Genomic DNA, 57070 nt, shown 5'->3' with positions numbered 1-57070 from the left:
GTCTACACCCGAAACGTCTACGGATTTGTTGGCGTTGATGAGAAAAGACGTGTAAATGCCAGCCTGTATGTAAGGGCTGATCTTGTTGTACATCTTCTCGTATTTGGCCAGAATGGGGAGGTCGAAGTATTCCACCTTCTGCTGCTGAACATATTTCAGCTCCAGGCGGTTGTTGGCATTTTCCGGATTTTCTGAATCTGTCCAGCTGTAATTGTTCGTGTAGCCAAAGCGGTTGTGCCGGTAGGTTGGCTGCAGGCTTAACGACAGCCCCGTGAAATAGAAGGTAGCCTCCAGCGTTGCCTGCGCGCCGAGATCCTTGTAATTGCGGTATTTCTTGGCAATGACAGTAGGCTCATAGTTGGTGGGAGAGATGGCCGAGTAGCTCCTGATCACCTTGGCGCCAGAGAGGTTCGGACCCGCCTTGAAGGCCAGCCACCACTGTTTCTTCAGGAAAACGTTTTTCTCTTTGTTCTTATTGAATTTGGGCAGCTTCGGTGTTTTTCTCGATTGTGCCAGCCCTGCAGTGGCTAACAGCAGGCATAGCAGCAAACAGCAAAAGTTTTTCATGAATGATTACTTTGTGATCACTAATTTTTTTGAATCCTTGAAAAAGCCACTCTTGAGCTGGTAAATATAGTTTCCTGCCGGCAGATTTGTAACATCCACATCCACTTTGTGCTCGCCCGGTGCATAGGTATCATTTACCCAGACGCCTACCTGCCTGCCTTGTTTATCGAACAGGTTGATGGAAACGTGGTTGGCGCTGTTGATCCGGAACCGTACCGTGGTTTTCTCTTTTGCAGGATTGGGATGGCATTCCTCCAGCGAAAAACGTTCGCCGATAAAATCATCCGTACCCGTGATCACTTCACTTACCAGTGGCAGCTGCTGGAATTTCACTCCATCCGATGTTCCGGCAGCGCTTGTGAGGCCGGGGAATACATCGTTGAGCTTCGTCTCGTTTACCATGAACCAGTCTTTCACAATATTACCGTAGATCAGGCGGTGATCGAACTGCATTTCAACGTTGCCCTTGGTCATGTCTGGCACTTTACCCACCACACCGGGCTTCACACCTTTTCCGAAGATGAACATGGGGCCGCCGGTGCCATGGTCGGTGCCGTAGCTTCCGTTGGAATATATTCTCCGTCCAAATTCCGAAGTAGTGATCGTCATCACACGGTCTTCCAATCCGCGGATGCGCAGGTCTTCCTGGAAGGCGCTCATAGCGGTGGAGATGTGATACATCAGCGCCGCATGTGAGCCCATGGTGGGATCGTAACTTTCAACCTGGTCTGCGTGTGTATCGAACCCGCCGATCTTCACAAGGAATACTTTTGTTTTACATCCGCCGGAAAGCAGCCTGGCAATGATGTCGAGCTGCCACGACAGCGGGTTGTGCAGACTTCCTTTCGGAGCATTGAAAGGATAGGTTTGTGGATAATTCTTGTTTCCGGCGATCTTGCTTCCCGCCTGAAACACCTCGGCCAGCCGTGCAGCATAGTCCTTCGATTTATCTTCCAGACTGAGGATCCATTCAAGCTCATTATAATAAGGAGAGTCTTCCAGGTACCCGGGCGGAATGCCCCGCGGGTCTACCGCTTCATCGATAAATCCTTCAAGGCCGCCAACGAGGTCTGCAAATTCCTGCGGACTGTCAAGCGATATGGAGGTAGGGATGTTCCCTTCCTGGTGGAAGATCAACGAAACATCACTTCCCATTTCAATGGCCAGCGGATCGGGCATTTCAGCATTCGGAAAATCTTCCGGATATTTTTTTGGTGCTATTTCGCCCTCAAGGTAACGCCCCACCCATCCAGACTGAAGATACTCATCGGCAGCGCCACCCATGAACTGAATGTCGCGGCCCCTGAAGTGTGAGCCGTTGTTGTTTTTATAGGAGACGCCTTGCACCATGGTAACACGGCCCTGGTCATACATGGCTTTCATCGCCTGCATGTCGGGATGCAGACCCACCTGTGTATCGGGCGCAAGCGTACTGTCCAGCGGAATGTATTTGCGCAGACTGTTCTTGGCTGGGATAGCGATGTTGGCGCGTTTGCTGTAATACAGCTCATACTCTGATACGGGGATCAGACAGTTGAGTCCGTCGTTGCCCCCGTGCATTTGTAAAATGATGAGCACGCGGTCGTTGCCCAGGCTTGCGCGCGCCATTCTGGTGAAAGCATTTTCACCCATCAGGTTTACGGGTACGCCGGCAACGGAAAAGGGTATGCTCATGGCCCCGAGCATGCCGGGGATATTTTTTAAGAATTTTCTTCTGGATCGATTCATGGCTAGGAGAGTTGATATTCGGGTGACTGAAGCATGGCGTTGAACAGAAATTCCAGCTGATCGCGAAGATCGATGGCGCCTTCGTTCCAGCGGGTGGTCCAGTAGGCTTCATCGAACTGTTGCAGGAAACGTTCTTTAAAGTAGTTCAGTCGTTTGGCTGTGAGCGATGATGTGTCGTCTGTGGCATCATCGAAGGTCAGGTTGTCTGTCACCGGCAGGAAGTATCCCGACAACGTAATGATGAGCGTACGGGCATTGGAGGCCACGGCGTCAGTGAAATTGGCCCTGATAAAATTGTATACGTTCACCGTGAACATGCCCTGTTGCTGTGACGACATCACCAGCGAGCGCACGAAGTCATAGCGCCGTGCCAGGTAGTTGGGCGTGATCCAGCTCCGGTGGTAAATGGGATACTGGTGATACGCTTCGTAACCAGCCACGTCATAAGGCTCATAGAACCGCATGCCCAGGTTATCGATGGTGCCGATGATCTCGGCTGTAGCCATATAGAAATCAGTTGTGGCGGTCATGAGGTCCGGCAGCTTCAGATCAAAAATCCTCAGCGAACCCAACACCAGGTCTATGGGCGATTTGATGATGCCCCCGAAGTTATCGTCTTTCACATTGCCGGCGCCTGCTTCGTAAAAGTGCTGGCTGCGCAGCAAATTCTCGATCACAGGTTGGATCTTGTAATTATTGGCCACCAGCGTATTGGCCATCTCCGTGATGATGTTGGTATCGATGGCGAGGCTATCGGCCGGGGTATGCGGCGCGTAGGCAAAAAAGCGGTAGATCTTCCAGCAGATGTTCTTGGCCGTTTCCGGTTTGGCGTAGATCATGTCTATGAGCTGGCGGATCTCGTCCAATGCGCTGGCTTCGGTGGCATTGCTTCCGTTCATCAGCGTGGCCGAGCCCTGGATCACCGTGTTGTTGAACCGCGCGCTGAATTGTTTGGGCGCGTTGTCATGACCCGAAGCGTTGGTGATGCTGCCTCTCACTTTTCCCCGCGGAATGGTGGTGTCGATGTCTGGTGTTTCAAATTCATCGTCCAGCTCCCAGCCCGAAAGCACTTTTGCGGCAGCCTGAACATCGGTTTCTGTGAACATGATGTAGTCGCCGGGCCCCGTGGGTGGGGGCAGTGTACCCTCAAGACCTCTGCCGATGGTATAAAGCTCCAGTAGCTCGCGCGCATAGTTCTCATTGGGACTGCCTTTCACGTTGAGGTTACCGTCGAGCAGCCTGAGCATGGCGTTGTCTACACTGATCTTTACCGAAAGCGCTTTGATGTTGATCTTCGGATCGGGGTTCAGCGCATCGAGGGCAAAACGCCTGAAGAGCTGATTCTGAAAATACATCGCCCTGCTGTTGGCGATCTTCGATTGTATGGCCGTGAAGTGAGTGTGCAGAAAGTGAACCACCTTTTCGCGTGCCGAATATGCCAGTGAAAGATTGGCTGCGATGCCCGTGCTCATCATCTGCCCGATGATCCAGCCTTTTACATATTCCTGCAGATCGCCGTCTTCCCTGTCTTCATTCGCAGGACCTGGAATACACCATGTCTGGTTGCCGCTCTGAGGGTCGGGTGGTGGTAAAGGGTCCGGCAGCGTCTGTCGGAACAGTTGTGTCACAGCCTGGGCTGGGGTAAGTGCGGCAAAGGCGTTGATCTGGCTAACGGTTGCGCCGAAGGTAGCTCTCCTTAATAAATGCGCGGCCCGTTTCTGACCAAGTACGCCTCCATATTCTGGTAACGGCATAGGGGGTTAATTGAAATACTAGCTTAATCCGGTTTCAGTACTAAAAAAATGACAAACAAGGGATAAAATGCCACCTGTAACGATTATTGCTGCTTTTTTTTCTACGATCTTCATTTACCGACCAGGATTTTAAGGATTTACATGATCAACAGGATTAAAGACCGATCAGGATTTTAAGGATTTACTTGATTAACAGGATTAAAGACCGGTGTTGCATTTTAATCCGATAAATCCTGTAAATCTTAAAATCCTGGTTTACTTTTATTTCATGAAGATCATCGAATGCCCGAGGGATGCCATGCAGGGCCTTGCAGGTTTTATTCCTACCGAAAAAAAGATCATGTATATCAACGCCTTGTTGAAGGTGGGATTCGATACCATCGACTTCGGCAGCTTTGTTTCGGCCAAGGCTATTCCGCAGCTGCGCGACACGGCCGAGGTACTGGAAAAGATCTCGTGGCAGGGCAGCCCTTCGAAGCTGCTGGCCATCGTGGCAAACACACGGGGCGCGGAAGAAGCATCGCGGTATCCGGGCATCACTTACCTGGGCTTTCCGTTGTCGATCTCAGAAACCTTTCAGCAACGAAACACCAACAAATCTATCGCGGAAGCGCTCAATACGGTGGAAGAGATCAAAAATATCTGTGGCCGTTCAGGAAAAAAACTGGTGACCTACATCAGCATGGGGTTCGGCAATCCTTACGGCGATTCGTATGATGTTGCGCTCGTCGGCCAGTTTGTAGATATCCTGGTCACCCTTGGGTCAGATGTTGTTTCACTTGCCGATACCATCGGTGTCTCCACGCCTGAAAACATACGTTACCTGTTTGCCAATCTGGCAAAACAATTCCCAAAAACAGAGGTGGGGGCACATCTTCACTCCACACCGCAGACGGCGAAAGAAAAGATCCGTGCTGCGTATGAAGCCGGGTGCCGAAGGTTTGATGGCGCCATCCGTGGTTATGGTGGCTGCCCCATGGCCAAGGACGAACTGGTAGGGAACATCGCTACAGAAACCATTTTCGCCTATCTCGACGAGCAGAACGTAACCTTTTCTGCTGACCGGAAAGCTTTCGCGGAAGCACAGGCTCTTGCGGATGTGATCTTTCCCGGACATTGAATGGCGGAACAAATCCTGGTTTTCAGTAGAAAAACTTACTTCAAAAGGGTTAGGCACGATAAGTGCTTAACGATAAGCGCTTAAGTTTGTATAATTGGTTTTAAATCTTCAAACCCGGCTATGAAGCGTTTTATTCTTCCTGTTTTTTGCATTCTGTTTTCTTTATCCGCCATTGCCCAGCAAACCGCCAAAGACTTTACACAAAAAGGTCGTGAGCTCTATGAGAAGAGAGAGTTTATGGAAGCGTTGCTCAACCTGAACAAGGCGCTGGATATAGATGCTAACTACGCCCAGGCTTATTACGTTCGCGGAAATATCAAAGACAGCTTTGACGATCGCCATGGTGCAATGAAAGATTACAACCTGGCCATTGAAAAGAATCCGAAGTTCGCTGATGCGTTCTTTTCACGCGGCAATGTGAAGATGAAACTTCAGGACTACTATGGTGCCATTTCCGATTACACGTCGGCCATCAGTGTGAACGAAAATTATATCGAAGCCTATTTCAACCGCGGTAAAGCGAAGCAGTTCCTCCAGGCTTATGAGGATGCCATCAACGACTGCTCGAAGATCATTCAGCTTCATCCCAAGAACATCGACGCCTACTTTATGAGGGGTATCCTGCGCATCGATTTCGGCGACACCAAAAACGGTTGTCTCGACCTGAGCAAGGCCGGCGAGCTTGGTGATCTGAAAGCTTATGAAATGATCAAGGAGAAATGTAACCAGCGTACGCAACACGCGGAAGAAGGGAACTAGGAGGTATGAGGTACGAAATACGAGGTACGGATCGTACTTCGTATTTCGTACCTCGTACTTTAAGACGATACTTGATTCAACATCAATCTTTCAATTTGTAGATCTTCCCCGGTAAAGAAACGATCACTCCTTTAAATTCCAGACCTAATAACAGGGAGGCCAGCTTGCTTACGGCGATATTGGTGCGCCAGCTGAGGTCATCGATCATCATTTGCCCGTTGTGCGCATGCAATGTCCTGAGCACGTTTTGTTCTTCTTCGTTGTACTGCTCCAGGTGAAGCACATCTTTCTTTACAGGATTTACACCGGCATCCCAGTTCATGATGTATTCCAGGTCTTTCACGCCGGTGATGAGGTGTGCCCTGTTGGATTTGATCAGGTTGTTGCATCCGGCAGAGTGGCTTTGCCCGATGTTGCCTGGGAACGCGAAGACATCCTTGTTATAACTGTTGGCGATGTCTGCCGTGATGAGCGCGCCGCCCTTTTCAGCAGCTTCAACAATGATCACTGCGTCAGATAACGCCGCCACAATGCGGTTGCGCGCAGGAAAGTTGTGTGCGTCGGGTTGTGTGCCGAAGGGATGTTCAGTGAGCAGGCCCCCGTGTTCCATCATTTTGCGGGCTATTTCTTTGTGTGTGGCCGGATAGATCACATCCATACCGCTGCCCATCACACCCAGGGTAGGCAGCTTGTTCTTCACAGCGTGCTTGTGTGCGTGGATGTCGATGCCGTACGCCAGGCCGCTGATGATCAACGGATGGTGTGGTATCAGCTCGAGGATGAGTGACTCCACACATGCTTTGCCGTATTCCGTTGCCTGGCGCGTGCCTACAATGGCGATGGTTTTTGCATTTTCGAAATCGATGTTGCCCTTGGCGTAAAGCAGTGAAGGCGCATCGCTTACCTGTTTGAGGCGCGAGGGATAATTTTTGTCCGTGAAGAAGATCAGTTGTACCTGCTCCTTCTCCGCCCGGGCCAGCTCTTTTTCAGCTGCGGCAAAAGGTTTACCCTGCCTGATCGATTCTGCGGTGACCTCACCAACACCAGGGATCTTGAGAAGCTTGCCTTTCGGTGTTTTAAAAACTTTTTCAGCCGCGCCGCAATAGCTGATGAGCTGGCGGATCAGGTAATCACCTACGCCGGGAATAAAATGCAGGGCAAGCAGAGAGAGCCTTTTTTCATCCATTGTCTAAATAGTAATTGGTAATCAGTAATCGGTGATCAGTAATCGGTAGTCAGTGAACTACAGTCTTATTAAAAATAAAATGTGAGGGGAAAGTCTTAAAACTTTTAGCGCTAAACCGGTTACCGAATACCAGTTACCGATCACCGATTACTGCAGCTTCTCGCGAAGCTCTACGAGGAATTTTTTGACGTTGCGAAGTGAATCGATCATGTCCATCTTGTCTTTCACAGCACCGGCATCGTTCCGCAGCATTTCTTTGGCGCCCTGCAGGGTGAAACCTTTTTCTTTTACCAGGTGATAGATGATGCGAACGTTATCGATGTCTTCTTTGGTGAACTGACGATTTCCTTTTCTGTTCTTCTTGGGCTTGATGATGTCGAACTCTGACTCCCAGAAACGGATCAGCGATGGGGCTACATTGAAAATTTCGGCCACTTCTCCAATGGAGTAGTAAAGCTTCTCTATCTCTTTTTCTTTGTAAGCCATGTGTTACTGAGCAAGATAAGTAATTAAACCATTATCATCAATCTGAACAGGCGATTCGGGAAAATCTTTTTTAGACAGGTCCTGAATTATTTTGATAACGAGTTTTTCGCTGTCTATTTTAACTCCAGTGCCATAGGTTTGAATGGTAGGAGTAATTTGTGCATAATAAAACTTCCCCGCAACATCCGTATACACCTTAATAATAGGGGCAAGGCCGTTGATACCGTTTACACTAATGCCCCTGTACGTACAAAAATTGCCAAGGCTGTAGGCGATAAATCTTTCTTTATAAACTTCCACGCCCCTGGTTACGTGTGGACCGTGTCCGAAAATAATGTCGGCGCCTGCATCGATGAGCGTGTGCGAAAATTTGTAAACATCGCCGCGGTTTTCTCCGTGAAACAGTTCGTTCGTGCGGGGAACGTGCTGGTATTGAGCGCCTTCAGCACCACCATGGAACGATACGATCACAATGTCAACCACTGAGTCGAGTTGTGCCACAATGGCTTTTGCGCCTTCGATGTCGTTGAGGCTTACACAGTTGGAATTCGGTGCGAAGGCAGCGAGCCCGTATTTCACGCTGTCTTTTTCGAAGATCGCTGTCTTGTGGCTGATCTGGCCCGCGTGAAGGATGCCCGCTTCTTCAAGTGTGCGCATGCTGCTTCTGCGGCCCGCATCTCCCATATCACCGGCGTGGTTGTTGGCCAGGCTCATCATGTCAAATCCCGCCTTTACGAGGTTGTTCACGTACCGAACAGGTGTGCGGAAGGCGTAACATACTTTGGGATCCTTACATTTTTTTGCAACGCCGCCGCTATCGAGCAATGTGCCTTCCAGGTTTCCGAAAGTTACGTCAGCATTACTCAGAACCGGCTCTACTTCCCGCATCAGGAAAGCTCCGTTTTGTGCAGGAAGCTTGTCTTCCGGATAATTGGTCCCCATCATGATGTCGCCCACGCCGATCACCGATACAGTATCGCGCCTGGGCGATAACGTGTCAGCTGTTGTGATATTGGTGGAGGAGTCCTGTCTGTTCTGCGCCTGAGACATTGAAAAAGCGGAAATAGCGAGCAACAGGAAGAAGAAACGCATTGTCACGAAAGAATTTTTTTACGGGATGCAAATAAAAAGATTTCCACAGTGCCGTTGACGCGCAGTCGGGAAATATATTTTTTAACAGGTTTTTCAGTAAATAAATCCGGTGAAGTCAAAATGCGTTTCCCGCAGATCTCGCTGATTTACACAGAAAAACTTTTACATGGATCGGCGGGAATCAGCGTAATCTGCGGGAACCTGATTTTAATCCAGCGGTGGCTGCGGGTGGCTGGCCAGCTCGATCAATTTCTCGTACTCCTGGTTGTTCAGATCACGCTGGAAGAAATTGATAGGATTGATGTGCTCATCATGATAGAGCACTTCGTAATGCAGATGCGGACCTCCTGACAGCCCTGTGCTGCCAACATAACCGATCACTTCGCCACGTTTCACCTGCTGTCCGTTCTTCACGTTGAATTTTGAGAGGTGCGCGTAACGGGTCTCATATCCGTAAAGGTGATCGAGGAAGATCACGTTGCCAAAGCTTTCTGAATAGTAGGCATTCTTCACCCTGCCGTCGCCGGTAGCATACACGGGGGTGCCGGTATCTGCCGAGAAGTCGAGGCCTTTGTGACCCCGGATGAATCCGAGAATGGGATGCATGCGCGATCCGTAAGTAGTATGAAGGTAGGTGAGGTCTTTATTGCTCAGCGGCTGGATGGCGGGCTTCGCGGCCCAGATGGCGATCTTCCGGTCGAGCATCTGGTTGATCTCTTTGTATGACTGTACTTCTACTTCCAGCTGGTGCTGCAGCTTTTCAACGGCTGTGTACTCGCGCAGCACTTCAGGAAAATCTTTCAGGCTTTTGTGATTTATTTTTTCGCTACCACCCACACCGGCTTCGCGAATGCTCTGCGACAGGGGAGGTGAGTCGAGGATCACGCGATAGTTGTGGTCATCCTTGTCGATGAAGTGTGCCAGGTCCTTGCTCACATGTTTCACCCGGTGACGCAGAATATCCCACTCGATCTTCAGGGCTTGATTCTTTTGCTCGAGGAGCAGCTCGTCGATGGTTTCGAAATAATTGTTCAGCCAGAAGTACCCACCGGCGGCGAGCATAAAAGAAAGCAATATGAAAACAAGCATCCGCTTTCGCAGCGTCTTACCCTTTACATAGAAGGGTTCATAACGGCAGGTTTCGGAATTGTATTTGAATTTGGTTCTCGCCATTAATCAAGGGATTGATTTTGTTTTTCACCGGTGAGTTTCATCCGGTAGTGCTCATCACTGCTCAACCCCTCAATCATGTATGGAACAGGGTCAACGGTTGCGCCATTGCGGATAACTTCGTAGTGAAGGTGGGGGGCAATAGAGCCTCCGCTGCTTCCTACAGTAGCCACCACGTCGCCCTTGGTTACTTTCTGGCGATACTTTACCAGAACCTCATCAAGGTGCGCATAACGCGTCACAAATCCGTGACCATGATCGATGTCTATATAGTTTCCGTAGCCCGCCTGAACGGTGCTTCTGTTGATCTCCACTACAATACCTCCTGCGGTAGCCACCACCTCGCTGCCGCGTGGCATGGCAATATCAACGCCGGGATGTTCATACAGTCCTTTATGGAAAGGATTCACCCGCATGCCAAAACCGGAAATGAGGTTATCTGCCTGCCATGGCCTGGTGGGCTGAAGCAAGGGGATGGAGGTGAGCATATTTTTGCGGTCTTTCAGGCTCAGCTTCTCGCCGAAGAATGCACTGGTGCTGCCCGAGGTGGTGAGCAGGTCTGTAGAACGGTCGCTTATCTTTTCAACGGTTTTGCGGAAGAGCGCCGGATCTGCGAGCAGCAGGTGCTTATTGCCGTCAGCAACGGCTTGTGTGGCCCTATTTTCCATGGGCGAACCGAAAAATTTTGCGTGAAGCTTTTTGTCTTCCTCACCCAGCTCGGTTAAGGTCGATTCGATGGCGTTCAGCTGTGCGGTGAGCAGCACATGGTTCTTCTCGAAAGCTTTGTTCTGCTTGCGAAGTGTGACCTCTTTCTCTGAATCGAAGAGGAAATCGTGCAACACCAGCATGCCCGCCAACATCAGCAGGGCAGCCACAATGACGCCGCTGGCATAGAACACTACATCAGGGCCTTTTACCCTGACACGTTCATACTGGCATGTTTCCGCATTGTACCGATACAATGTTTGGCGCATGAGATACGCAGTTTCTCTTTGTTAATACCAAGTTCATTTTCACAAAAAAATCAGCTCCAACTGCGTAATCTCCTCTAACTGCGATTATTTTTGTGGCTTGTTTCCCTGCAGTTTTTAGGGAATTTGCGGGCTAATATAATAAAAAACAAATAGTTGAACGCTTAAACACGCTTTTGGATGGATTCGGGCCTGATCAGACGTACTTTTTTGAAGTTTTTTGAGAAAAAAGGGCACCTCATTGTGCCTTCTGCACCCCTTGTGCTGAAGAATGACCCCACGTTGCTCTTCACCAACTCGGGTATGGTGCAGTTTAAGGACTATTTCCTGGGCAATGCCACCCCAAAAAGCAAACGTATCGCAGACACCCAGAAGTGCCTCCGGGTAAGCGGAAAGCACAACGACCTCGAAGAAGTAGGTATCGACACCTATCACCACACCATGTTCGAGATGCTGGGCAACTGGTCTTTTGGCGATTACTTCAAAAAAGACGCCATCGCCTGGGCGTGGGAGCTGCTCACCGAAGAGTACAAGCTTCCGAAAGATCGTTTATATGTGACTGTGTTCGAAGGAGACACCAAAGAGAACCTGCCCTTCGACCAGGATGCCTATAATTTCTGGAAACAGCACATCGATGAAGACCGCATCCTGCGCGGCAACAAAAAAGATAACTTCTGGGAGATGGGAGATCAGGGACCCTGCGGACCGTGCTCGGAGATCCACATCGACCTTCGCTCCGAAGAAGAAGTGAAAAAACTTCCCGGCAAAGAGCTCGTGAACCAGAGTCACCCGCAGGTGATCGAGATCTGGAACAACGTGTTCATGGAGTTCAACCGCAAGGCCGACGGAAGCCTTGAAAAATTGCCCGCACAACATGTTGATACAGGCATGGGCTTCGAACGCCTCTGCATGGCTATCCAGAAGAAGACCTCAAACTACGATACGGATGTATTCTCGCCGCTGCTCGACTTCATTGGTCAGGCTGCCGGTGTAAAATACAAGCAGGATGAGAAGACAGACATCGCCATGCGTGTGATGGCCGACCACGTGAGGGCGGTGGCATTCGCTATTTGTGATGGCCAGCTTCCTTCCAATACTGGCGCCGGTTATGTGATCAGGCGCATCCTGAGAAGGGCTGTTCGGTATGGTTTTACATTCCTGAATTTCAAAGAGCCCTTCATGTACAAGCTGGTGCCGGTGCTGGGCAACCAGATGAAAGAAGTATTCCCTGAGCTCGAAGCACAGAAAGATTACGTTGGCAAAGTGATCTTCGAAGAGGAGACCTCATTCTTAAGAACACTTGAAAAAGGCCTGAAGCGAATCGAAGTGATCCAGGCTGAGCTTAAAGGCAAGGTGATCAGTGGCCCGATGGCGTTCGAGCTGTACGATACTTTCGGTTTCCCGCTCGACCTTACATCGCTCATTGCACGCGAAAGAGGATTCTCCGTTGACGAAGACGGCTTCAAAGCTGAAATGGAGAAACAGAAGACGCGCTCCAAAGCAGACGCAGCCAAAGAGACCGGCGATTGGGTGCTGACGGGCGATGACGAAAAAACAGAGTTCATCGGCTACGAGCATCTCGAGTCTCCCGTGAAGATCGTCAAATACCGCAAGATCAAACAAAAGAATAAAGAGCTGTATCAGCTTGTGCTGGATAAGACCCCGTTCTATGCCGAAAGCGGTGGACAGGTTGGCGATACAGGCTACCTTTCATCCAACGGAGAGAAGATCAGCATTATCGACACCAAAAAAGAGAACGAGCTGATCATTCATTTCACGGAGAAGCTGCCCGCTGATCTCGGCAAGCCGTTCCAGGCTGTGGTAGACCGCAGCAAACGCCAGCTCACCATGAACAACCACTCGGCTACACACCTGCTTCATGCAGCGTTGCGCCAGGTGCTGGGCAAACACGTTGAGCAGAAAGGTTCGCTGGTGAACGATAAGGTGCTGCGCTTCGACTTCTCTCATTTCGCAGCCATGACACCGGAGGAGATCCTGAAGGTTGAAGACATTGTGAACAGCAAGATCCGTGAAGATATCCACCTTGATGAGAAACGCAATGTGCCCATCGAGCAGGCCAAATCGCTGGGAGCCATGGCGCTGTTCGGCGAGAAGTACGGCGACTTTGTACGGGTGATCACGTTCGATCCGAAATTCTCGGTAGAGCTATGCGGCGGCACGCACGTTTCGGCTACGGGCCACATCGGTCTGTTCAAGATCGTCTCAGAAAGCTCTGTCGCTGCCGGTGTACGAAGGATCGAGGCCATTACTGCAGAAGGTGCGGAGGCATACGTTCGCGCCGAGCTGGGTGTGCTGGATGAAGTACGAAACCTTTTGAAGAATCCGAAAGATCTCGTGGCTTCTATCAAGAGCCTTTCCGAAGAGAAGCATGCGCTGGAGAAGAAGCTCGAGGCTATCAATGCCGAGCGTGCCAATCAGATCAAGGATGAGCTCGTGCGCAAGGCGTCAAAAACGAACGGCCATACGCTGATCCTGGAGAAGGTATCGGTGCCCAGCGCGGATGCTCTCAAGAACATCGCGTATGCGCTGCGCAACCAGTTCGATGACCTGCTGATGATCCTGGCGGCGGATGTGGACAGTAAGCCTCAGGTTGCGGTAATGATCGGCGAAAAGCTCATGCAATCCAACAAATTCCATGCTGGCAACCTGGTAAAGGAGCTCGCTAAGGAAATTGAAGGCGGGGGAGGAGGACAGCCCTTCTTTGCCACTGCCGGTGGAAAGAACCTGAACGGCCTGAATGCTGTTATAGAGAAAGCTAAGCAACTGATCAGTCAATAAGCAGAACGTAAGAAGCAATGAATAAGGCGATACGCGATAAATACATAGCCGTAATTGGACTCGAAGTTCACGCGCAGCTTCTTACCAAAAGCAAGATCTTCAACGGCGATTCAACGGCATTCGGCAGTGCTCCGAACACCAACATCGATCCCATCAGCCTGGCGCACCCCGGTACGTTGCCCAGGCTCAACAAACGTGTGGTGGAGCTGGCCGTAAAGATGGGGCTGGCGTGCCACTCGGAGATCAGCCGCCTGACGATCTTCGACCGTAAGAATTATTTTTATCCCGACCTCCCGAAAGGCTACCAGACCACGCAAGACAGGATGCCTGTCTGCAAAGGTGGTTACGTGACCATCAGGACCAAAGAAGGAGAGAAGAACATTGCCCTCAACAGGATCCACATGGAAGAGGATGCGGGCAAATCCATACACCTCGAGAACGAGCCCGATACACTGATCGACCTCAACCGCGCAGGAACACCGCTGATCGAGATCGTGACAGAACCCGACCTCAGGAGCTCTGATGAGGCCTATGCGCTGCTCACGGAGATCCGCAAGCTGGTGCGTTACCTGGAGATCTGCGACGGCAACATGGAAGAAGGATCTATGCGCTGCGACGCCAACGTTTCAGTGATGCTGACGGACGCAAAGGCGTATGGAAAGAAGGTGGAGATCAAGAACATGAACTCCATCCGTAACGTTCAGCGGGCCATTGATCATGAGATCGAACGCCAGATACGGGAAATCGAAAAAGGCAATGCCATCGTTTCGGAAACCCGTACGTTTGATGCTGATTCCGGCAAAACATTCGGCATGCGCACCAAGGAAGAACTGAATGACTATCGCTACTTTCCTGACCCGGACCTCAGTCCTGTGGTGATCTCGGAAGAGCGCCTCAGTGAGATCAGGGCTTCACTGCCAGCATTGCCGTACGACCTGTTTAAAAAATTCACTACCCAATATCAGCTTCCCGAATACGACGCCCAGGTGCTCACAGATTCAAAGGATGTGGCGTCTTATTTCGAGCTGGTCTGTACCCACACGGCAAACCGCAAGGCTGCCTCTAACTGGGTGATGGGCCCTGTGAAGTCATACCTGAATGAATTCAACCTTGCGGCGGATGAGTTCCCGGTACCGCCGCAGAAGCTTGCAGACCTCATTGCACTGATCGATGCAGGCCAGGTAAGCTATACCGTAGCGTCGCAGAGACTGTTCCCCGAGCTGCTGAAGAATCCGAACCGGTCTGCGCTGGAAGTGGCACAACAATTGAACCTGATCCAGCAAAGCGATCACGACTCGTTGCTTCCTATCATCGACGAAGTGATCAAAGAATTTCCCCTGAAAGTGGAGGAATATCAGAACGGAAAAAAGGGCATCATCAGCATGTTCATGGGAGAGGTGATGAAGCGAAGCAAAGGCAAGGCTGACCCCAAAGTCGCAAACGAATTGTTAACCAGGAAACTTAAAAAATCATGAGAACCACAGAAAGCCAACCCCCAAAAAAAGAACTATTAAAAGCCCGCCATACATCGGGGCTGAAAGCTTTCTGCTTCCTGCTCTGCGCACTGAGCTTCTCATGCTCCACCTCCGGCAAAGATGAGGCGACGGAGAATGCGGAGAACGGTGGATGGACGGTAACGATCCGGGGCAAGGTTGGCTTCCCCCAGGAAGGTCAGATCACCATCCAGGAATTGAAAGAGACTGGCCAGGGTGGCGTATGGCAGGATACCATCACGCTGAAGGGCAACTATACTTTCGCCAAGAGGGTTAGCCTGAAGGAACCTGGATACTATCGCATCAACTTTTACAACAAGCAGGTGCTGAACCTGATCCTCGACAAGAAGGACATTGAAGTGAACGTGGATGGCAACAACCCACAGGGATTCTTTGAAGTGAAAGGCTCGCCAGACCTGGACCTGATCAAGCAGGTGCAGGAACTCCAGGCCAAGATGAACAACACGCCTGAGATCGAAAAATTGAACAGCGAGTTCACCGTGGCTGCCCAGAATAAAGACGAAAAGAAAATGGGCGAGCTGCAGCAGCAGTACATGCAGATCGTTAAACAATACAGCGACCAGATCGCAACCCTGCTCGTGCAGAACTCTCCGTCGCTGGCGGTGATCAACCTGCTGCAGAGTAATACGCTTGACCGCGATCAGTACTTCAGCACGTATGTGACCGTTGCCGAGAAACTGAAAAAAGATTGGCCAGCGTACTCGCAGTCGAAAAATTTTGTTCAGTACGTAGACAAGCTGAAGACCACCGCTGTAGGGCAACCTGCGCCGGAGATCGCCCTGCCGAATCCCGAAGGCAGTGTGGTGAAGCTCTCTTCGATGAAAGGCAAATATGTGCTGGTTGACTTCTGGGCCAAATGGTGCGGACCATGCCGCCAGGAGAACCCCAACGTTGTAAGGGTCTACAACAAGTACAAGGATAAAGGTTTCACCGTGTTCGGTGTATCGCTTGACCGCAGCAAGGAAGACTGGCTGAAGGCGATCAAAGACGACAACCTTACCTGGACGCACGTCTCCGACCTGAAGTTCTGGCAATCGGAAGCCGCCAAAACTTATGGTATCACCGCCATACCTTTTTCACTGTTGCTCGATCCCAACGGCGTGATCATCGCCAAGAACCTGCGCGGGCCTGCGCTGGAGAACAAGCTGGCAGAGATCTTCGGGAAGAAGTAAACATCAGCAAGATAATATCTCATAAAAAAAGCCACGCTATTTCAGGCGCGGCTTTTTTGTTTTAAGAGTATAGTTGGAACCAAGTTCCACATGCTTTATTTATTCTTAGGTGCATAACCGACGGCTACCACTTCCTGGAGTGCGCCATCGGGTGTGAGTGCTTCTGCTGAGGTGTTCACAACGCCCTCGAGCTTGAACACGATGGGCAGCACCATGCGCTGCTCAACGATGGAGCCTTCCTGTTTTCCAGGAACCCACTTAGGTCCTTCCACCACCAGGCGTTTGGCTTCTTCCGCCAGCACCGGGTCAGGGCTCGCGAGGGCCTTGACCTCAGACACCGAGCCATCTTCTTTTACGAGGAATTCTACGAGCACCTTGCCCTGGATGGATTTTTCACGGGCATCCTTCGGATAGCGCAGGTTACGCTTCAGGTAAGTGTAAAAATTTTCCATACCTCCTTCGGGCAATGGAGAATCCTGCGCCTCTGTCGAAGCCGGCATCGGGCGGTTGTTAACCTGGTCCTGGCAGGCAATGAATACAAAACAACCTGCAACAACGGCGGCTGCAGCGACAAACTTCCACGAGCTTGTGCGCTTTTTTATCGTTCTCATCATTTCGATACGTTTTAATGTTAAAGATTGATTAAAGTGATTGGCGAAAGGAAACTCAACCGATCGCAGTGCAACCTTCGCCAGCAGGCTGCAATACGCGTTCACCTCATCACCCGTTGCAGTGCGCGCGTCTGCTTCGAATTCATGAAGTTGAACGAAGATCTTTTTATAACTATTGACAAAGGGATTGAACCAGAAGAAGATACCGGTGATCTGCAACAACAGATTGTCAAGCGAATGAAACTGTGAAGCGTGCGCGCTTTCGTGCAAAATGATCTTTTGCTTTTCGGAAGCCGTGAGCTTCTGCGCGTTGCCGATGTAGATGAAGTGGAAGAACGAGAACGCAGGTTTGTTCTCTGCCGACTCGATGATCCTGTACCTGCCGTGCCGGTAATGCTTTTCGTAACGCATCCTGATCAGCAGTGCGGTCATTCGCCTCACCAGCAAGGCCAGCAGAAAGAGAACAACCATCACGTAAACAATGCCGGTGATGTTCCACACATCGTACCACTCGCGGCGCGTGCTTTCGCTGGCAATACGCTCTACCACAACCGAAGGCAGAAGCTGTACCGGTGCTGCACTGCCCGCCGCGCTGTTAACGAAGGGGCTATAGCTAAAGTGAAGAAAGGGTGCGATCACCGAGATCACCAGGGCGCCCAGCATAAAGGCCCGCTGGAACCTGAAATTAGTTTCGCGTGACAGCAACAATTTATAAAAAGCCAGGAACAGCAGCAGCGCCAGGTTGGCTTCCATCATGTAATTAATGATCTCCCTCATGATCTTTGTTTTTAAGTTCTTCCAGAAGTTTTTCTATGTCAATCGCATTGAGCTTGTTCTCTTTTGCAAAGAACGATACGAGGTTTTGGAACGAGCCGTTGAAATATCCCTTGATCAGGTTGTTGAGGTAGAACCTCGTGTATTTCTCCTTGCTGATCAGCGGAAAGTACTCGTGCGTTTTGCCATACGCCTTGTGGCCCACAAACCCCTTCGTTTCCAGTATGCGCACAATGGTGGATACGGTGTTATAGGCAGGCTTGGGCTCGGGCATCTTTTCAATGATGTCTTTTACAAAGCCCTTTTCCAGCAGCCATAATATCTGCATCACCTGGTCTTCGGCCCGGGTGAGTTCCTTAAGATCTTTCATTACCTATGTATTTAGGTATAAAACTAAAAAATTAGTTATAAGGAAGCAAGGGACGTGTTAAAAGAATTTTCAGTGAGAGTTTACAGGCACGTCAGGTTTCCCGCTGATTCCGCAGATTGACGCAGAAATTATTTGTGTAGGTCAGAGTGATCTGCGGGAGATGTATTTCTAAGCACCAGGATAGAGGTCCGCGCTGTTTGCCAGCGTTGTAATAAGGAGTCGGGCACTCCTGCAGCAAAATCGAGGGCGCCCAGCAGAAGATCTTCATCGCCATCGCGGTCATAATCGGTTGCTTCCAGGGTTAACCAGCGGCCTGCACTCGCCAAAGAAGTGATCTGTGGCAAGAGCTTACCGTTGTTATTCTCAAAATAGAAGAAGCCCTGCTCGGGGTGATCTTTGAGATCGGGAAAGAAAGCAATGGCCGCCACATCAACGTCACCATCCTGGTCAAAGTCCCGCGCCACAGCCTGTGAAGCACCGGGCATCGCATGAAACCAGCTTTCTTTGAAATGGTTGTTGCCATCATTTAAAAAGAGGCGTACGCCATGATAAGGTTTGAAGATGGAGGAATAGTCGGCATTGTCGCCATTGGAATAAAGGATATCGAATTTTCCATCGCCGTTAAAATCGCAGCGCTCGACATAGCTCGATCCATAAACGGGAGGGAAGCGCAGCAGCACCTGGGGACTGAACCTGAAATCTCCTTCATTAATAAAGAGTGTGATCTGCTCGTCTCCCTGGGTGATCAGCGCGAGGATATCGTTCAGTCCGTCATTGTTAAAATCATCGACAATTGTTTTGCGTGTGCCGGGCAACATGTGAACGGTGTGACGTTTGTATCCATCGGCCGATCTTTCATAAGCCAGCAGCGCTCCGGTGTAATTTCCAAATGCGGCTACCACAAGGTCATCAAGACCGTCATTATTAAGGTCTGCCTGCCGCAGGTGAACGGGTCTTTTGATAGAGTCGATGAGGACGGCCTGTTCGTACTTGGCAGTATTCAACCGGATGATCTTTCCTGCGGGCTGATCATTCGGGTCCATGATGCCCATGCACGATATGATGAGCTCGTTATTTTTTCCGAACAAAATGTGGGAGGGAGGACTTTGAAGCTGAAATGAATCTTCCACTGTAAAGTCAGCGCTCAGCCGGTACAGCTTCGAGAGTCTTGTGCCGGCAAAGATCCTGTGCGTGGAGGAATCGTATTGAACAAGGGTGAGCAAGGGGAGAGGGTTACCGGACAACCGCACCGCTGAAGCCGTAAACTGCTTCTGTTCGGGCAGTACTTCGTGCGCAGGTTGTGTGAGCGAATCAGGCGCATGCTGCAAATAAAAATCACGGATGGCGATCCACTCTTCCTGCGTTACCATGGCTTTGTCGGGCAATGCTTTCATCACTTCGGGCATATCCTGCTGGCTCACGTCTTTCAGCAATGAATAGTCAACGCCCATGCGGAACGCCATCTGGGGCAGCACACCTTTTTCCCATGTTCTTTTATCCAGCAGCGCCGGCTCGGGATAAGTATGGCAGCTGCCGCAGTATTGTTTGGCAAGATGCTCGGGGCTTTTCTGCTCGCATGAACACAATAATCCCAGGTTCAACAGCAGCGTAAACATTGACAGGAGTACTGAACGCATATCGGGGTACAAAGGCATCGGAATAAGGCATTGTGGTGTCAATGTAATAAAAACTTTCTTTGCGGCCCTTTGCGCTCCTCTTTGGTCCTTTGCGTGAACCTTGCATTTGACTGTACTGGAAAACTGTTTCAATTTTATTCTGGAAAAATGTATCATTGTTAAAATTCCAATCAATGAAAAAGTCTACCGTTATTATCCTTTTTCTCTCGCTGGTTTCTTATGTGTCGTTGGCGGCGCCTCCGCGTGAGTATTATGAGCTTCGAACTTATCGTTTCAAGAGCACAGCCCAGCAGGAGCGGGTTGAAGCTTATCTCGAGAAAGCGTTGCTCCCGGCCTTGCATCGCCTGGGTTTTAAAAAGATAGGTGTGTTCAAGCCAGTAGAAACTGATACCACTTATGGAAAAAAGCTGATCGTACTGATCCCCTTTCGTTCGCTGGATGACTTCGACAAACTTCCGGAGAAGCTGGCCAAAGACAAACAGTACCTGGCCGATGGCAAAGACTACATCGATGCCACTTATGACAACCCTCCTTATGCACGGATTGAAACCGCCGTTCTTAAAGCCTTTACAGGCATGCCCGAATCGGCAGTACCCAACCACAAAACGCCGGTGAGCGAACGTGTGTACGAGCTGAGAAGCTACGAAGGCCACACCGAAAAGATCTGGCGCAATAAAGTGCAGATGTTCAATGAAGGCGACGAGGTAGGGTTATTCAAACGACTGGGCTTCAACGCCGTGTTCTACGCTGAAGTACTGGCCGGCAGCACGATGCCGAACCTGATGTACATGACCACTTTTGAGAACAAGGCTTCACGCGATGCGCATTGGGAAGCATTCAGGCAGGATCCGCAGTGGAAGCAGTTGTCGTCGATGCCTGAATACAAGAACAACGTATCGAAGAACGTTACACTCTTCTTCAGGCCCACAGGCTACTCTGATATTTAATGCGTTAGCGGGATTTAGAGGGATGACATTTTTTTGAAAGATGTCATCCCTGCTGCTTAATTGTAAAGTTTGATCTTTTGTGAGACCGCTTTCAGGGTTTCATCAGGACCGACCCAGTTTTCAATGCTCTGCCTGATGGCGTCGATCAGCTCGTGCACAGCCTCCTTGCGGTATCCGAACTTGATGGCGAACAGCTCGCACAACCTTAATTCTTCGCTGTGAATATTCTTGTCAACTGACATCATGTGAACGAGATCGTAAAGTTGTGAGAACTTTTCACGTTCGCTTTTAGGAACTTCAAAAGGTACCGCAGACGAATCGGCCTGGAGGTCTTTCAACTCTTGCAGTGAAATATTTTTTCTTTGAGCGATGTACTCGAGGAACCGCCTTTCTTCGTCAGCCAGTCCTCCGTCGGCTGCGGCGATCTCGAGCAGGTTTTTCAGGTGACTGTTGGCAGTAGCCTTGCCCTGTTTAAAGAGGCTGATGATGTCTTTAAAATTCATGCGGAACGGTATAAAATGCGCCTTGCTCCCTTATTTAAGGGTCCTTAACTATTCAGGCTAAAATAAAGGGAAAAAAGAGACCAGGGCGAATTTCAAATCAAAAAATTTAAAAACACCGAGACTGGCATTCACGAAAAAAAACCGGGCTTTTGATAAACCCGGTTTATAAATAAGAATGACCAGGCGCACGTTTCATGCTATTGGTCACCACCGTCGTCTTGGTTTTGATGCCGCAACAGATCTCAGTTACCTTGACTCTGTTTTGGAATAGGGGATGGAGAAGGACTTTGTTTTCATGGTCTTTGCTCGCTCTCGCACTGGGCGTGAAGTTTCGCGGCACACCTCCAACTAGGTATTTGTGGCCAGACCATGCGTTGACCGCCTGGGTGCAGGGCTGGAGCTGTAACGCTCAATCTGGTCGTGAATGCCCCCTTACAATGTCGGATTTGACCATTTCCGGGCCGTTGAACTGCTGTATATTTGTATCATCAACATCAAGAAAAACCGACTATGAAAAACAAAATCCTTTTCGTCTTATGCCTGCTTTTTGGCCTTATGTTCATTAACGCAGGACTGAACAAATTCTTCAATTACATGCCCGTTCCGCAAGACATGCCGGAAGCAACGATGAAGATGTTTATTGCCATGACCTCGATCTCGTGGCTGATGCCCCTCATCGGCTTCATTGAAGTGGTTGGTGGTGTGCTGATCATCTTTAAAAGAACCAGGGCGCTGGGAGCGATCATGATCCTTCCGATCATGGTAGGTATTGTGCTCACACATTTTACCGTTGCACCCGAAGGTTTGCCGATGGCCCTTATTCTGCTCGCCATCCTGGTATGGGTGATCGTGGAAAACAGGGAAAAATATCTGCCGATGGTAAGGGCCTGACCGACACAAGAACGGCCAACGAATAGCGAATAAGGCAGCCCAAAAGAGGCTGCCTTATTGCTTTCACAGCGCATTCAAAAACAATTTACCGGGAAGCTTTGGGCAGACTTTTTCAACGCAGTTGTAACAAACTACACTGCTACTTTACATCCGCGCTGTCATTGACATGGTGTATGGCCACGACAATGTGCCGAGTTGTGAGATCGCACCTGTTGAAGTATTTACTTTCCACAACAATCCGCTATCCACAATAAATACATAACCATCTTTAGCAGTCATGGCTACTGTATTGGGCCATGATCCAGCGCCCAGTGTGCTTACGACGCCGGTGCTTGTGTGAACTCTCCACAAAACGCCGCCCTGCACGGCATAAACGTAGCTTCCTGTGGCAGCCATGGCAACCGTTCCTGCCCATCCGTCAGGATATTGACTGTAGGTGGATACTGCTCCCGAAGAAGTATGAACCCTCCAAAGGGTACCACCTTGCACAGCATAGATGTAAGAGCCAATGGCAGTCATTGCTTCGGTGCCTGCCCATCCGTCGGAGTAGTCACCAAAGGCAATCACATCGCCATTGCCGGCATTCACCCGCCATAATGTGCCAGCCTGAATGGCATAAACATAACCACTCAAAGCAGTCATTGCTTCAGTGCCTGCCCAGCCTGTTCCATAGGGGCCAAATGGCGTATAGGAAGCATTCGTTGTAGGATCACTTCGCCACAGCTCGCCATAAGCAACACCAAAAATGTAACCATTGGTTGAGGCCATGGCAACGAAAGGAGAATTGTCGTGATAATAGGTATATCCCGTACCGGTGTTGTAGTCGATCGCTTTCGCTTCATAACCATTGTTGATGTACAGCTCCTCGGGAACATACGTAGTGGCTATACGCGCTGTGCTTCGCTGACGTTGCTCGTCAGAAAGTTTTTCGGTAAAACCTTCGGAGACAGGGAACTGCCGATCCGATTTCTGCTTGTTGATGGGGCGAATGGTTTCTTTTTCCTGGCATCCCAGCGCAACCAACGCTATGGATACCGCCCATAAGAGGTGTTTTTTCATAAAACTCATTGTTTAATGTGAATAATAATTTTTGTTATGCGGGCAAATACGGGAACGCCGTTGACAACTGCTGTCAGCGGTGTGAACATGAGTTTTTCAAATGGAATTGCGGCAAACACGCTTCATCCCGATGCGGGAAACGGCGTGAGTGGAATGAAGATTAAAACAGGAGCGTGGCGACTAAAACGAATTCGTAAAACAATACGAAAGAATATTGGCACCCATCCTCAGCGCCTGCTGCCGTTTTTCTTCGGGGTCGTTGTGAATGCGCTGATCTTCCCACCCGTTGCCGAGGTCGGTCTCGTAAGAATAAAAAACAACAAGGCGGCCTTCGTAGATCAGTCCGAAGCCTTGTGGTGGCTTGCCGTCGTGCTCATGGATTTTGGGCAGCCCGCGTGTGAAGTTGAATTTCTGATGATAGACCGGATGCTCGAACGGTAGCTCTATCAGCTCGAGCTCGGGAAAAACTTTCTTCAGCTCTATGCGGATAAATTTGTCGAGACCATAGTTATCATCAATGTGCAGAAAACCTCCGGCCATCAGGTACTTTCTCAGGTTGGCGGCTTCGCTGTCTGAAAAAACAACATTGCCATGTCCCGTCATATAAATATAGGGATAGAGAAAAATGTCATTGCTCTGCACCTCAACGATGTCTTCTTCCGGTGCCAGGTTCATGCCCAGCTCCGCATTGCAGAATTTGATCAGGTTCGGGAGCGCCGTTTTATTCGCATACCAATCGCCACCGCCATTGTATTTAAGCTTCGCAATTTTTACCTGTCCCTGTCCGTAAACCAGGGTGGAGGCCGCGAAAATCAGTAAAACGAGCAGAAATCTCACATATCGGGTTACCATAACTCAGTTTTCAAGACTTAAAAATGTAAAATTTTTTGCTTTTATGGCTTAAACCTTGCCAATAAAGGTCCATCTAAGCAGCATTAAAAGAAACAAAACTAACTATGAAAACTAACAGGTTTCTGAAAAGCACAACGATTCTCATGATCGCGGCCATTGCGGTGGTGTCTTCGTGTAACGATGAGGAGAGAATAACCCTCAAGGATACACAGGATATTACCGAAGAAGCGCTCACGGACTCATACTTCCAGGATATGGATGATATGGCCGGTGTAGCGGTTCAGGCAGACGCGGCAACAGCGGGCGGAAGGGTGGCCAGCGGCGCACGTTCCATCACTGTTCAGGACGACCGGTTCAACTGCAGCGGCATCGTGATCTCCATCGAGCCCGATGCGGCATCCACGCAGGAAGTGCCCAAAGGAAAGATCACCGTGGATTTCGGTACCACAGGATGTACAGATGTTCGTGGCAATGTGAGAACCGGCAAGCTGATCTTCACCTACAACGGCAGGAGATTCATTCCTGGCTCAACCGTGGTAACAACCTCCGAGAACTACACCATCAACAGCGTGAAGCTTGAAGGAACCCGTACGCTAACCAACGTTTCAGGCAGCACTGCCGATGCCCCAAGGTTCAACATCAAGCTGCAGAACGGCAAGGCTACTTTCGTGGATGGAACCACAGCCACCCGTACGTCAGACATCACCACACAGTGGGTGAGGGCCACAAGTCCTGTCAATGATAAGCTGTTGATCGAGCAAAGCAGCACAGCAAGCGGAACTACAAGAGGCGGAAGAACTTATGCTGTGTCACTGCTCGCTGCCCTTGAGTTCAAACGCGCCTGTGGCATGGCCGTGACCGGCATCAAGAAATATGTGATCGACGGCGACAAAGAGATCACGATCAACTACGGCGACGGAACCTGCGATAAATCTGTTACCATCACGGTTAACGGCGTTACCAGAAATCTGCAGGTAAACTAAATCTGCAGGTAAACTAAATAGACTTATCCCGATTCAAAGAGGTCCGTTAATGCGGACCTTTTTTGTTGCCAGTTGCCAGTTGCCGGTTTCGTGAGGTGTACACCTTCAAGTTCGTGCTCCGATAGAGGGGGATGGAATTCGTAAAGTTTTTTTTCTCTCTGGAATTGAAGCACAACGGTGAACATTAACATGGCTCCCAACTGGCAACCGGTAACCGGCAACTGGCAACCAGTTCTGGTTTTTAAGAAAGTAAAACCCGATCTTAACGCGGCTATGACCTTCGATCTCAGGCAAAAGCTTTATCGGTGTTACGAATTCTTGTATTATCAGCAGGTAATTTTTGGCAACAGGTTAAAAAAGATCTTTCAAAAAAAAGCCGACAATCACTACCTGTTCATTCTGGCTCCTCCGTTCTCAGGCTCGACGCTGTTGAACGAGCTTCTGTCTACATCTTCCCATGTCAGCACCAACAACGCCCTGGGTACCCGTGAAGGACAACAATTGCCGGGTGTGCGGAAGCTTCTGTGGGAATCGAAAAATAAATACGATCCTGAAACACCGTACGACTGGCCCTTTATCCGCCGGCAATGGCTGAAGTACTGGGATGTTACCAAACCCGTGCTGCTGGAAAAAAGTCCGCCGAACATCGTCAGGGCCACGGAGCTCACGCATCACTTCGTGCCCGCAAGCTTTATCATCATGGTACGAGATCCGTATGCCGTATGCGAAAGCATGATCCGACGCGGACAGAATGCAGCGGAAGCGGCCGCATTTACCGTTCGCTGCTTACGGTTTCAGAAGCAGAATATTGAAAAGCTTCAGCGCTTTATCTTTTTCAGCTACGAAGCGCTGACCGATGCCCCTGAGACCATCCGGGAAAAATTAATTGCCTTCATGCCAGCGCTGCAAGACCTTGATATACACCGCATCTTCAAAGCCCACAACTTTAAAAACGCACCGATGCCTATCGGGAACATGAACAGTGAGAAGGTGGCCAACCTGGACAAAACGCAGGTAGCGGAGCTCAACAGGGTTTTCAGGCAAAACGAAGATATACTTTCCTATTTTAATTATCACCTTCGGTTGTGAGTGGCTTCGTGCTCAGGATCAAAAACTTATTGTAAGAAGCGTGGAAATCCGGTTTTAAAATAAACAGAACGACCCGGTTTTGTGTTATTACATTTAATTACTTTAGCGGTCGCATATCTTAGAAATAATGGAACAGTACCATCAGCTCCTGAAACACATCCTGGCAAACGGCCACCGGAAAGAAGACCGCACGGGTGTGGGTACACTTTCCGTTTTCGGGTACCAGATGAGGTTCGATCTTGCCCAGGGATTTCCGCTGGTGACAACCAAAAAGCTTCACCTGAAATCCATCATCTATGAACTGTTGTGGTTCCTCAACGGCGATACCAATATCAAATACCTGAAAGATCACGGGGTTTCTATCTGGGATGAGTGGGCGGATGAGAACGGTGACCTCGGTCCTGTATATGGATACCAGTGGCGAAGCTGGCCAGGGCGCAATGGTGCGAAGATAGACCAGATCACCAAGTTGATGGATCAGCTCAGATCTAAACCTGACTCCCGTCGCCATATCGTCACGGCATGGAATCCCGCGGACGTAGATCAGATGGCGCTGCCTCCGTGCCATGCGCTATTCCAGTTCTATGTGGCCGATGGTAAACTTTCATGTCAGCTCTATCAGCGCTCATGCGATACATTCCTGGGGCTGCCTTTCAACATTGCCTCGTATGCGCTATTGGTCCACATGATCGCCCAGCAATGCAACCTCGGGGTTGGTGATTTTGTATGGACCGGTGGCGATGTCCATATTTACAGCAACCACATCGAACAGGTCAACCTCCAGCTTACGCGCGAGCCTTATCCGCTGCCTGCGCTGCACCTAAGAAGAAAACCTGCTTCTATTTTTGATTACCAGTTCGAAGATTTTGAGATCCGTAATTACCAGGCGCATCCTTCTATCAAAGCACCGATAGCCGTTTGAGATTGTCATGAGAAAGACCCTGCCACTGTTCATCGTTGGTATCGTGCTGATTGTTTCGTGTATGCCAAAAAAGGCTGATGAAAAGCCTACGGGTAAACTGAATGGCCTGCACAAGTATTACTTTCCTGACGGCAGCCTCTACCTTGAGGTGAATTACAAAGACAGCATTCCCCATGGTACTTTCAAAAGATATTTCAAGAACGGTAAACTGCTGGAGCAGTCGGAATACGTGAAAGGTGTGCTGCACGGGCCGTCTAAGAAATATCATGAGAACGGCCAGCTCTCCACGGAGACCTCTTATGACAGTGGCCGGGTTCACGGCATTGTAAAAAAATACAGAAAGGACGGAACACCTGCCTATGAAGCACCTTACCACTATGATCATCCCTGTGTGGGATTGAAGGAGTATTACCTGAGTGGCAATCCTGTCAATAATTATCCGAACATTGTGGTACGGGCCGACGATAAACTTTTCGAAGAAGATCTGTACACCTTAAAAATTTCTTTGTCTGATGGGAGCAAGGTCGTAGAATTCTTCAGGGGAAGGCTTACCAATGGCAAATATGTTGGAAAAGAGTGTCAGCCGATCCATACCAAAGAGGGGACCGGGTATATTTACTACACGCTTCCACGGGGTGGTTTTGCGATGGAAAAGATCAACATCATCGCCAAGATCAAGACCGATCTCAGCAATTATTACATCACACAGCTGACCTACAACCTCGCGATCGAGAACCGATAGTTAATTGATCATCCTTTTGCGGCTTTCCAGCTCATAGTTGTCGGGCGAAAGCTCCAGGCCTTTGTTGATAATGACCTTTGCCTTGGAAGATTGCCCTTTCTTGAAGTAGTATACTGCGGCGGCAGAGTAAGCGCGGCCTATCAGGTAAACGTCGTAGCGGGCCTCATTGTGCGCCTTGAAAAATTCTTCGAATACATTTCTATACTTTTCACCCTCCGCAGGCTTGCCCGATTCAAACAAGATCTGCATCTCTCTCACGTATACGTTGCCCAGCATCTCGTTGAAGATATTGTTTTGCAGCAGCGGAGGATGTTGCACGGTATATTGTTCCAGGGTCTTCAGCACTTCGGAGTTTGACAGGTTCCTGAGCGATTGTGTAATGGCGCTGATGAATATGCCGTTGGTTTCCTGGTGTTTGGGTTTGATGGTGAGGCACTGTTGAATGAACGGGATACTTTCCCTGAATCGTGCCTGGTTATACAGCACACGTCCATTCTCATAGTGATAGATGAAGCTGATCTCATCGCGCAGTGTTTCGTCCTGCAGGTTCTTATGCAGCTGCGTGTAGTAGGCCTTCATCTTTTCGGTCTCGCCCTTGTTGAGCAGTAGCTCATCGACCACACGGATGAACTCACCCTGGATCATTTCAGGTGTGATACCATATTTTTTAAAACGCGAAAGCTTGGCCAGGTATGAGGCATGCACAGAATCTTTGTCAGCCCTGTTCTTGAAGGCCTGGTGCATCAGGCTCATCAGCGTGTAGGCCATGCGCTTTGAAGGGTAAAAGAGGTATGCTTTTTCTACCTGACTGGCAGCCTCCTGGAATTTCTCTTGTTCGGCATGGTACAGTGCATCGTTGAAATACTGCAGGCCAACGAGCTGTGAGAGCGTGATGTTCTCCTGTTCGCCGAAGTAGAATTTGTCGAACAGCATATCGGTGCTGGCGCCGGCAAACTCCTGAGCGCTGATCACCTTCTGCTCCCTGAGCACCTTTACATAATTCTGCTTGAATTGCGGATCGATGGTCCTGAAAGCATTGACCGGGGTAGTGGTCTCAACCATGATGCGTTCGGCATCCGGAAAGGCGATCAGGTAAACGTGGGTTGGCTCTTCCTTGATGGTGAACGGAATATTGAAATGCTGGAATGCCAGTCCGTAAAGCGCGGAAGCTGAGACGCAATTGTAGTAGCCATTGTAAAAGATATCCTCAAAATGGTTTTTCATCTCATACTTATTGAGAAACGCCTTGTGAACGTCGTCATAGATGAGCTTGATCTTCTTGTCGTTCTTTTTGGCTTTTTCCGTGCCGATCTTGTCGAGGTGCGTATAGAACCGGGCACGGGCGCCGTCGATATCGGTGTCCTTCAGCAGGTTTCCGTTGGCCATGAAGAGCAGGAACAGATCCGATTTCTGGTGGAGGAAATGATCGTCGAGCACCTTTTTCTCAAAGGCTGAGGAGTGGCTGATGTCTGAATAAGTGACGGGATTTTCCTGTGCGCTGGCGGCCAGGGCAAGCCACAGACCGGTGAGCAGGAGCATAACGATTCTCATACAATGCAGTAGATAGGGCCAGGATACAAAGCTAATCGTTTTGCCTCTATTTATTGGATACGTTGTGGGGTTGCGTGGTTAAACGCTTATTAAACGTTTGGTTTTCAAAATATTAACGGATTCTTTGGCCGGCGCCGCGTGCGTTGCCTGGCGGATGTAAAATGCCGATGAACGGATGCAACCTATTTTTGACAGACTGTTGTAATTTCTGTAACTATTACATCTTTTTACCGACAGATTGCGTATTGAAAACCAAATGGCAGAAAAAAGCAGTGTTTTTGACATGATAGGGCCTATAATGATAGGACCTTCCAGTTCTCACACGGCTGGCGTTGTGCGTATAGCCCGCACTGCGCTGAAATTGCTGGGAGACCGGCCCGATGAGGCCGAGATCGTGTTCTACAATTCCTTTGCCCGTACCTATGAAGGGCATGGCAGCGACCGGGCGATCATCGCCGGGCTTCTCGACTTTAAAACAGACGACAAACGTATCAAAGATGCGTTAGACATTGCCGCCCGGGAAAACCTGGTCTACAAGTTTAAATCCATCGGCAACGCTTCTGCACTCCATCCCAACACCATCCGCCTTACCCTGAAGAAAGGGAATAAGGAGATCGAGGTGCTGGGCGAAAGCAAAGGGGGAGGAGTGATCAACATCGCGGAGGTGAACGGTTTTAAGGCCGACTTCACGGCAAACCTCCATACGCTGATCATCACGGCAGGGGATGTAAAGGGCAGCATCGCCTTCATCGCCGACGTGCTGGCCCATGACGATTGTAACATTGCCACCATGTCTGTATCCCGGAAAGGAAAAAATGATGTGGCCTGCCTTGTTATTGAGATGGATTCCGGCATCAAGACTGTAACATTAGAGTACCTGAGGAGTCTTAGCTGGGTAAAAGAGATCATTTATATACCTGATATTGACCGATAAAGTGTTATGAACAAAGTTTTACTCTTTTTTCTTGTGTGTTTTCTGGCAACCAACGCTTTTGCGCAGACCAGTGAAGGAACGGCCGTGAAGGTCTGGACCCTGAAGGAATGTGTGGATTATGCGCTGGCCAACAACCTGGATGTGCAGCGGAGCCAGTATAACGTGGAAAGCGCCGAGATCAACCATCTCCAATCCAAGATGGCCATGTTCCCCAGCCTGAACGGTTCCATTTCAACGGGCTACAACTGGGGTCGTTCCATCAACCCTGTAACCAACGAATTTACCACCCAGGAGATCAGATCGCTGAGCCCCAATGCCAACAGCTCCGTTACTCTCTTTAACGGGCTTCGGATCCAGAATACCATCAGGCAAAATGCCCGCGACCACGAGGCTTCGGAACAGGACCTGCTCAAAACAAAAAACGATGTAGCCCTGAACGTGATCAACCTGTACATCAACGTGATCTTCAACAAGGAGCTACTGGAGAACGCCAAGTCACAGCTGAGCTCGAGCCAGGAACAGCTTGAGCGTACTAAAAAACAGGTGGCCGCCGGCGCATTACCTTTATCAAACGAGCTGAACCTCGATGCCCAGGTAGCCACCAACGAGCTGAACGTGATCAACAACGAAAACTCCCTGAACTTTTCGCTGCTGCGGCTGAAGCAGGCATTGCAACTTCCGGCATCTACCGCTATGGATGTTGAAGTACCCGACGTAAGTGTAGAAGACCTGGTGATAGATCAGTCCAGCCAGCAGATCTTCGAGATCGCGAAGCAAACAATGCCCGAGATCAGAAGTGCTGAGTTGAAAGTGCGCAGCTCATATTACGCCGCAAAAGCGGCCAGGGGTAACCTGTATCCACGATTGAGCCTCAGCGGTTCCATCAACAGTAACTACTCCAGCGCCAACGATATTGCACGCCTCATTCCTGATGGTGGCAGCGAGATTCAGGTTGTTCAGATCGGATACTGGGATTCTAACGGTACCCCCATGCCCGTGTACAGGAATAATGTGATACCGACGGGGAGCATGAGCGATGGCTATGGATATCGCGACCAGCTTTCGGATAACATCTTCAGGTCTGTGGGCCTGACTTTGACCATTCCGATCTTCAATGGCCTGCAGGCCAGGGCTGGTGTCAGGCGCGCTGTGATCGCCGAACGTGTTGCTGAGATATCGGCCAAACAAGTGCATCAAACTTTGCGTCAGAACGTAGAGACGGCCTTTACCGATGCTGTGGCGGCTTCCAAGAGCTACAATTCGTCACTGCGGCAGGTGCAGGCAAGGGAAGAGGCTTATCGCATCACCAAACAACGGTTCGATATCGGCGCAGCTAATTATGTAGAGTACAGGGTAGCGGAGAACGATCTTTTCCAGGGAAGGAGCGACCTCGCGCGTGCCAAATACAACTTTATTTTCAGGAAAAAACTTTTGGATTTTTATCAAGGCAAACCTCTCGGATTTTAATACACGTACCCCAATGGCAAAGCAAAAACGCAAAGACAACAAGCTTATTTACTGGCTCATCGGAGCTGTAGCAGTTCTTTTAATTTTTATCGTGGTAGGAAAGTCCGCCGGCTGGATAGGAAAGCCCAAGGAGATGGAAGTTGAGCTGGCGAAAGCCAAACGCGCTACCATCATCGAAAAAGTAAGTGCTTCAGGAACGGTGCAGCCCGTTACAGAGGTTAAGATCGCCCCGGAAGTTTCTGGTGAGATCATCGGCCTGCTTATCGAAGAAGGCGATTCCGTGAGAAAAGGTCAGCCCCTGGTAAGGATCCGCCCCGATACCTGGCAAAGTCAGCTCGAACGCGCGCAAGCCGGCCTCAGCCAGCAGCACGCCAACCTCGAGCAGTCTGAAGCCAACCTGCAACGCGCAAAAGCCACCTTTATCAGGGCCGAACAGGAATACAAACGCCAGGAGAAGCTCTGGAACGAAAAAGTAATTTCAGAAGCAGACTGGCAGCTGGCCAAACAAAACTTCGCCGTAGCCCAGAGCGATGTTACCTCGGCAGAACAGGCTGTGGAAGCAGCCAAGTTCGTGATCCGCAGCACGGAAGCATCGTTGCGCGAAGCACGTGAGAATTTCCGCAAGACCTCGGTAGATGCGCCCATGCACGGTGTGGTGTCCAAACTTATTGTAAGAAACGGCGAGCGCGTTGTAGGAACGGCTACCATGGCCGGTACCGAAATGCTGAGGATCGCAGACCTCAACAAGATGGAAGTTCGTGTCAACGTGAATGAGAATGACATCGTACGGGTTTCTGTAGGCGATACCGCGATTATCGACGTGGACTCTTACTCCAACATCAACAAAGAGTTCAAAGGTATTGTTACCCTGATCGCCAATACGGCAAAAGACAAAACGTCGGCCGATGCCATCACTGAGTTTGAAGTGCGGATCCTCATCCTTGCTTCTTCATACCAGGACCTGGTGAAGGAGGGCAACAAGTTTCCCTTCAGACCCGGCATGACCGCCAGTGTTGACATCATCACCACCCGCAAAGAGAATGTGTTGTCAGTACCGCTGGCAGCCGTGACCACGCGTAACCCCGATGACAAGGATGGTTCGAAAGAAGAGAACAAGGGAGGACCGCAGAACGGGAACAACAACAATAACCAGAATACAGCCCAGAAACCGGCTAAAAAAGCTGACGACAAGATCGTAATATTCATCAATGAGAAGGGTACAGCGAAGATGGTCGAAGTGAAAACCGGTATCAGCGATTACGACAATATCGAGATCCTTTCGGGCATCAGCGACAGTACGGAAGTGGTGACCGGACCTTTCCTGGTGGTCTCCAAACGATTGAAAGACGGGGAAAAGATCCGCATGGCCGAGAAAAAGGAAGAAAAGAAGAACGGAGAAGGGAAGTAGCCATAAGGTAATTGGTAATTAATACGAACCCTCCGCGAAATCGGAGGGTTTTTTATTATAATTGCTTCTTAAACTCAACCTTATGGTCCAGCATCCGTGGCACGAAACTTCTACGGGCAATAATCCGCCGGAGTTTGTCAACAGCATTATCGAGATCCCGCGGGGCTCGCGGGCCAAATATGAAGTGGATAAGGAGAGTGGCCTGATCAAGCTCGACCGGGTGATCTACGCATCCATGTATTATCCGCTGAACTATGGTTTTATTCCCCAGACCATGGGAGAAGACCACGATCCGCTCGACATTGTTGTGCTTACCCAGGTGTCAGTAGTACCGCTTTGCCTCGTACCTTCGAAGGTGATCGGCGTGATGCAGATGGTAGACAGGGGAGAAGCCGACGATAAGATCATTGCCGTTGCCGAGCAGGATCCGAGCGTGAGCCACATCAATGACGTCAGGGATCTGCCCGATTATCTGACCGCCGAGCTGAAGCACTTTTTCGAAAACTATAAAACCCTGGAAAATAAGAAAGTGGTGGTAGATGAGTTCCTTTCAAAGGAAAAGGCATTCGCCATCATCGAAGAAAGCATCAGGTATTACAACAAGAACCGAAAAAAGCTATCTTGATCTTATGAATATCGGTTTTGAGGCCAAGCGGTTTTTTACCAACTATACAGGACTGGGAAACTACTGCAGGTTTGTCATTGACTCCTTAAGCCGATACCAGCCACAACACAAATACTTTCTCTATACGCCCCGGGAGAGTGACCATGCCGAGGTGGTGCCCATCGTTCACCGCGAGAATGTGGAAGTCATCCACCCGCACGGATTTTATTCCAAGCCCATTCTTTCGGCCCTCTGGCGCTCATGGCGTATGACAGGGCACAAGACCATTCAATCGCTTTCCGTTTTTCATGGCCTCAGCCAGGAGCTGCCCATCGGTTTGCCCGACCATGTTAAGAAAGTGGTCACCGTTCACGACCTGATCTTTTTACGGTACCCGCGCTTTTATAATGCGATAGACGTCAGGATCTACACCAGCAAAGTGGTCAGGGCCTGCGAGCAGGCAGACCGGATCATTGCCATCAGCGAACAAACTGCCGAGGATATCAAAAACTTTCTCCACGTAGATGCTTCCAAGATCAGGGTAGTGTACCAGGGTTGTCACCCGGTTTTTAAAAAACGCGCATCGCCTGAAGAATCCAGATCGATCAGGCACAAATATGGTTTGCCGGACCGGTACATCCTGAACGTAGGAACGATCGAGGAGCGTAAGAACCTGATCGTGCTCATTCGCGCCATGGCTGCCATGCCTGAGCAGGCGCGGATACCCGTGGTGGTTGTAGGCCGGCGAACTGCCTATTTCAAATTGATAGCGGAGGAGATCAAAAAATACAAGCTCGCTCCGTGGATCATCTTCCTGCACAAGGTCTCGTTTGCTGATCTGCCCGCTATTTACCAGGGCGCGGCGGTATTTGTTTACCCTTCGTTCTTTGAAGGATTTGGTATTCCCCTGATCGAGGCGATTGAATCGGGTGTTCCTGTGATCACGTCGAAAGGCTCGTGTTTCAGTGAGGCAGCGGGACCGGCGGCGGTGTATATTGATCCCAATGATGCCCCGGAGCTTGCAGCGCACCTGGCGAGGATCCTCTCAGACCCGTCGGTAAGCAAGGCAATGGTTGAGCAGTCGCGGGAATTCATCCGCAAATTCGAACCGGATGTGATCGCGGAAGAGCTCAAGCAGGTGTACCAATCGCTTTACAAGGTGCCAAGCACTTCCCTGTAAACGGCCAGTGTTTTTTTTGCCGTCATCTCCTTTGAAAAACTGGATGCCACTTTTTGACTCGCTCCGTTCACAACGGACCCGCGCAGCGCATCATCGCTGAAAATCCTTTTGATATGACCTGCAAGCGCTCTGGAGTCGCCAATGGGAGCCAGCATGCCCGTTTGTTCATGGATCACCATTTCAGGAATCCCTCCCGCGGCCGTAGCCACAACGGGTACTTTCGCCAGAAAAGCATCCAGCACGGAGGTGCCCAGTCCTTCTTCATTGCTGGTCATGAGAAATACGTCGAGGTCGGGCAGTATGCGTGTAATATCTTTTCTGAAACCTGTAAAGATCACTTTGTTCGTCAGCTCCTTTTCCTTCACAAACTCCTGCAGCTGAGTCTTGAGGGAACCTTCTCCGATGATCAACGCCTGCAGGGGAACGCCATCGTCAGCAAGTTTTTTGATGGTCTCGATAAATGTGAAGTAGTCCTTGTGTGCTTCCAGGGCGGAGGTGTTCCCGATCAGCCGGGTGCGGCTATCGATGCCGAACTCTTTTCGTAAGGAATTTTCGGTCCGTTGCTGATGGTTGAATTTGTTCAGGTCTACGCCGCTGTGCACGGTTACGCACAACGAAGGATCTTTGACGTAGTGTTTCATGATGCTGGTGATCTTGTCTGAAACCCCCACGATCCTTTTGATGGCGCTGTGATTGTACTTCCAGCGTGTGAGCATATTCTGCTTCGGAACAAAATCGACCCTTCGGCTCAGGATCAACGGCACCTTGTTGCCCAGCACTGCGGAGAGCACGCCGATGCCGTGCGACTTCGAGCTGTGCATGTGAATGATATCGACCTTTTCTTTTTTGCAGAGGTCTTTGATGCCCAGGGCTGTGCTGAGGTCGAAACTGTTTTTAAAAGGAAAAACCTTTACACTGATGGATTTTGACGTGCAATATTTCTCGAACGCCGAATCTGTTCTGGCAGCCACCAGGTTCTCAATACCCATGGCGTTGAGCTCATCGATGAGGTAGGCGATCTGTTGCTCACCTCCACGCCACGTTTTCTCCGAGCTGAGGTGCAGAACTTTTAATTTTAATTCCATTTAGTTTATATTTCCCGAAAAACAAGTGATTCATGCACATTCCCGAAAACACGTCTAAAAATACACATAATGTTGTAGCAGACCTCCTGCCGAAGCAAAACCTGCAAAAGGTTTTAGATATCCCGAGCGGGGCAGGGGCGTTTACACAACGGCTGATCAAAAACAATACGGAGGTGCACTCGGCAGACATCGAGAACCTGATGCAGGTTTCCAACAAACATTTCAGGCAGGCCGACATGAATAAAGACCTGCCGTACCCCGACGGATTTTTTGACGCTGTGGTTTGCATCGACGGCATCGAGCACCTGGAAAGGCCTTTTGATTTTGTGCGTGAAAGCTGCCGCATCCTCAAGAGCGGAGGCTGCGTGATCATTTCAACCCCCAACATCAATTCACTGAGATCGCGGTGGCGGTGGTTCTGGACCAGTCATCATAACAAGAACAAGGTTCCACTGAATGAAAACAAACCCAGCTTTCTTCATCATATCAACATGATGTCTTACCAGCGCCTGCGTTATATGTTGCATAGCAGCGGCTTCGAGGTAGATGTTGTTACCACCAACCGTGTAAAAGCGATCAGCTGGGTGTACGCTGTCTTCGTGCCCTTCGCATACCTGTTCACTAAGTTTGTTTACAACAAGGAAGAAAAAGATCACCGGCAGCGTCAGGTGAACAAAGAAATTGTAAAGCATCTTTTCGGTAGCCCCTTGCTCTTTGGGGAGACCATGATCGTCCGAGCCGTGAAACGGTAATCGGTGAGCAGAAATCGGTAATCAGTAAATCAGTAATCAGTGATCGGGTGGTTAGCTACTAACGACCGGATACCGATTACCGAATACCCGATTACCGGTTACCCTGTAATTCAAGGTAGAGCTCCTGATAAAGCTTGTCGAATTTAACAGCGGTATCTTTTGTATTGAAGTTGTTCATGATGTGCGCCCTTGCCGCCTGCCCGTATTGTTTGGCCAGGGCCGGATTCTCTGAAAGGAAGATCATTTGATCAGCCAGCGCACGGGGATTCTTCGACCCCACCACAATGCCACATACATTGTTGATCACCAGACCTTTGTTGCCGGGGATGTCGGTGATCAGCGGGCACACGCCCAATGACATTGCTTCGATCACCGATTTGGTGATGGCCTCTCCGTAAATGGAGGGAAGCACGAACACATCGTTTGATTTAACCACCTCGAGAATATCCTTGCGAAACCCGAGCAGGTGAATGTTATTCTTGATAGGGCTGCCGGCAATGAGCTTTTTGAAAAGCGGAAGATCCATATCCTTTCCCGCCAGCATCAGGTGTATGCGGGTATCGGCGGGCAGAAAATAAGTAGCCTGTAACAGGTACTTGATGCCTTTCATACGTCGCGAGTTGGCCCCGCAAACAAAGGTGAAGGCGTTGGCCGGTATCCCCAGCGATGCTCTGTCGAGCGCCGTTACACCATCATACCAGTGAACGTCATGACCTTTGTTGATGGTCACGGCTTTGTCTTTGTTAAAAAGCAGGTTCTTTCTGAAGATCTGCCGGATGGCTTCTACGAGGCAAACGATGCGGTCTACCCGTGGGCTCAGGTATTTCACATACATGAGCGGATCGAGCCAGCTGATATTTCCCGTATATCCCCGGTACACCACGATCTTCACCGGCAAGCCGATGGCGGCCACCAGGCTGTTGACCATGGCTTTGTTATTGAATGCCTGCAGCACATGGTACTTTCCTTCTTTCAGCTCTTTGCGGATGAGCCTGACGTAGTCCATGCTGAATTTTTTTGTGGGAAGGAAATCGATCACCCTGATGCCCGCATCCCTGAACTTTTGTGCATACTCGGCTTTCGCTTCGGTCATCACCGTGATATCATACTGGCCGGTCTTCTGAAGTTGTAAAATGATCTCGGCTTCAGGCCTGACGGTAACCGTGTGGATGTAATTGGAGATGACGAGTAATTTAATGGGCACAGTACAAAGGTGTTAGTAGTTGCAATGATCGCCGGCAAAAATCACCGGCCTTAAATGTATGCTACAGCTCTTAAATGTTAGTAGCGGATTAACCCGAAAAATAGCCTAATTTTTCAGAATATTGTAACCTTGTGAGGTAGGAATAAAATATTAAATTGTTGATCTGCAACATGTTATTAAGTTGTGACAATGGCGTACTTCCTGAAGAACAGTTTTAAAAAATTCTTGTTTAACCTCAGCGCGAATGACAGTTTCCTGTACAGGGCATTCTACAAATTCTTTTACAAGCCTAAAAAAGGATCGCTGGCCGAGGTCATAGACCTGTTTTCGAAGAAGAACGATCCCGTGCATTTTTTACAGGTAGGCGCCAACGACGGTTTTTTCCACGACCCGCTGCACAAGTTCATCAGAACCTATCACTGGAAGGGCGTGTTGCTGGAGCCTCAGCCATTTGTTTTTGAGAAATATTTAAAACGACTCCACCAGCGTACGAAAGATATTCAAACCGTGAACGCGGCAATGTCCAGTGACGATGGCGTTAGAAGCATCTACAAGATCTCGTTCTCCAACTCGCGCTGGGCCACAGGGCTCGCATCCTTCAACAAGTCGGCCATTGAAGAAGCCATCGACTCAGGACATGTAGAACGATGCGCCCGGCGTTATGGCGAAAAATTGCCTGCGGATAAGCGTGACTACATAGCGGAGGAAAAAATAAACTGCCTCAGCCCCGAGACGCTTGTTCAGCGCTATGGACTTCGGCAGATCGACTGGCTTCAGATCGATGCCGAAGGATTTGATTTTGAGATCATCAAGATGATGAAGATCGAGCGCACCAAACCCCGCGTGATCGTATACGAGCATTCGCACCTTTCGGCAGACGACCAGGCAGCGTGTATCCGCCACCTGAAAGACAATGACTATGCTGTGGCCGATATCAGGGAAAACACCATCGCCATGAAGAAACCCCTGGGCGAGTTTGCGCATTTTTTTCAAAACAGCCTCTGATGAAGATCTCTGTTGTTATCATCACCTTTAACGAAGAGCAGAACATCAGGCAATGCCTCGAATCCGTTCAGGCCGTGGCAGACGAGATCGTTGTGGTGGATTCGTTCTCCACAGACAAGACCGAAGCGATCTGCCGGGAGTTCAATATCCGTTTTATTCAGAATCCGTTCAAGGGCCATATCGAACAAAAGAATTTTGCCGCTTCACAAGCCGTACACGATCATGTGCTGTCGCTGGATGCCGACGAGCGGCTCAGCGATACTTTGCGCGATAACATATTAGACATTAAAAAGAACGGGAAAGCGGATGGTTATGCCTTCAACAGGTTGAATAATTATTGTGGCACTTTTATTTATCACGGCGCCTGGTACCCTGACCGCAAGCTGCGTTTGTGGGATAAGCGCAAAGGGCAATGGGGTGGCGTGAATCCCCACGACCAGGTGATCATGAAGCCTGGAGCTTCTACACTTTTTGTAAAAGGTAACCTGCTTCATTACACGTACCGGAGCCCCGCAGAGCACATTCAGCAGATGAACAAATTTTCTGATATCGCGGCACGCGAGGCTTTCAGAAAAGGGAAGAGAACCTATACAGTGTTGCATCTGGTGCTTTACCCCGTGTTCACTTTCTTTAAGTCTTATTTTTTAAAACTTGGATTTTTAGACGGTTATTATGGGTATGTTGTTGCAACACACGCAGCCTATTACCGTTTCCTGAAATATTTCAAGCTCAGATCGCTGTGGACGCAGGCTCAATCCTCAAAGGGTTAAATTTTGCGTAGATGGCGCCAGTTATTTAATATTGATAGTTTTATCCGCTATTGATCCATATTCGTGAAAAGCATCAAAATAAGCGCTACCATCATTTCTTTTAACGAAGAGAGGAAACTTGGCCCCTGCCTGAAATCCCTGGTGGGCGTAGCGGATGAAATTATTGTGGTCGATTCACTGTCTACAGACCGCACCCGGGAAATTTGCAACCAATACCCTGTAAAGTTCATCAGCCACGCCTTTGAAGGTTATGTGGCGCAAAAAAACTATGCGGTGACCCAGGCCACCTACGATTACATTTTGTCGCTGGATGCGGACGAGAGGCTTTCTGAAGAGCTCAAGGAATCCATTATAAAAGTGAAGGAAGATTGGGGTGCCGTAGACGGGTATGCCGTGAACAGGTACAACAACTATTGTGGCAAGTGGATGCGGTTCTCAGGCTGGTACCCGGAACGGAAGATCCGGTTATGGGACAGGAGAAAGGCCAAATGGGGTGGCACCGATCCACATGATCACGTGCAGATCGCCAGGGAAAAAACAAAAACGCTGAAGGGAAATCTGCTGCATTATGCCTACCTCACCCTTGACGAGCACCTGCTGCAGGTTCACCGGTTTGCCGAAATAGCAGCCAAGGCAAAATACAAGAAAGGGGAGAAGGCCAGTTTTTTCATCAATGTAATTTTAAGCCCGTTGTTCCGCTTCGTCAAAAGTTTCTTCTTTCAGCTCGGATTTCTTGACGGGTATTACGGCTTTATCTTTTGCACCACTTCTGCATCCATGACCTTTTTTAAATACATCAGGTTATACGAGTACGGAAGAAAGGGATTGCCGGAGAACAACAATCATCCGTGCGCGTAATGTCTATACGCTCTTTTGCAGGAAAGCCACCAGCTCCATGATCCAGGCAATGCCCATGTGAACGATGATACCACCCCAGATGCTCCGGGTCTCGTAAGCAACAACGCCCAGAATATATCCTCCCGCTATCGAGCTGATAGCCTCGCCTGCTGGCTTGCCAAAATGCAGGAAGCAATACACCACTGCCATGCACACAACAGCGCCCCGTCCGAGGATGCTCATCATGCCGATCACCATAAAACCCCTGAAGAGGTATTCGACCGTAATAAAATCGAGGCCATAGGCAAACTCATATCCCGCCACGGTCACCCACTCCGGCACGTTCATGTATACGTGCGCCTCCGTTGACTTGTACATTGGGTACTGGCGCTGGAAACTTTCATGAAATGACGCGCCGATGATCAGCGGCAGCATGATCAGCAGCATGGTGAAATACGGTTTGGCATCGAATTTACGCGCGCTCAGGCCGTAGACGTGATCATGCTTTCTTTCGTGTAACCAGTAGAAAATGAAGATGGGAATGAACACGGTGAAGAAGCTGACGGAATTGATGCAGACCTTGTAAGCCCAGAAGTACATCTCCGGATGAAAGATACGGCTCACCAGCGGATCGAGAAACGGAACACTGCTGTCTAACGACAACACGGCGATGGCCAGCAGGCTTTTGATCCAGAAGTCACGCCTGCTGAAAATATCTTTCCGCTTCTTGAAAACCGCGTACATGTAAACGGAGAAGAAATAGGGTATGGAATAGAAGAGTACATACGCGAAAAACTTCGGGTACCCTTCCATGGTCTCGAGCTCGTTGTCTTCGAAGTCGAAGGCGTAGTTCAGCGAAATACTGAGGATGAGGAACACAGCGATCACGGCGTAGTACCTGCCGTTGAAATCTTCGCTCACATGCTTTTTGAGAAAGTTCCAGATCTTCTTCATCACCAGTGCTTCAGGTGCTCGTAAACTTTGTGGATGGGCAGCCCCATAACGTTGAAGTATGAGCCTGAGATCCGCTGAATGGCCACCATGCCGATCCAGTCCTGTGCACCATAGGCGCCTGCCTTGTCATACGGTTTGTAATGGTCTACGTAAAATTCGATCTCTTCGCGGGTGAGCGCCTGGAAAGTTACTTCGGTGGTGTCGTCGAAGCTTTCTTCTTTTTCTTTGGATACGATGCACACGCCGGTCATCACGAGGTGCGTGCGGCCTGAGAGGGAAGAGAGCATTTCGATGGCCTCTTTCCTGTCTTGCGGTTTATTGAGGATCTTGTTGAACAGGATCACCACGGTGTCGGCAGTTACTACAATTTCATCGCGGATCTTAAGCCTGAAGTACTCTGCTTTTTTGGAGGCGAGATAACGTGCCACCTGGTCTACGGGCATATCAGCGGGGAACGATTCATCCACGTCAGGTTTTTCGATCACAAATTCAAAACCGGCTTCCTTCATCAGGTATTGCCTGCGCGGCGAGCTCGAAGCCAGTATCAGCGGGCGTTTCAGTTTCATTTTACAAACGGTGAATAAATGGGTTCACGGAATTCCTCCTCCTTCACGGAGCTAAATAAAAATCCGCAGATCACTTTGGGATAAAAGTAGGTTGATTTCTGCGGCATGGTGTACCCGCTGTAACAAACTTTTTTAACATCGTCAATAGACACCTCGTTGGTGATGATGGCCATCTGCGCTTCTTCCTTGATCACTTTTTTCAGGCAATCTGAAAAGCTGCGGTCGAACATGATGTTCTCGCTCTGGCGCTGGTCTTTGCCCGGTATGCCCAACGCTTTTTCAATGATGAAATAGTGCATGATGGTAAGGTCGAGCTTTTTGATCTCTTCCGGAAAAGGCCAGGTTATTTTGTGCAGCGATTCGGGCTTCAGCCTGATCTTGTACGCGTTCTCCCTGAACATAAGACCGAAGGCCCACGGCTTGCCGGCGATGATCTCATTCAGGGTATCGCTGTCTTCAACGGGTTTGATGATAAAGTCGGCTTCTAACTTTTGAAGAATGGTTTCCTCATTGAACGAAGCGATGCCCGTGATAAGGCGGTGCGTGGGAAGGATGCGCAGGTCGTCAGCCTCCGTGTTGGTAAGGTACATGAGGTGATAGTTGAAACCTTCGTTACCCGTGGCGCCGGGATGTGCCTTCAGCATTTTGTGCTTGTAGATCAGCGACCCCTCGTAACGGTGATGTCCGTCTGCCAGGATGATGTTCTTGTCGCGGATCACGTTCATGAATCTGCGGATGGCCTTCTCATCGTGGATCACCGCCAGCACGTCACGTACCCCCTGGTAGTCTTCCGTTTCGTAGATCGGAACCGTGATAGCTTCATCCATCAGCTTCTCCAGTTCGAAATCAGGGTCGGTATAGAGGCCGTGGGTGGCGCTTACCTGGAGCTCTGTTTTTTCGAGCAGCTCGATCCTGTCGTTCACAGCCTTCGGTATGGTGTTCTCGTGACGCAGAATAACGTTTTCAGACCAGTCGTAAGTGCGGATGTGGCAGATGAACCCCTTGCGACAATAAGCTTTCGGGGAATTGGCCAGCTTGAAGTACTGATAATAAACGTAGATGCCCGGCAGTTTATCTTGTACGATAGAGCCATCGTCTTTCCATTGCTCCAGCAGCGCGGCGGCATGCTCAGCAGGATCGGGTTGTACGGGTACCGACAGGTGTATGCTGTTGTAAGGATTCTGATAGAGCGCCTTACGTTGTCTTTCAGAAACTACGTCAAACAGTGGTGACGTGAGCTCGTCAATGTTACGCGACAGCTCGCGGTTGTAACGCCAGGCACGGAATGGCAGGATCTCAGCCATGGGGGGTTGATCGTTTGAAGTTTGAAGTTAAAGATTGGTTGCCGGTTACCGGTTGCCGGTTGCCAGTTTGGCGAGGACAATTATTCAGGAGTTGACTTCGATTCATTGTTTGTAATTTCTTTGATGGGACGCGCCTCCTAATACGATACACAGTACTAACCCGGCAACCGGTAACTGGCAACTGGCAACAATTTAGAGTCGGTTCTTCCTCCAAAGGCTCACCGGTTGTTTCTCCGCGGGCACGTTCTGGCTTGTCTTCGCCTGTTCCGTGAGGTTTACCGATACGAGTGCTGCGATGAGGGCTTCGTAGTCGTTACCTGACAACGGCAGCGCTGCTGGCTTGAAGTAGTTCTCCACAAAACGCGTATCGAAATTGCCGGAGCGGAAGGCTTCGTGCTGCATTACAAAACGGCAGAAGCCCAGCGTGGTCTCCAGTCCGGTGATCTCGTACTCATCGATGGCTCTGATCATTTTTTCGATCGCAGCCTCACGGGTGTCAGCGCGGCAGATAAGCTTGGCGATCATGGGGTCATAGTAAAAGGGAATGTCCATGCCCTGCTCAAAGCCGTCGTCTACGCGGATGCCATTGCCCTGCGGTCTCTTGTATGTCTTTAACGTTCCGATGTCGGGTAAAAAATTATTGGCGGGATCTTCGGCATACACGCGCACTTCAACAGCGTGTCCGCTCATGCGCAGGTCTTCCTGCTTAAAAGGTATTTTCTCTCCTTCGGCAATGCGGATCTGCAGCTTCACAAGATCGATTCCTGTGATCTCTTCTGTGACCGGGTGCTCCACCTGCAGGCGTGTGTTCATTTCCAGGAAATAGAAGTTCATCTTGTCGTCGAGGATGAACTCCACGGTACCTGCGCCGTAGTAACCACACGACCGGGCTACGTTGATCGCCGCTTCACCCATGGCTTGTCTTTTGGCAGGCGTGAGCACGGAAGAGGGTGCTTCTTCCACCACTTTCTGATGGCGGCGCTGAATGGAGCACTCTCTTTCAAACAGGTGAACCACGTTGCCATGCTGATCGCCAAAGATCTGGAACTCGATGTGGCGGGGCCGGGTGATATATTTTTCGATGAACACCGACCCATCGCCGAAAGCAGAGGTGGCCTCGCTGATGGCGCGCTCCATTTGTTCCTGGAAATCTTCGTCCTGCTCTACCACGCGCATGCCCTTGCCACCACCACCGGCGCTCGCCTTGATCAGCACGGGGTATCCGATCTGGGTGGCGATCTTTTTCGCGGCATTCACGTCAGTGATGGGCTCAGATGTTCCGGGCACCAGCGGCACGTTGAACTTTGCCACCGCAGCCTTCGCGGCGAGCTTGCTCCCCATCAGCTCGATAGCTTTGGCCGAAGGGCCGATGAAGATGATGCCGGCATCGTGGCAGGCCTGCGCAAAGTCTTCGTTCTCTGAAAGGAAACCGTAGCCGGGGTGAATGGCATCGGCACCGGTTTGTTTGGCTGCCGCGATGATCTTCTCTATTCTCAGGTACGATTCTGAAGAAGGAGGAGGACCGATGCAGACCGCCTCGTCTGCGTAGCGCACGTGCAACGCCTGGCGATCGGCTTCGCTATAAACGGCAACGGTGCGGATGCCCAGCTCTTTGGCGCTGCGCATCACACGTAGTGAAATTTCTCCGCGGTTGGCTACGAGTATTTTTTTGATTTTAGTCATGTCTGGTTAAAGATCAAAAGGGTTTATGAGATCAAGGCCCGTGATGTCCTTGAAATCGGATTTATTTCGTGAGGTCAGCGTGAGGTTGTGCGTGAGACACGTCGCTGCAATGATGGCGTCAGGCAACTTTACTTTCTTGTTATGCTTTCCGACCAGGATCGTGTTGCGGATAATTTCATCCTCCAGTCCGATGACGTTATCGTTGTCAACGAATTCGTTCAATTGATCGAGTGCTGTCTGTGTGAGGGAGATCCAGGAGAGTAATTCGATCCTTGAAATGACGGATAGATTGGCCTGGTGCATGAGAACTTTGTCTGTAAACTGCCGGGTTGGTTCAGGTAAAACACCTCCTAGATAATAAATGATGATGTTGGTATCTAAGAGATATCTCTTTCCCATTCGTCTCTCAGCGCCTTTAATTCTTTATCTATTTGCTCAACGGTCATCCCTAACTTGATGGAGCCGTAAAAGTTTTTATGATAGCCTGCTTTTTCTTCCTGAACAGTGTAAGGAGCGGAGGTTTGTGCTTGGAATTCATCGACGGGCATAATGATGACTTCAACTTTTTTATTGTTATAGCTGTCTGGCAGTTTAACCAGAACATTGTCTTTCACCGTTACTATTTTCCGTATCGCTTCCATAACTCCCGAAATTATCAAACAAATCTATCATTTTTAAACGAAACCTAACATCCAATAGCCGCTTACTAATCGGCCCGGCATCGATAAAATTATAGCTTTTTTACTTATTTTTGCGGCAATAAATAACCGACTTGTAGCAATGGTAGACTTATTTGAAAAGCTAAGAATGGAAGCCGGCCCTCTGGCCAAATACTCACATCTTCCCGATGATTACTTTTTCTTCCCTAAGCTGGAGGGGGAGATCGGCCCGCGGATGAAATTCAATGGTAAAACTGTGCTTAACTGGAGTTTGAATAACTACCTCGGCTTAGCCAATCATCCCGAAGTGCGCAAGGCCGATGCTGACGCGGCCGCTCAGTACGGCATGGCCCTTCCCATGGGTGCCCGTATGATGTCTGGCAACTCGGTACATCACCTCGAATTTGAACGGCAGCTTGCGGAATTTGTGCAGAAGGAAGATGCCATGCTGCTCAATTATGGCTACCAGGGAGTGGTATCGATCATCGATGCTTTGGTTGACCGCAAGGACGTTATCGTATATGACGCTGAGTCCCACGCCTGCATCATAGACGGCGTTCGCCTGCACATGGGTAAACGTTTCGTGTATTCGCACAACGATATGGAGAGCCTTGAAAAGCAGCTTCAGCGCGCCACGAAACTTGCCGACGAAACGGGCGGCGGTATCCTGGTGATCACAGAAGGTGTGTTCGGTATGTCGGGTAAGCAGGGCGATCTGAAAGGTGTAACAGCACTGAAGAAAAAATACAATTTCCGTCTGTTTGTAGACGATGCTCACGGTTTTGGAACCATGGGTAAAACAGGTGCCGGCGTAGGTGAGGAGCAAGGTGTTCAGGACCAGGTCGACCTGTACTTCTCCACTTTTGCCAAATCAATGGCCAGCATTGGCGCGTTCGTAGCCGGTGACAAAAGGATCCTTAAGTACCTGAGATACAGCGTGCGTTCGCAGATCTATGCAAAGAGCCTCCCGATGACTTTGGTAATGGGTGGTATGAAGCGCCTGGAGCTGCTCAAAACCAAACCTGAGCTGAGGGCAAACCTCTGGAAAGTTGTGAATGCCATGCAAAATGGCCTGCGCGAAAGAGGCTTCTACCTGGGCAGCACTACATCGCCGGTAACGCCCGTGCTCTTCAAGGGTGGGGTAGGCGAAGCTGCCAATATGTCAATGGACCTCCGCGAGAATTTCGGTATTTTCTGCTCTGTGGTGATATACCCGGTTGTGCCTAAGGATGTTATCATGTTCCGGATCATCCCTACGGCGGCGCATACTATTGCCGATGTTGAGGAAACTTTGACGGCATTTTCGAAGCTGAAAGAGAAGCTCGACAGCGGATTTTATAAGGAAGAAGTGCTCGTGTCAGTGACCAAGGGACTGTAAAAAAAACGCCTTTTTGGGTTGTTTTCTAAGGTTTTTATTTAATTTGGCATAGGAAACTAATTTTTAATTTAAAAACCTAATACAATGCAAAAGTTTGAAGAGCTCAAAAGCCTTATTGCTTCACTGGAAGGTGACGCTGACAAATTTTATAACAAAGGCAACAGCGCTGCAGGAACCCGGGTAAGAAAGGGCATGCAAGACCTTAAAAACCTGGCTCAGGCAATCAGGGCAGAGGTTCAGGAGATTAAGAATAAAGCGTCTTAAGGCTGTTGTTCTCTTTTTTTGAGTTTCTATAAAGCATCAAAAAGGGATAGCCCCCGTCCGGGAGCTGTCCCTTACTTTTTCTACTTCTTTAAAGACTGGTAAAGACCTGCAATTCTCTTCTGCAGGGATCCCGAAGCTCCTGCAAGGGGTAATCTGACGTGGCTGCCGCAAATGCCCATTTCTGACAAAAGTGCCTTTAATCCTACAGGGTTCCCTTCTTCATACATGGGACCGTTGATGTCCAGAAGTTTGAAGAGCTCACGACTGGCCTTGCTAAAATCTCCGGAAAAGCTCAATTCCTTCATTTTTTTGAAGATCACAGGGTACGCATTCGCCAGCACTGAGATCACACCCTTGCCTCCGATGGCGTAGAGGGGAACGGTCAGCATGTCGTCGCCGGAGATCAGGAGGAAATCTTTCGGCATATCGCGCGCGATCCTCATACATTGTTCGAGATTGCCCGATGCCTCTTTGATACCAACGATGTTGGTGTGCTGGGCGAGGCGCAGGGTGGTTTCTGCGGTAAGGTTCGACGATGTTCTTCCGGGAACGTTATACAGGATCACCGGCACGGGAGAAGCATCTGCAACAGCTTTGAAGTGTTGGTAGATCCCTTCTTGTGGGGGTTTGTTGTAGTATGGGCTTACAGAAAGCAGGGCGTCAACTCCTTTGAGGTTAGTGGAAGCAATGGCCTCGAGCACGTGCTGGGTGTTGTTGCCGCCAATGCCATAAACAATCGGTAGCGAAGCATCGTTATTATCTTTGACGAAGCTCAGGATCTCTTCTTTCTCTTCCTCGGTGACGGTGACAGACTCCCCTGTAGTGCCCATCACAACGTAGTAATCCGTACCCCTGGCCGTATGACGAAGCAGCTTTTTAAGCGCCTTGTAATCCACTTTCAGGTTTTCATCAAATGGGGTTACGAGGGCCACACCGGTTCCATACAATTTTTTCATTGGGTTAGAGAATTAATGGGTTAGGGTAATAAAATTTCGCCAAGTATAGGGGAAAATCAGGAAGTTACAATGCCTCCTCTTCTTACTACTTACTCCTTAATTCTTACTCCTTTTCATTTCAAAGCCCGGGTGTACTTGTACATTTCATCGATCAGCGATTTCACACCATTGCCGCTTTCGATCATCATCTCGAAGAAATCCATTCCCTGTTCCCAGAATTTGCCGATCCGGCAACGTGCCTTGCTCTGGGCCACCAGGTTTAAAATAAGTGGGTTCGGTGTGGTGTCGATGTAAAACAGGAAATCGAACGGTGTATCGGCAAAGCTGGTAGCGGACGAGGAGGTAATGTTGCCCCAGAACGAGAGGTCTCTTTCTGTGAAGAAGTCGAACATGAACTCATAGTTGTCTTTGTGCCTGGGCAGGAAAGACATCACCTTTACATGTTTGCCATCATGCTCGAGGTGTCTGATGAAATCCTTCACCAGGTCATGCTTGGCCTTGTCTTCTACGCTGAAGATAATACCTATGTTCATGGCCTGTTTATAGGGCAGGCTGATGCGTTCGGCTTTGTTGCGCCGGAGGTGGGCGTTCGTTTTATATTTCAGAAAACTCAGCTTCATCGGCCTAAGTTAGAAGTTTAAAGTTAGAAGTTTAAAGTTGAAAACCGCCGGGGCAAGATTATTGGCCCTTCAGCATTTTTTCAAAATCAGCTTCTGAAATGATGGTCACGCCGAGTTTCTCTGCCTTTTCACGTTTTGATGGCCCCATATTATCGCCGGCCAGCAGGTAGTCGAGCTTACCGGAGACACCTGACAGGATCCGGCCGCCATTTTTCAGGATGAGGTCCTGGAGATCCTCGCGCTCGTAGCGTTCAAATACACCGGAGATCACAAACGATTTGTTGGCCAGGATATCGCTTTCCTTTTCGGGTTCTTTCAGATCACTCTCGAACTTTAATCCCGCTTTGCGCAAACGCTGGATCTCCCGCTGGTTCTCGGGATTCCTGAAGAACTCAAAAACACTCTGCGCGATCTTTTCACCCACTTCGGGTGCCTGCACCAGCTCTTCGTATGAAGCGTTTGCAAGCTTGTCGATATTGCGGAAGTAACGCGCCAGCTTCTCGGCCACCGTGCGGCCCACATAACGGATGCCGATGGCGAACAGGACACTTTCAAAAGGTGTGTTCTTCGATTGCTCGATGCCGCCCAGCAGGTTGGTGACCGACTTATCCTTGAACCCCTCAAGCTTCAGAATGTCTTCCCGTTTCAGGTCGTAAAGATCGGCAGGACTTTTCACCAGGTCGAGCTTGTAGAGCTGGTCGATGGTTCGTTCACCCAGCGAGTCGATGTCCATAGCCTTGCGCTGAATAAAATGTTCGATGCGCCCTTTGATCTGCGGCGCACAGCCTGTAATGTTTGGACAATAATGTGCAGCCTCGCCTTCGTAACGGATGAGCTTTGTTCCGCACTCAGGGCACTTGTCGATATAAGTAATAGGCTGCGTGGTGTTGCTTTTACGCTTCTCATGATCTACACCCGTAACCTTCGGAATGATCTCTCCGCCTTTTTCTACGAATACATAATCACCAATGTGCAGCTGCAGGCGCTCTATCTCGTTGGCGTTGTGAAGCGATGCCCGTTTCACCGTGGTGCCGGCGAGAAACACAGGCTGGAGCTCGGCCACAGGCGTAACGGCTCCTGTTCTGCCCACCTGGTAGGTTACGCCATTGAGCCGCGTGCTGATGCTCTGAGCTTTGTACTTGTAAGCAATGGCAAAACGCGGGCTCTTGGCCGTAAAGCCGAGGCGCTCCTGCTGCTCGAGGCTGTTTACTTTGATCACAACACCGTCAGTTTCCAGCGGCAGCTCGAGGCGTTTTGTTTCCCAATGCCTGATGTATTCAAAGACCTCGTTAATGTTCTTACATTTTTTATAGGTCTGCGATACGTTGAAATTCCACGACTCCAGCATCTGGATGCTTTGCGCATGTGAGCTTGAACCGGTATCGCCCAGCAGGCTGTACACGTAACAATCGAGCTTGCGTTTGGCCACCTCTGTAGAGTCCTGCATCTTCACCGTGCCCGCAGCCGTGTTGCGTGCGTTGGCATATCTTTCTTCACCAATGTCTTCGCGTTCTTTGTTCAGCTGGTTGAAAACATTTTTGGGCAGGAAGATCTCTCCACGTACTTCAAAGGCAGGGGGTATGTTCTTGCCGGTGATGCGCAGCGGCACATTCCGGATGGTCTTCACGTTGTTGGTCACGTTATCACCCCTCACGCCATCGCCCCGGGTAACGCCGCGGGCCAGCACACCATTCTCATAGGTGAGGCTGATGGAAACACCGTCAAATTTCAGCTCGCAAAAGTATTCGTACGGCTCGCCTTCCAGACCTTTGGCCACGCGTTTATCGAAATCCGCCAGCTCTTCTTCACTGTACGTGTTGCTCAGCGAGAGCATCGGATACTTGTGGTATACCGTCTCGAACTCTTTGGTGATGGTTCCGCCTACACGTTGTGTGGGAGAATCCTGTTGCTTGAATTGCGGATACTCTTTTTCCAGCTGGATCAGTTTTTCCAGGAGCTGGTCAAATTCATAATCGCTGATCTCAGTTCTGTTCTGCTGATAGTACAGCGTATTGTGATAATTGATCTTTTCCGTTAAGGCAATAATTTCTTTTTGTGCCTGTGCAGCGGTCATGGGTTTGGTTTCAAGTTCGAAGTTTAAAGTTAAAAGTTTAAAATTAAAAACGCCTCAGTATGGTTGCCGGTTGCCAGTTACCGGTTTCGTTGAGTTAAATCGCCTTCTGAGCTATGTTCCCTCGGGCTGAAGCTTTCATGAAGGCCGTGCACTCCCAACTGGCTACCCGGAAACTGGTAACTGGAAACCATTTTAAACTTCAAACTTTCGACTATTTAGTCGGATCCTGGTATGGCTTCATTGCCTGGGCCATGTCGATCTTGTTATTCTTCCGGTCAATATCGGCCAGGCGAAGGCTGGGGTCGATCTCAACCGATGCAACGTCGGCGGCCCTGCGTTTGATCCTCAGCGTGTACGTGGGATTTACCCAGGGCCATGCCTGGAGATCGTAACGCTGAACGGTCTTATCTTCCACCGGTTTGTTGCCGAGGGTTTCATTCAGGGGCACATAATACATCTCTTTGCTTCCGTCCTTGTAAGTTACCAGAAGGTCTACCGGCATGGGAAACTCACCCACACGTTCCAGTGTTACCATGGTCTCGTCACCGGCAGCCACTACTGCTTTAACGTTGTAGTCGATACGTTTAGTGGTACTGATCCAGTAGTTCAGGTACCATGCCAGTTGCAGGCCCGAAACCTTTTCCATGATCCGGATGAAATCTTCCGGCTCGGGATGTCTGAATTTCCACGCGTTGTAATACCGGCGCATGCCATGGTAGAATTGTTCCTCACCAATGATGTACTTGAGCTGATGCAGAAAAACGGTACCCATATTGTACGCCGCAGTGCCATAAGCCCTGTTGGTGCTGTAGTGATCTGAGTGCTGGCTGGCAGGCTCCTGTAAACCACTTTTCACGAGCGAGAAATACCCGCCGTAACTTCCTTTGTGAGGATCGGTCTCATTGAACATGAAAGCCATCGACTCGTTTGCGGCGAAATCGGTGAAGCCTTCGTCCACCCACGGATACAACGATTCATTGGAGGCGAGCACCCCCTGGTACCAGCTGTGCGCGGCTTCGTGGGCCATCACGCCAACGAGGCTGCCAAAAGTTCTTTCTCCGGTAATGAGCGTGCACATCGGGTACTCCATGCCGCCGTCTCCACCCTGTATGATCGAATAAGTGTCGTACGGATACTGGCCGAAGGTTTTATTCATGAACTCGAAATGGCGCACGCCGTACTCCATCATTTTTTTCCATACCTCAGTGGTCTTGGCGCCCGGCTGATAAAAGTAATGCAGCTCGGGTCCGCCAGGTACCTGGAGTTTCTCGTGCTCATATTCCGGATCTGCAGCCCATGCAAAGTCGTGAACATTTTTAGCGATGAAGTGCCACGTCAGGTTTCCTTCCGGTCTTTTTACCGTGGTGCCTGCTTTTTCGTAACCATATCCGATCTTGTCGGCATTCTGAAGCTTGCCGGTGCCCGCTACCATGAAGGAGGGATCGAGGGTGATCTTCACGTCAAAGTCTCCCCACACGCCATGGAATTCACGCGCCACATATTGGTAAGCATGCCATCCCTGAAAATCATATTCGGCCATCTTCGGATACCACTGTGTCATGGAGTAGGAGATGCCTTCCTTGTTATTCCGTCCCGACCTTCTGATCTGCACGGGCACCTGCGATTCGAACGTCATGTCGAACACCGTTTTTCCTCCGGGCACAAGGGCTTTCGCCAACGTCACCTCCAGCACTGTTCCGTTGATGATGTAGCTCACATTTTTGCCATCCTGCTTCAGGCTCTGGATGTGCTGGTAGCCGATCTCATCTTCTCTTAGCTTCGAGATGCGGTCGGTGACCCGCGGGTCTGGATCCATGATGTTCCTCGACCTTACATCCATCATGCTGCCGGGCTGGAATGCATTGAAGTAGAGGTGATAATATACTTTGGCAAGTGTATCTTTTGAATTGTTGTAGTAGGTGAGCTTCTGCGTGCCATTGACACGGTGTGTATTCACATCCAGGCGGATGTCCATCACATATTCAGCCCTTTGTTGCCAGCGGTATTCCTGTGCAACGGCCTGCTGGAGAACAACGGTTGCGAGGCAGAACAATAATCTGATCTTAAGCATGATAGGTGGTTTGGTGTTAACGTTTGCAAAATATCCAAACCCCACTATTTTACAAAGGGTTTTTATGCCGCCTGAGGTCTATAATGTAGGTGAGGCTGCCAGACAGGTAAGTGCTTTCAGACAGGGTAAGGGTTTCTCCGGGCAGCGCTTTGGGAATGCTGTAAGACCAGGTGAAGGTCAGCATCCATTGTTTGTGGGAGATACTTAAAGGCGTGCTGAAGGCATAATTCATCATACCGAATACATGGTTGCGTACCTGCGCAACACTGAAACGGGTTCCGTACTTCCTGATATTATCGGCTGCCTCGCGTAGTGTTTTCGGCGGCACAAATTCCATTTTTGTGATCACCTCGTCACCCATCAGCGCAAATACCGAAGGCATGAAGGCGATGCGGTCGATGCTCCGGAATTTCCTTTTCTGGAAGGTGAGCGTCAGGCAGGGCATGATCCTGTGCGCACGCTGATCACCAAAATAGAACGAATAGTTCGCGCTCAGCGACAACGGTTTGAGCTCCACGATAGGGCTGACGGATAACGTGTTTTTGTAAGGGATGTAACTGTTCTCGTTCGTTGCGATGTTGTAAAAATATCGGTCATATCCTGCCATCACCGAAAAATGTTTCGAGAGGTCGCGCATATAGCCGAGCGATGCCACGGTAAGGTAATACGCAGGCTCAAAATCCTTGCTCCAGTAGCCCGAAAGATCGCCGTAAAAGCCTGAACGGTGATAATATGAAACGCCTGGCGCGAGCCCGAAATTTTCGATGCCCAGCGTTCTGCCCGCAGACAGTACGTTGCTGTTGTAGGCCATGCGAAGCGCCAGTTGCGAGCCTGATGCGTCTTCGAGACTGAGCAGGCTGTCAATGAGGCTGAAGATGGAGAGTGAATCTGCGGCAGAGAAAGACGAAGCGTTTGTCAATAACGAATCAGCATCCTGGGCATAAGCCTGGGATGCTGCCATGGTGAGCGCTAAAAGCCAACATCGGATCCTGTCCATTCGCTGTTGACGTATATCTAATTGTTTCGTTGCTGCAGGCGTTGGTTTGACCGGTCGCGCATCTGGTGACGTTTTTCTATTTGTTGCTGCCGTTGCTGGATCTGCCGGAGGATCAGGCGCCTGAAATCACCTTCAGCCTGCCGCAGGTTCATCAGCTTCTGCGGCGTGATGATCTTCTGAAAACGCCCCGAGTAATCTTTTTCGAGGTCGAGCTCCTGTTGTTTGATCTTCAGGTCGAGGTCGAGCAAAGCTTTTTCATCCTGGCCGTTCTTCCGGGCGTCCCTGAACTGTTGTCTGAGCTCCTGTCTTTTGCCGGCATACTCACGGTATACGGGCCAGAATTTTTCCGCTTCGTCAGGCGTAAGTCCAAGGCATTCGGTGATGTAGGCGGCATGGGCGGCTTTGATCTTCTGCTGGGCCTTCGGATCTCTGTCGATCTCCATCGCCTCATCTTCCTGGGCGAAGGCCGGCACCACGCAGAGCAGGAGCAGCAATATCTTAAGGGTTTTCATGGTCAAATATCTTCCGGGTTAATATCGTCGTCTATCCCATCTTCCAGCGGCAAGGCGTCGAGGTTGAGCTCATACACTTCGCTTTCGATGGCGTCCAGGTCTGACGTGTTGAAGTCAATGGTTTCGAGAATGTCTTCCGTTGTCAGGTCTGATTCACTCAGGTATGCCATGAGCGCTTCGGTTTGCACGGAGGCGAGCAATGTTTCAGGATCGTTGGTTTGGTTTGAGCTCGCAAACCAGTAGATGCCTGCCGCAAGCAGTACAACAACGGGCAGCACATACTGCAATTTATACCTGAAAACGAAGCCCTGCTCGCGGGCTGGCGTTTCTTTGGAGATCCGCGCCTGTATTTTACCTGGCAGCGTATCGAAATAGCCATCAGGCACGCTGAAGATCTCTTTTTTAGGTATGTTTTCCAGTTTTTTCATGGTCTTTTCTATTGACTTCCCTGAGATACAAAGGTTTAACGCGATGCTAAAAAGTCCTCGATTTTTTTAACGGCGTGGTGGAAGCTCGCTTTCAGGGCGCCCACACTGGTGTTGGTGATCTCCGAAATGTCTTCATAGCTCATATCGTCAAAATACCTCATGTTGAACACCAACCGCTGCTTGTCCGGTAACGTCAGCAACGCTTTCTGAAGCTGCAGCTGGATCTCGTCGCCAGAAATATGCGGTGAGCTATCGAGCTTTCCTGACAGTTCTCCGGCTACGTCTCCGATGGGCAGAAAGAACCTGCGCTTTTTGCGTTGAAGGAAGCTCAGGCACTCGTTGGTGGCAATGCGGTAGATCCAGGTGTAAAGCTGAGAGTCTTCACGAAAGCCGCCGATATTCTTATACACCTTGATGAACACTTCCTGGGTGATGTCATCAGCATCGTCGTGGTCGATCACCATCTTGCGGATATGCCAATACACCTTTTGCTGGTAAGCCCGTACCAGCAGATTGAACCCGTAGTTCAGTGTATCCGGATTCCTGACCTTTTCCAGCAGTTCCTTGTCTTCCAAATAGCGGTGAGGCTTGGTGTTTGAATATAGACATTTCGGCCTGTCTAAGGTTTAAACATGCATCAAATTTTTCTGGAGAAAGAATCTATATTCTAAATTCTAAATTCTAAAAGGGAATCCACAAGCAATTCATACTGCTCTTTGGAGTGCGCCGGGAAGTTAGCAAAGCGCAGCTGTGTTTTTTTGGAAGGACCATAACCGTCTCCCGGATACAAACCTTTCTGCTGCAGGAACGCGGTAGCTTTTTCAGTGTGACTCTGGCAGTCGGCCACGATCACCGTTCTGGACTGAAATTTCTTTTCCTGCACAAACGCAGACAACAGCGGATGTTGTTCCAGCGCCTGATACAAGATCGCAGCTTTGTAGTCTGTCTCTTTCCGGATGGTGTCGATGCCACGTCTTAAAAAATCCTGCACTACTTTGTTCAGCAGGTAGATGCCCAGCACATTTGGTGTTTCGGGCGTCTGGTTTTTGACGGCGTGAACTTTCAGGCTGGGAATGTTGTGGTATGAGCCGATGGAGAAACCTTTCGATAAAAGCTGATCCGCTTTCGCGATGCATTTTTCATTCACGATCCATACGCCCAACCCTGCAGGCAAACCAAATCCTTTCTGAACGGAGAAGAAGACAGAGTCGAGTTTTGTAAAATCGAATTGAGGGTAGGGCAGTGATGATACAGCATCTACGGCCACGAGCGCGTGCGGATTATTTTCTTTCAGCGCGTAGATGGTTTCCAGCGGCAGTGAAACGCCTGTGCTGGTCTCGTTGTGTGTTACAGCGATCAGCTCGGTGCCTTGCGGTATGGAGATCTGCGGATCGAATCCGAGGCCTTCTTTCACTTCGAGCTTCTGTGGCTTTTTGTTCAGCTGCACGGCGGTCTCGTAGAACTTTTTAGAGAAGGAACCATTCACCAGGTGAAATGAACTTTCTGCCACGAGATTTTGTATGATCCTTTCCCATACTTCCGTGGCGGAGCCGGTGAAAAAAATATGGTGGCTTGCCGGTATGCCAAGCAACTGGCGCAATCCTCCGGTGGTTTCGCTGGAGATCTGTTCGAACAATTTGCTCCGGTGCGACAGTGACGGGATGTTTTCCTTGAAGGCCTGCCGTGCGTGATCGGCTACCGTAAAATATAGTTGAGAAGGTCCGGGGGTGAAATTAACGTGGTGTACCATAACGGGTTACAAAGCTATCATTTGCTTACGGAAAAAATACTTTTTTTTCAACATTGCTGCGGAAATGACTTTTCAATATGTTCGTAACGAATTCCCACTCGGATTTGGGACACGTTTGCTGAACCTAACAATTTAAAACAATACCGAGTGTAGCTTTCAATTGAAATCAGGCCTCATCCCTTCCCGGTGACTATCGGGTCGGGCCCTCGCCCAAAAAGCAGGTTAACAGAAGAAGGTTGAGATTGCAGGCAGCTCAAAACTTGTCTTTATGGGGTTCAGAAACACCTCACCAGATCCGATGGGTTTTCTTTTTTTTAATGCATTCGCGCGAAGGCCGTCAAGGCTGCGCAACACGTGCA

54 protein-coding genes (1 of these 54 running past the window's edge) are annotated in these 57070 nt (G+C 49.8%); 22 read left to right on the top strand and 32 right to left on the bottom strand.

The window, feature by feature from the left end:
• The 3 genes in view from KK083_RS13025 to KK083_RS13015 are tightly spaced (at most 6 nt apart) and all read right to left on the bottom strand, a layout consistent with a single transcriptional unit that may run on beyond the window.
• Positions 1 to 567 carry the 5' portion of an outer membrane beta-barrel protein gene (locus KK083_RS13025; RefSeq protein WP_254163679.1) on the bottom strand. 327 nt of this gene lie to the left of the window's left edge, so only the first 567 of its 894 coding nucleotides appear in the window; the start codon lies at positions 565 to 567; its stop codon lies off the left edge, out of view.
• 6 nt (positions 568 to 573) lie between these two features.
• Complete coding sequence (locus tag KK083_RS13020; RefSeq protein ID WP_254163678.1) at positions 574 to 2295, bottom strand: DUF1501 domain-containing protein; 1722 nt, start codon at positions 2293 to 2295, stop codon at positions 574 to 576.
• Positions 2296 to 2297: 2 nt separating this feature from the next.
• Positions 2298 to 4049 (bottom strand): DUF1800 domain-containing protein, encoded by a 1752-nt coding sequence (locus tag KK083_RS13015; RefSeq protein WP_254163677.1) that lies wholly within the window; start codon positions 4047 to 4049, stop codon positions 2298 to 2300.
• 268 nt (positions 4050 to 4317) lie between these two features.
• On the opposite strand from KK083_RS13015, the gene KK083_RS13010 reads away from it, so the two are divergent.
• Entirely contained in the window at positions 4318 to 5169 is an 852-nt protein-coding gene (locus tag KK083_RS13010; RefSeq protein WP_254163676.1) for a hydroxymethylglutaryl-CoA lyase, read from the top strand.
• Positions 5170 to 5289: 120 nt separating this feature from the next.
• Positions 5290 to 5928 (top strand): tetratricopeptide repeat protein, encoded by a 639-nt coding sequence (locus KK083_RS13005; protein WP_254163675.1) that lies wholly within the window; start codon positions 5290 to 5292, stop codon positions 5926 to 5928.
• Positions 5929 to 6010: 82 nt separating this feature from the next.
• On the opposite strand, the gene dprA is transcribed toward KK083_RS13005, so the two are convergent.
• From dprA to KK083_RS12980, 5 genes are all read right to left on the bottom strand, one after another.
• Complete coding sequence (gene dprA, locus KK083_RS13000; RefSeq protein ID WP_254163674.1) at positions 6011 to 7114, bottom strand: DNA-processing protein DprA; 1104 nt, start codon at positions 7112 to 7114, stop codon at positions 6011 to 6013.
• Between the two features lie 147 nt (positions 7115 to 7261).
• Positions 7262 to 7600, bottom strand: a complete 339-nt coding sequence (locus KK083_RS12995) for a MerR family transcriptional regulator (protein WP_254163673.1) — start codon at positions 7598 to 7600, stop codon at positions 7262 to 7264.
• A gap of 3 nt (positions 7601 to 7603) precedes the next feature.
• Positions 7604 to 8692, bottom strand: a complete 1089-nt coding sequence (locus tag KK083_RS12990) for a CapA family protein (protein ID WP_254163752.1) — start codon at positions 8690 to 8692, stop codon at positions 7604 to 7606.
• Between the two features lie 207 nt (positions 8693 to 8899).
• Positions 8900 to 9865 carry a M23 family metallopeptidase gene (locus KK083_RS12985; RefSeq protein ID WP_254163672.1) on the bottom strand — a complete coding sequence of 322 codons (966 nt, stop codon included), beginning with the start codon at positions 9863 to 9865 and terminating at the stop codon, positions 8900 to 8902.
• Positions 9865 to 10836 carry a M23 family metallopeptidase gene (locus tag KK083_RS12980; protein ID WP_254163671.1) on the bottom strand — a complete coding sequence of 324 codons (972 nt, stop codon included), beginning with the start codon at positions 10834 to 10836 and terminating at the stop codon, positions 9865 to 9867. The genes KK083_RS12985 and KK083_RS12980 overlap by 1 nt, the downstream gene beginning before the upstream one ends.
• 177 nt (positions 10837 to 11013) lie before the next feature.
• On the opposite strand from KK083_RS12980, the gene alaS reads away from it, so the two are divergent.
• The 3 genes from alaS to KK083_RS12965 are packed head-to-tail and all read left to right on the top strand — an operon-like array spanning position 11014 to position 16318.
• On the top strand, positions 11014 to 13632 hold the full coding sequence (gene alaS / locus KK083_RS12975) for an alanine--tRNA ligase (protein ID WP_254163670.1): 2619 nt from the start codon (positions 11014 to 11016) through the stop codon (positions 13630 to 13632).
• A 17-nt stretch (positions 13633 to 13649) separates the two neighbouring features.
• Positions 13650 to 15107, top strand: a complete 1458-nt coding sequence (gene gatB, locus KK083_RS12970; protein ID WP_254163669.1) for an Asp-tRNA(Asn)/Glu-tRNA(Gln) amidotransferase subunit GatB — start codon at positions 13650 to 13652, stop codon at positions 15105 to 15107.
• Positions 15104 to 16318 carry a TlpA family protein disulfide reductase gene (locus KK083_RS12965; protein ID WP_254163668.1) on the top strand — a complete coding sequence of 405 codons (1215 nt, stop codon included), beginning with the start codon at positions 15104 to 15106 and terminating at the stop codon, positions 16316 to 16318. Before gatB ends, KK083_RS12965 begins: the two co-directional genes overlap by 4 nt.
• A gap of 95 nt (positions 16319 to 16413) precedes the next feature.
• Here the strand turns inward: KK083_RS12965 and KK083_RS12960 are convergent, their stop codons facing one another.
• From KK083_RS12960 to KK083_RS12950, 3 genes are all read right to left on the bottom strand, one after another.
• Entirely contained in the window at positions 16414 to 17706 is a 1293-nt protein-coding gene (locus KK083_RS12960; protein ID WP_254163667.1) for a M56 family metallopeptidase, read from the bottom strand.
• The gene (locus KK083_RS12955; RefSeq protein WP_254163666.1) at positions 17690 to 18073 is read right to left on the bottom strand and encodes a BlaI/MecI/CopY family transcriptional regulator; all 384 of its coding nucleotides are present in this window, start codon (positions 18071 to 18073) and stop codon (positions 17690 to 17692) included. The genes KK083_RS12960 and KK083_RS12955 overlap by 17 nt, the downstream gene beginning before the upstream one ends.
• A gap of 128 nt (positions 18074 to 18201) precedes the next feature.
• Positions 18202 to 19710, bottom strand: a complete 1509-nt coding sequence (locus KK083_RS12950) for an FG-GAP repeat domain-containing protein (RefSeq protein WP_254163665.1) — start codon at positions 19708 to 19710, stop codon at positions 18202 to 18204.
• Positions 19711 to 19883: 173 nt separating this feature from the next.
• Here KK083_RS12950 and KK083_RS12945 point away from each other — a divergent pair, with 173 nt between their 5' ends.
• On the top strand, positions 19884 to 20657 hold the full coding sequence (locus tag KK083_RS12945; RefSeq protein ID WP_254163664.1) for an NIPSNAP family protein: 774 nt from the start codon (positions 19884 to 19886) through the stop codon (positions 20655 to 20657).
• Positions 20658 to 20713: 56 nt separating this feature from the next.
• On the opposite strand, the gene KK083_RS12940 is transcribed toward KK083_RS12945, so the two are convergent.
• Positions 20714 to 21160, bottom strand: coding sequence for a tellurite resistance TerB family protein (locus KK083_RS12940; protein WP_254163663.1), 447 nt, complete (start codon positions 21158 to 21160; stop codon positions 20714 to 20716).
• Between the two features lie 510 nt (positions 21161 to 21670).
• Here KK083_RS12940 and KK083_RS12935 point away from each other — a divergent pair.
• Complete coding sequence (locus KK083_RS12935) at positions 21671 to 22051, top strand: DoxX family protein (protein WP_254163662.1); 381 nt, start codon at positions 21671 to 21673, stop codon at positions 22049 to 22051.
• Positions 22052 to 22195: 144 nt separating this feature from the next.
• Here the strand turns inward: KK083_RS12935 and KK083_RS12930 are convergent, their stop codons facing one another.
• Both KK083_RS12930 and KK083_RS12925 read right to left on the bottom strand, forming a co-directional pair.
• Positions 22196 to 23110: a YncE family protein gene (locus tag KK083_RS12930; RefSeq protein WP_254163661.1), complete on the bottom strand. Its 915-nt coding sequence runs from the start codon at positions 23108 to 23110 to the stop codon at positions 22196 to 22198.
• 180 nt (positions 23111 to 23290) lie between these two features.
• Positions 23291 to 23962, bottom strand: a complete 672-nt coding sequence (locus tag KK083_RS12925) for a DUF4159 domain-containing protein (RefSeq protein WP_254163660.1) — start codon at positions 23960 to 23962, stop codon at positions 23291 to 23293.
• A 104-nt stretch (positions 23963 to 24066) separates the two neighbouring features.
• On the opposite strand from KK083_RS12925, the gene KK083_RS12920 reads away from it, so the two are divergent.
• The 4 genes from KK083_RS12920 (at position 24067) to KK083_RS12905 (ending at position 27698) form a co-directional block, all read left to right on the top strand.
• Positions 24067 to 24945: a hypothetical protein gene (locus tag KK083_RS12920; RefSeq protein ID WP_254163659.1), complete on the top strand. Its 879-nt coding sequence runs from the start codon at positions 24067 to 24069 to the stop codon at positions 24943 to 24945.
• Between the two features lie 189 nt (positions 24946 to 25134).
• Positions 25135 to 26034, top strand: a complete 900-nt coding sequence (locus KK083_RS12915) for a sulfotransferase (protein WP_254163658.1) — start codon at positions 25135 to 25137, stop codon at positions 26032 to 26034.
• A 127-nt stretch (positions 26035 to 26161) separates the two neighbouring features.
• Positions 26162 to 26956, top strand: coding sequence for a thymidylate synthase (thyA, locus tag KK083_RS12910; protein WP_254163657.1), 795 nt, complete (start codon positions 26162 to 26164; stop codon positions 26954 to 26956).
• Between the two features lie 7 nt (positions 26957 to 26963).
• The gene (locus tag KK083_RS12905; protein ID WP_254163656.1) at positions 26964 to 27698 is read left to right on the top strand and encodes a toxin-antitoxin system YwqK family antitoxin; all 735 of its coding nucleotides are present in this window, start codon (positions 26964 to 26966) and stop codon (positions 27696 to 27698) included.
• Here KK083_RS12905 and KK083_RS12900 read toward each other — a convergent pair whose 3' ends face one another.
• Entirely contained in the window at positions 27699 to 29249 is a 1551-nt protein-coding gene (locus KK083_RS12900) for a hypothetical protein (protein ID WP_254163655.1), read from the bottom strand.
• 256 nt (positions 29250 to 29505) lie between these two features.
• Between KK083_RS12900 and sdaAB the strand changes: the two genes are divergently transcribed.
• The 5 genes from sdaAB to KK083_RS12875 all read left to right on the top strand — a co-directional run bounded on the left by sdaAB (position 29506) and on the right by KK083_RS12875 (position 34842).
• A complete protein-coding gene (sdaAB, locus tag KK083_RS12895; protein WP_254163654.1) occupies positions 29506 to 30183 on the top strand; it encodes an L-serine ammonia-lyase, iron-sulfur-dependent subunit beta in 678 nt (225 codons plus the stop codon).
• A 6-nt stretch (positions 30184 to 30189) separates the two neighbouring features.
• Positions 30190 to 31650, top strand: coding sequence for a TolC family protein (locus KK083_RS12890; protein WP_254163653.1), 1461 nt, complete (start codon positions 30190 to 30192; stop codon positions 31648 to 31650).
• 13 nt (positions 31651 to 31663) lie between these two features.
• Positions 31664 to 33058 (top strand): efflux RND transporter periplasmic adaptor subunit, encoded by a 1395-nt coding sequence (locus KK083_RS12885; RefSeq protein WP_254163652.1) that lies wholly within the window; start codon positions 31664 to 31666, stop codon positions 33056 to 33058.
• A gap of 82 nt (positions 33059 to 33140) precedes the next feature.
• Complete coding sequence (locus KK083_RS12880) at positions 33141 to 33683, top strand: inorganic diphosphatase (protein ID WP_254163651.1); 543 nt, start codon at positions 33141 to 33143, stop codon at positions 33681 to 33683.
• 4 nt (positions 33684 to 33687) lie between these two features.
• Entirely contained in the window at positions 33688 to 34842 is a 1155-nt protein-coding gene (locus KK083_RS12875) for a glycosyltransferase family 4 protein (protein WP_254163650.1), read from the top strand.
• On the opposite strand, the gene KK083_RS12870 is transcribed toward KK083_RS12875, so the two are convergent.
• On the bottom strand, positions 34815 to 35927 hold the full coding sequence (locus tag KK083_RS12870; protein WP_254163649.1) for a glycosyltransferase family 4 protein: 1113 nt from the start codon (positions 35925 to 35927) through the stop codon (positions 34815 to 34817). The two genes, KK083_RS12875 and KK083_RS12870, sit on opposite strands and share 28 nt — an antisense overlap.
• A 32-nt stretch (positions 35928 to 35959) precedes the next feature.
• Here KK083_RS12870 and KK083_RS12865 point away from each other — a divergent pair, with 32 nt between their 5' ends.
• Positions 35960 to 36679, top strand: a complete 720-nt coding sequence (locus KK083_RS12865; protein WP_254163648.1) for a class I SAM-dependent methyltransferase — start codon at positions 35960 to 35962, stop codon at positions 36677 to 36679.
• A 91-nt stretch (positions 36680 to 36770) separates the two neighbouring features.
• On the opposite strand, the gene KK083_RS12860 is transcribed toward KK083_RS12865, so the two are convergent.
• Positions 36771 to 37883 (bottom strand): glycosyltransferase family 4 protein, encoded by a 1113-nt coding sequence (locus tag KK083_RS12860; RefSeq protein WP_254163647.1) that lies wholly within the window; start codon positions 37881 to 37883, stop codon positions 36771 to 36773.
• Positions 37884 to 38072: 189 nt separating this feature from the next.
• Between KK083_RS12860 and KK083_RS12855 the strand changes: the two genes are divergently transcribed.
• The 3 genes from KK083_RS12855 to KK083_RS12845 all read left to right on the top strand — a co-directional run bounded on the left by KK083_RS12855 (position 38073) and on the right by KK083_RS12845 (position 40516).
• Positions 38073 to 38888: an FkbM family methyltransferase gene (locus KK083_RS12855; RefSeq protein WP_254163646.1), complete on the top strand. Its 816-nt coding sequence runs from the start codon at positions 38073 to 38075 to the stop codon at positions 38886 to 38888.
• Positions 38888 to 39658, top strand: coding sequence for a glycosyltransferase family 2 protein (locus tag KK083_RS12850; RefSeq protein WP_254163645.1), 771 nt, complete (start codon positions 38888 to 38890; stop codon positions 39656 to 39658). Before KK083_RS12855 ends, KK083_RS12850 begins: the two co-directional genes overlap by 1 nt.
• 63 nt (positions 39659 to 39721) lie before the next feature.
• Complete coding sequence (locus KK083_RS12845; protein ID WP_254163644.1) at positions 39722 to 40516, top strand: glycosyltransferase family 2 protein; 795 nt, start codon at positions 39722 to 39724, stop codon at positions 40514 to 40516.
• A gap of 3 nt (positions 40517 to 40519) precedes the next feature.
• Here KK083_RS12845 and KK083_RS12840 read toward each other — a convergent pair whose 3' ends face one another.
• The 6 genes from KK083_RS12840 to KK083_RS12815 all read right to left on the bottom strand — a co-directional run bounded on the left by KK083_RS12840 (position 40520) and on the right by KK083_RS12815 (position 45643).
• Positions 40520 to 41449 (bottom strand): CPBP family intramembrane glutamic endopeptidase, encoded by a 930-nt coding sequence (locus KK083_RS12840; protein ID WP_254163643.1) that lies wholly within the window; start codon positions 41447 to 41449, stop codon positions 40520 to 40522.
• Entirely contained in the window at positions 41449 to 42015 is a 567-nt protein-coding gene (locus KK083_RS12835) for a Maf family nucleotide pyrophosphatase (RefSeq protein ID WP_254163642.1), read from the bottom strand. Before KK083_RS12835 ends, KK083_RS12840 begins: the two co-directional genes overlap by 1 nt.
• Entirely contained in the window at positions 42012 to 43319 is a 1308-nt protein-coding gene (locus KK083_RS12830) for a DUF1015 domain-containing protein (protein WP_254163641.1), read from the bottom strand. Before KK083_RS12830 ends, KK083_RS12835 begins: the two co-directional genes overlap by 4 nt.
• 192 nt (positions 43320 to 43511) lie before the next feature.
• Positions 43512 to 45002, bottom strand: coding sequence for an acetyl-CoA carboxylase biotin carboxylase subunit (gene accC, locus KK083_RS12825; protein WP_254163640.1), 1491 nt, complete (start codon positions 45000 to 45002; stop codon positions 43512 to 43514).
• Between the two features lie 6 nt (positions 45003 to 45008).
• Positions 45009 to 45401, bottom strand: coding sequence for a type II toxin-antitoxin system VapC family toxin (locus tag KK083_RS12820; RefSeq protein WP_254163639.1), 393 nt, complete (start codon positions 45399 to 45401; stop codon positions 45009 to 45011).
• Positions 45380 to 45643 (bottom strand): hypothetical protein, encoded by a 264-nt coding sequence (locus KK083_RS12815; RefSeq protein WP_254163638.1) that lies wholly within the window; start codon positions 45641 to 45643, stop codon positions 45380 to 45382. Before KK083_RS12815 ends, KK083_RS12820 begins: the two co-directional genes overlap by 22 nt.
• Before the next feature lie 139 nt (positions 45644 to 45782).
• Between KK083_RS12815 and KK083_RS12810 the strand changes: the two genes are divergently transcribed.
• Together KK083_RS12810 and KK083_RS12805 are read left to right on the top strand one after the other, a co-directional pair.
• Complete coding sequence (locus KK083_RS12810) at positions 45783 to 47039, top strand: aminotransferase class I/II-fold pyridoxal phosphate-dependent enzyme (RefSeq protein ID WP_254163637.1); 1257 nt, start codon at positions 45783 to 45785, stop codon at positions 47037 to 47039.
• 84 nt (positions 47040 to 47123) lie between these two features.
• Positions 47124 to 47303, top strand: coding sequence for a BF3379 family histone-like protein (locus KK083_RS12805; protein WP_254163636.1), 180 nt, complete (start codon positions 47124 to 47126; stop codon positions 47301 to 47303).
• 80 nt (positions 47304 to 47383) lie between these two features.
• Here KK083_RS12805 and dapA read toward each other — a convergent pair whose 3' ends face one another.
• The 9 genes from dapA to KK083_RS12760 all read right to left on the bottom strand — a co-directional run bounded on the left by dapA (position 47384) and on the right by KK083_RS12760 (position 56711).
• Positions 47384 to 48259: a 4-hydroxy-tetrahydrodipicolinate synthase gene (gene dapA, locus KK083_RS12800; protein WP_254163635.1), complete on the bottom strand. Its 876-nt coding sequence runs from the start codon at positions 48257 to 48259 to the stop codon at positions 47384 to 47386.
• Between the two features lie 113 nt (positions 48260 to 48372).
• Positions 48373 to 48879, bottom strand: a complete 507-nt coding sequence (locus tag KK083_RS12795; protein WP_254163634.1) for a DUF6913 domain-containing protein — start codon at positions 48877 to 48879, stop codon at positions 48373 to 48375.
• A 58-nt stretch (positions 48880 to 48937) separates the two neighbouring features.
• Positions 48938 to 50953: an NAD-dependent DNA ligase LigA gene (ligA, locus tag KK083_RS12790; protein ID WP_254163633.1), complete on the bottom strand. Its 2016-nt coding sequence runs from the start codon at positions 50951 to 50953 to the stop codon at positions 48938 to 48940.
• 211 nt (positions 50954 to 51164) lie between these two features.
• A complete protein-coding gene (locus KK083_RS12785; RefSeq protein WP_254163632.1) occupies positions 51165 to 53024 on the bottom strand; it encodes a M1 family metallopeptidase in 1860 nt (619 codons plus the stop codon).
• Between the two features lie 49 nt (positions 53025 to 53073).
• The gene (locus KK083_RS12780) at positions 53074 to 53985 is read right to left on the bottom strand and encodes a hypothetical protein (RefSeq protein ID WP_254163631.1); all 912 of its coding nucleotides are present in this window, start codon (positions 53983 to 53985) and stop codon (positions 53074 to 53076) included.
• 53 nt (positions 53986 to 54038) lie between these two features.
• Entirely contained in the window at positions 54039 to 54533 is a 495-nt protein-coding gene (locus tag KK083_RS12775) for a hypothetical protein (protein ID WP_254163630.1), read from the bottom strand.
• Positions 54534 to 54535: 2 nt separating this feature from the next.
• Positions 54536 to 54961: a hypothetical protein gene (locus tag KK083_RS12770; protein WP_254163629.1), complete on the bottom strand. Its 426-nt coding sequence runs from the start codon at positions 54959 to 54961 to the stop codon at positions 54536 to 54538.
• Positions 54962 to 54996: 35 nt separating this feature from the next.
• On the bottom strand, positions 54997 to 55536 hold the full coding sequence (locus KK083_RS12765; protein WP_254163628.1) for an RNA polymerase sigma factor: 540 nt from the start codon (positions 55534 to 55536) through the stop codon (positions 54997 to 54999).
• 92 nt (positions 55537 to 55628) lie between these two features.
• Positions 55629 to 56711, bottom strand: a complete 1083-nt coding sequence (locus KK083_RS12760) for an aminotransferase class V-fold PLP-dependent enzyme (protein ID WP_254163627.1) — start codon at positions 56709 to 56711, stop codon at positions 55629 to 55631.
• Between the last annotated feature and the right edge of the window lie 359 nt (positions 56712 to 57070).

The sequence above is a fragment of the Chryseosolibacter histidinae genome, assembly GCF_018598225.1.
Taxonomy (GTDB): Bacteria; Bacteroidota; Bacteroidia; order Cytophagales; family Cyclobacteriaceae; genus Chryseosolibacter; species Chryseosolibacter histidini.
Note: the sequence above shows the minus strand (reverse complement) of the source record. Positions and strands in the feature narration are given on the sequence as shown.

Excerpts from the sequence above, each read along its gene's own strand:
- KK083_RS12945 (WP_254163664.1), top strand. The coding sequence starts at position 19,884 with ATGAAAAAGTCTACCGTTATTATCCTTTTTCTCTCGCTGGTTTCTTAT.
- KK083_RS12925 (WP_254163660.1), bottom strand. The coding sequence starts at position 23,962 with ATGGTAACCCGATATGTGAGATTTCTGCTCGTTTTACTGATTTTCGCG.
- thyA (WP_254163657.1), top strand. The coding sequence starts at position 26,162 with ATGGAACAGTACCATCAGCTCCTGAAACACATCCTGGCAAACGGCCAC.
- KK083_RS12930 (WP_254163661.1), bottom strand. The coding sequence starts at position 23,110 with ATGAAAAAACACCTCTTATGGGCGGTATCCATAGCGTTGGTTGCGCTG.
- KK083_RS12900 (WP_254163655.1), bottom strand. The coding sequence starts at position 29,249 with ATGAGAATCGTTATGCTCCTGCTCACCGGTCTGTGGCTTGCCCTGGCC.
- KK083_RS12850 (WP_254163645.1), top strand. The coding sequence starts at position 38,888 with ATGAAGATCTCTGTTGTTATCATCACCTTTAACGAAGAGCAGAACATC.
- KK083_RS12985 (WP_254163672.1), bottom strand. The coding sequence starts at position 9,865 with ATGGCGAGAACCAAATTCAAATACAATTCCGAAACCTGCCGTTATGAA.
- KK083_RS12835 (WP_254163642.1), bottom strand. The coding sequence starts at position 42,015 with ATGAAACTGAAACGCCCGCTGATACTGGCTTCGAGCTCGCCGCGCAGG.
- KK083_RS12760 (WP_254163627.1), bottom strand. The coding sequence starts at position 56,711 with ATGGTACACCACGTTAATTTCACCCCCGGACCTTCTCAACTATATTTT.
- KK083_RS12935 (WP_254163662.1), top strand. The coding sequence starts at position 21,671 with ATGAAAAACAAAATCCTTTTCGTCTTATGCCTGCTTTTTGGCCTTATG.
- KK083_RS12795 (WP_254163634.1), bottom strand. The coding sequence starts at position 48,879 with ATGAAGCTGAGTTTTCTGAAATATAAAACGAACGCCCACCTCCGGCGC.
- KK083_RS12810 (WP_254163637.1), top strand. The coding sequence starts at position 45,783 with ATGGTAGACTTATTTGAAAAGCTAAGAATGGAAGCCGGCCCTCTGGCC.
- KK083_RS12840 (WP_254163643.1), bottom strand. The coding sequence starts at position 41,449 with ATGAAGAAGATCTGGAACTTTCTCAAAAAGCATGTGAGCGAAGATTTC.
- KK083_RS12855 (WP_254163646.1), top strand. The coding sequence starts at position 38,073 with ATGGCGTACTTCCTGAAGAACAGTTTTAAAAAATTCTTGTTTAACCTC.
- accC (WP_254163640.1), bottom strand. The coding sequence starts at position 45,002 with ATGACTAAAATCAAAAAAATACTCGTAGCCAACCGCGGAGAAATTTCA.
- KK083_RS13020 (WP_254163678.1), bottom strand. The coding sequence starts at position 2,295 with ATGAATCGATCCAGAAGAAAATTCTTAAAAAATATCCCCGGCATGCTC.
- KK083_RS12955 (WP_254163666.1), bottom strand. The coding sequence starts at position 18,073 with ATGAAAGATCTTAAGGAACTCACCCGGGCCGAAGACCAGGTGATGCAG.
- KK083_RS12915 (WP_254163658.1), top strand. The coding sequence starts at position 25,135 with ATGGCTCCCAACTGGCAACCGGTAACCGGCAACTGGCAACCAGTTCTG.
- KK083_RS12865 (WP_254163648.1), top strand. The coding sequence starts at position 35,960 with ATGCACATTCCCGAAAACACGTCTAAAAATACACATAATGTTGTAGCA.
- KK083_RS12770 (WP_254163629.1), bottom strand. The coding sequence starts at position 54,961 with ATGAAAAAACTGGAAAACATACCTAAAAAAGAGATCTTCAGCGTGCCT.
- KK083_RS13010 (WP_254163676.1), top strand. The coding sequence starts at position 4,318 with ATGAAGATCATCGAATGCCCGAGGGATGCCATGCAGGGCCTTGCAGGT.
- KK083_RS12990 (WP_254163752.1), bottom strand. The coding sequence starts at position 8,692 with ATGCGTTTCTTCTTCCTGTTGCTCGCTATTTCCGCTTTTTCAATGTCT.
- KK083_RS12960 (WP_254163667.1), bottom strand. The coding sequence starts at position 17,706 with ATGAGGGAGATCATTAATTACATGATGGAAGCCAACCTGGCGCTGCTG.
- KK083_RS12870 (WP_254163649.1), bottom strand. The coding sequence starts at position 35,927 with ATGGAATTAAAATTAAAAGTTCTGCACCTCAGCTCGGAGAAAACGTGG.
- KK083_RS12875 (WP_254163650.1), top strand. The coding sequence starts at position 33,688 with ATGAATATCGGTTTTGAGGCCAAGCGGTTTTTTACCAACTATACAGGA.
- KK083_RS12880 (WP_254163651.1), top strand. The coding sequence starts at position 33,141 with ATGGTCCAGCATCCGTGGCACGAAACTTCTACGGGCAATAATCCGCCG.
- KK083_RS12820 (WP_254163639.1), bottom strand. The coding sequence starts at position 45,401 with ATGGGAAAGAGATATCTCTTAGATACCAACATCATCATTTATTATCTA.
- dprA (WP_254163674.1), bottom strand. The coding sequence starts at position 7,114 with ATGGATGAAAAAAGGCTCTCTCTGCTTGCCCTGCATTTTATTCCCGGC.
- KK083_RS12890 (WP_254163653.1), top strand. The coding sequence starts at position 30,190 with ATGAACAAAGTTTTACTCTTTTTTCTTGTGTGTTTTCTGGCAACCAAC.
- KK083_RS12830 (WP_254163641.1), bottom strand. The coding sequence starts at position 43,319 with ATGGCTGAGATCCTGCCATTCCGTGCCTGGCGTTACAACCGCGAGCTG.
- alaS (WP_254163670.1), top strand. The coding sequence starts at position 11,014 with ATGGATTCGGGCCTGATCAGACGTACTTTTTTGAAGTTTTTTGAGAAA.
- KK083_RS12815 (WP_254163638.1), bottom strand. The coding sequence starts at position 45,643 with ATGGAAGCGATACGGAAAATAGTAACGGTGAAAGACAATGTTCTGGTT.
- KK083_RS12965 (WP_254163668.1), top strand. The coding sequence starts at position 15,104 with ATGAGAACCACAGAAAGCCAACCCCCAAAAAAAGAACTATTAAAAGCC.
- KK083_RS13005 (WP_254163675.1), top strand. The coding sequence starts at position 5,290 with ATGAAGCGTTTTATTCTTCCTGTTTTTTGCATTCTGTTTTCTTTATCC.
- KK083_RS12785 (WP_254163632.1), bottom strand. The coding sequence starts at position 53,024 with ATGCTTAAGATCAGATTATTGTTCTGCCTCGCAACCGTTGTTCTCCAG.
- ligA (WP_254163633.1), bottom strand. The coding sequence starts at position 50,953 with ATGACCGCTGCACAGGCACAAAAAGAAATTATTGCCTTAACGGAAAAG.
- dapA (WP_254163635.1), bottom strand. The coding sequence starts at position 48,259 with ATGAAAAAATTGTATGGAACCGGTGTGGCCCTCGTAACCCCATTTGAT.
- KK083_RS12980 (WP_254163671.1), bottom strand. The coding sequence starts at position 10,836 with ATGCGCCAAACATTGTATCGGTACAATGCGGAAACATGCCAGTATGAA.
- KK083_RS12780 (WP_254163631.1), bottom strand. The coding sequence starts at position 53,985 with ATGGCAGCATCCCAGGCTTATGCCCAGGATGCTGATTCGTTATTGACA.
- KK083_RS12805 (WP_254163636.1), top strand. The coding sequence starts at position 47,124 with ATGCAAAAGTTTGAAGAGCTCAAAAGCCTTATTGCTTCACTGGAAGGT.
- KK083_RS12885 (WP_254163652.1), top strand. The coding sequence starts at position 31,664 with ATGGCAAAGCAAAAACGCAAAGACAACAAGCTTATTTACTGGCTCATC.
- gatB (WP_254163669.1), top strand. The coding sequence starts at position 13,650 with ATGAATAAGGCGATACGCGATAAATACATAGCCGTAATTGGACTCGAA.
- KK083_RS12940 (WP_254163663.1), bottom strand. The coding sequence starts at position 21,160 with ATGAATTTTAAAGACATCATCAGCCTCTTTAAACAGGGCAAGGCTACT.
- KK083_RS12920 (WP_254163659.1), top strand. The coding sequence starts at position 24,067 with ATGAAAACTAACAGGTTTCTGAAAAGCACAACGATTCTCATGATCGCG.
- KK083_RS12775 (WP_254163630.1), bottom strand. The coding sequence starts at position 54,533 with ATGAAAACCCTTAAGATATTGCTGCTCCTGCTCTGCGTGGTGCCGGCC.
- KK083_RS12905 (WP_254163656.1), top strand. The coding sequence starts at position 26,964 with ATGAGAAAGACCCTGCCACTGTTCATCGTTGGTATCGTGCTGATTGTT.
- KK083_RS13015 (WP_254163677.1), bottom strand. The coding sequence starts at position 4,049 with ATGCCGTTACCAGAATATGGAGGCGTACTTGGTCAGAAACGGGCCGCG.
- sdaAB (WP_254163654.1), top strand. The coding sequence starts at position 29,506 with ATGGCAGAAAAAAGCAGTGTTTTTGACATGATAGGGCCTATAATGATA.
- KK083_RS12995 (WP_254163673.1), bottom strand. The coding sequence starts at position 7,600 with ATGGCTTACAAAGAAAAAGAGATAGAGAAGCTTTACTACTCCATTGGA.
- KK083_RS12950 (WP_254163665.1), bottom strand. The coding sequence starts at position 19,710 with ATGCGTTCAGTACTCCTGTCAATGTTTACGCTGCTGTTGAACCTGGGA.